General features: G+C 65.2%; 58 protein-coding genes, 3 tRNA genes and 2 pseudogenes (2 of these 63 running past the window's edge). 44 read left to right on the top strand and 19 right to left on the bottom strand.

Annotation, left to right across the window (positions count from 1 at the left end):
- The 3 genes in view from E3O11_RS06465 to E3O11_RS06455 are tightly spaced (at most 46 nt apart) and all read left to right on the top strand, a layout consistent with a single transcriptional unit that may run on beyond the window.
- Positions 1-1,789, top strand: partial view of an Ig-like domain-containing protein gene (locus E3O11_RS06465; RefSeq protein ID WP_166787512.1) — the 3' portion only. Its footprint begins 242 nt before the window's first position; the window shows 1,789 of its 2,031 coding nt (coding positions 243-2,031); the start codon falls outside the window, past its left edge; it ends in the stop codon at positions 1,787-1,789.
- A gap of 46 nt (positions 1,790-1,835) precedes the next feature.
- Positions 1,836-2,105 (top strand): glutaredoxin family protein, encoded by a 270-nt coding sequence (locus E3O11_RS06460; protein ID WP_092448433.1) that lies wholly within the window; start codon positions 1,836-1,838, stop codon positions 2,103-2,105.
- Positions 2,102-2,401, top strand: coding sequence for a Dabb family protein (locus tag E3O11_RS06455; RefSeq protein WP_092448432.1), 300 nt, complete (start codon positions 2,102-2,104; stop codon positions 2,399-2,401). Before E3O11_RS06460 ends, E3O11_RS06455 begins: the two co-directional genes overlap by 4 nt.
- 7 nt (positions 2,402-2,408) lie before the next feature.
- On the opposite strand, the gene aspS is transcribed toward E3O11_RS06455, so the two are convergent.
- A complete protein-coding gene (gene aspS, locus E3O11_RS06450; protein ID WP_092448431.1) occupies positions 2,409-3,737 on the bottom strand; it encodes an aspartate--tRNA(Asn) ligase in 1,329 nt (442 codons plus the stop codon).
- Positions 3,738-3,904: 167 nt separating this feature from the next.
- Here aspS and E3O11_RS06445 point away from each other — a divergent pair, with 167 nt between their 5' ends.
- From E3O11_RS06445 to ccsB, 5 genes are all read left to right on the top strand, one after another.
- Positions 3,905-4,549, top strand: coding sequence for a histidine phosphatase family protein (locus tag E3O11_RS06445; protein ID WP_092448430.1), 645 nt, complete (start codon positions 3,905-3,907; stop codon positions 4,547-4,549).
- Positions 4,546-5,181, top strand: coding sequence for a TlpA family protein disulfide reductase (locus E3O11_RS06440; RefSeq protein ID WP_092448429.1), 636 nt, complete (start codon positions 4,546-4,548; stop codon positions 5,179-5,181). Before E3O11_RS06445 ends, E3O11_RS06440 begins: the two co-directional genes overlap by 4 nt.
- Positions 5,178-5,939 carry a cytochrome c biogenesis CcdA family protein gene (locus E3O11_RS06435; RefSeq protein WP_092448428.1) on the top strand — a complete coding sequence of 254 codons (762 nt, stop codon included), beginning with the start codon at positions 5,178-5,180 and terminating at the stop codon, positions 5,937-5,939. Before E3O11_RS06440 ends, E3O11_RS06435 begins: the two co-directional genes overlap by 4 nt.
- Positions 5,923-7,593, top strand: a complete 1,671-nt coding sequence (resB, locus tag E3O11_RS06430) for a cytochrome c biogenesis protein ResB (RefSeq protein ID WP_092448427.1) — start codon at positions 5,923-5,925, stop codon at positions 7,591-7,593. Before E3O11_RS06435 ends, resB begins: the two co-directional genes overlap by 17 nt.
- Positions 7,594-7,662: 69 nt before the next feature.
- Positions 7,663-8,679 carry a c-type cytochrome biogenesis protein CcsB gene (gene ccsB, locus E3O11_RS06425; RefSeq protein ID WP_092448486.1) on the top strand — a complete coding sequence of 339 codons (1,017 nt, stop codon included), beginning with the start codon at positions 7,663-7,665 and terminating at the stop codon, positions 8,677-8,679.
- 84 nt (positions 8,680-8,763) lie between these two features.
- Here the strand turns inward: ccsB and E3O11_RS06420 are convergent, their stop codons facing one another.
- Genes E3O11_RS06420 through E3O11_RS06405 form a run of 4 tightly spaced genes read right to left on the bottom strand, consistent with a single transcriptional unit; the run spans position 8,764 to position 11,440 of the window.
- The gene (locus E3O11_RS06420) at positions 8,764-9,768 is read right to left on the bottom strand and encodes an o-succinylbenzoate synthase (protein WP_233194915.1); all 1,005 of its coding nucleotides are present in this window, start codon (positions 9,766-9,768) and stop codon (positions 8,764-8,766) included.
- Between the two features lie 35 nt (positions 9,769-9,803).
- A complete protein-coding gene (locus E3O11_RS06415; RefSeq protein ID WP_092448426.1) occupies positions 9,804-10,061 on the bottom strand; it encodes a hypothetical protein in 258 nt (85 codons plus the stop codon).
- Entirely contained in the window at positions 10,058-10,390 is a 333-nt protein-coding gene (locus E3O11_RS06410) for a DUF7882 family protein (protein ID WP_092448425.1), read from the bottom strand. Before E3O11_RS06410 ends, E3O11_RS06415 begins: the two co-directional genes overlap by 4 nt.
- Positions 10,391-10,432: 42 nt before the next feature.
- Positions 10,433-11,440, bottom strand: coding sequence for a sigma-70 family RNA polymerase sigma factor (locus E3O11_RS06405; RefSeq protein WP_092448424.1), 1,008 nt, complete (start codon positions 11,438-11,440; stop codon positions 10,433-10,435).
- A gap of 217 nt (positions 11,441-11,657) precedes the next feature.
- Between E3O11_RS06405 and E3O11_RS06400 the strand changes: the two genes are divergently transcribed.
- From E3O11_RS06400 to E3O11_RS06390, 3 genes are read left to right on the top strand one after another with little or no spacing between them, the layout of a single operon-like run.
- A complete protein-coding gene (locus tag E3O11_RS06400) occupies positions 11,658-12,569 on the top strand; it encodes a 1,4-dihydroxy-2-naphthoyl-CoA synthase (protein WP_092448423.1) in 912 nt (303 codons plus the stop codon).
- 1 nt (position 12,570) lies between these two features.
- Complete coding sequence (locus E3O11_RS06395; protein ID WP_241994668.1) at positions 12,571-13,785, top strand: AMP-binding protein; 1,215 nt, start codon at positions 12,571-12,573, stop codon at positions 13,783-13,785.
- Positions 13,740-14,771: a 1,4-dihydroxy-2-naphthoate polyprenyltransferase gene (locus E3O11_RS06390; protein WP_370256896.1), complete on the top strand. Its 1,032-nt coding sequence runs from the start codon at positions 13,740-13,742 to the stop codon at positions 14,769-14,771. The genes E3O11_RS06395 and E3O11_RS06390 overlap by 46 nt, the downstream gene beginning before the upstream one ends.
- Here E3O11_RS06390 and E3O11_RS06385 read toward each other — a convergent pair.
- Positions 14,745-15,044 (bottom strand): DUF4229 domain-containing protein, encoded by a 300-nt coding sequence (locus E3O11_RS06385; RefSeq protein ID WP_092448422.1) that lies wholly within the window; start codon positions 15,042-15,044, stop codon positions 14,745-14,747. The two genes, E3O11_RS06390 and E3O11_RS06385, sit on opposite strands and share 27 nt — an antisense overlap.
- A gap of 72 nt (positions 15,045-15,116) precedes the next feature.
- Here E3O11_RS06385 and E3O11_RS06380 point away from each other — a divergent pair, with 72 nt between their 5' ends.
- Positions 15,117-15,566, top strand: coding sequence for a PLD nuclease N-terminal domain-containing protein (locus E3O11_RS06380; protein WP_092448421.1), 450 nt, complete (start codon positions 15,117-15,119; stop codon positions 15,564-15,566).
- Entirely contained in the window at positions 15,559-17,262 is a 1,704-nt protein-coding gene (gene menD / locus E3O11_RS06375) for a 2-succinyl-5-enolpyruvyl-6-hydroxy-3-cyclohexene-1-carboxylic-acid synthase (RefSeq protein ID WP_092448420.1), read from the top strand. The genes E3O11_RS06380 and menD overlap by 8 nt, the downstream gene beginning before the upstream one ends.
- Positions 17,263-17,294: 32 nt before the next feature.
- Here the strand turns inward: menD and E3O11_RS06370 are convergent, their stop codons facing one another.
- A complete protein-coding gene (locus tag E3O11_RS06370) occupies positions 17,295-18,527 on the bottom strand; it encodes an isochorismate synthase (protein ID WP_241990998.1) in 1,233 nt (410 codons plus the stop codon).
- A gap of 94 nt (positions 18,528-18,621) precedes the next feature.
- Here E3O11_RS06370 and ubiE point away from each other — a divergent pair, with 94 nt between their 5' ends.
- Genes ubiE through E3O11_RS06355 form a run of 3 tightly spaced genes read left to right on the top strand, consistent with a single transcriptional unit; the run spans position 18,622 to position 21,846 of the window.
- A complete protein-coding gene (gene ubiE, locus E3O11_RS06365) occupies positions 18,622-19,323 on the top strand; it encodes a bifunctional demethylmenaquinone methyltransferase/2-methoxy-6-polyprenyl-1,4-benzoquinol methylase UbiE (RefSeq protein WP_092448419.1) in 702 nt (233 codons plus the stop codon).
- 22 nt (positions 19,324-19,345) lie between these two features.
- Positions 19,346-20,416, top strand: coding sequence for a polyprenyl synthetase family protein (locus E3O11_RS06360; RefSeq protein ID WP_233194921.1), 1,071 nt, complete (start codon positions 19,346-19,348; stop codon positions 20,414-20,416).
- A gap of 47 nt (positions 20,417-20,463) precedes the next feature.
- A complete protein-coding gene (locus E3O11_RS06355) occupies positions 20,464-21,846 on the top strand; it encodes an FAD-dependent oxidoreductase (protein ID WP_092448418.1) in 1,383 nt (460 codons plus the stop codon).
- A gap of 177 nt (positions 21,847-22,023) precedes the next feature.
- On the opposite strand, the gene E3O11_RS06350 is transcribed toward E3O11_RS06355, so the two are convergent.
- On the bottom strand, positions 22,024-22,512 hold the full coding sequence (locus E3O11_RS06350) for a YajQ family cyclic di-GMP-binding protein (protein WP_092448417.1): 489 nt from the start codon (positions 22,510-22,512) through the stop codon (positions 22,024-22,026).
- 181 nt (positions 22,513-22,693) lie between these two features.
- Between E3O11_RS06350 and E3O11_RS06345 the strand changes: the two genes are divergently transcribed.
- The 8 genes from E3O11_RS06345 (at position 22,694) to E3O11_RS18420 (ending at position 31,093) form a co-directional block, all read left to right on the top strand.
- Entirely contained in the window at positions 22,694-23,902 is a 1,209-nt protein-coding gene (locus tag E3O11_RS06345; RefSeq protein WP_092448416.1) for an efflux RND transporter periplasmic adaptor subunit, read from the top strand.
- Complete coding sequence (locus E3O11_RS06340; RefSeq protein WP_092448415.1) at positions 23,895-24,614, top strand: ABC transporter ATP-binding protein; 720 nt, start codon at positions 23,895-23,897, stop codon at positions 24,612-24,614. Before E3O11_RS06345 ends, E3O11_RS06340 begins: the two co-directional genes overlap by 8 nt.
- Entirely contained in the window at positions 24,611-25,843 is a 1,233-nt protein-coding gene (locus E3O11_RS06335; RefSeq protein WP_092448414.1) for an ABC transporter permease, read from the top strand. The genes E3O11_RS06340 and E3O11_RS06335 overlap by 4 nt, the downstream gene beginning before the upstream one ends.
- Before the next feature lie 34 nt (positions 25,844-25,877).
- On the top strand, positions 25,878-26,744 hold the full coding sequence (locus E3O11_RS06330; protein WP_092448413.1) for a DUF5666 domain-containing protein: 867 nt from the start codon (positions 25,878-25,880) through the stop codon (positions 26,742-26,744).
- Positions 26,737-28,647, top strand: a complete 1,911-nt coding sequence (locus E3O11_RS06325) for an efflux RND transporter periplasmic adaptor subunit (protein WP_092448412.1) — start codon at positions 26,737-26,739, stop codon at positions 28,645-28,647. The genes E3O11_RS06330 and E3O11_RS06325 overlap by 8 nt, the downstream gene beginning before the upstream one ends.
- Positions 28,648-28,750: 103 nt before the next feature.
- A tRNA-Tyr gene (locus E3O11_RS06320) sits at positions 28,751-28,832 on the top strand.
- A gap of 67 nt (positions 28,833-28,899) precedes the next feature.
- The gene (locus E3O11_RS06315) at positions 28,900-29,736 is read left to right on the top strand and encodes an inositol monophosphatase family protein (RefSeq protein ID WP_092448411.1); all 837 of its coding nucleotides are present in this window, start codon (positions 28,900-28,902) and stop codon (positions 29,734-29,736) included.
- Positions 29,737-29,917: 181 nt separating this feature from the next.
- The gene (locus E3O11_RS18420) at positions 29,918-31,093 is read left to right on the top strand and encodes a M23 family metallopeptidase (protein WP_166787511.1); all 1,176 of its coding nucleotides are present in this window, start codon (positions 29,918-29,920) and stop codon (positions 31,091-31,093) included.
- Between the two features lie 2 nt (positions 31,094-31,095).
- Here E3O11_RS18420 and E3O11_RS06305 read toward each other — a convergent pair whose 3' ends face one another.
- Together E3O11_RS06305 and E3O11_RS06300 are read right to left on the bottom strand one after the other, a co-directional pair.
- Positions 31,096-31,875: a GTP pyrophosphokinase gene (locus tag E3O11_RS06305; RefSeq protein WP_198415558.1), complete on the bottom strand. Its 780-nt coding sequence runs from the start codon at positions 31,873-31,875 to the stop codon at positions 31,096-31,098.
- Positions 31,872-33,569, bottom strand: a complete 1,698-nt coding sequence (locus tag E3O11_RS06300; RefSeq protein WP_092448409.1) for a glycoside hydrolase family 13 protein — start codon at positions 33,567-33,569, stop codon at positions 31,872-31,874. The genes E3O11_RS06305 and E3O11_RS06300 overlap by 4 nt, the downstream gene beginning before the upstream one ends.
- A gap of 126 nt (positions 33,570-33,695) precedes the next feature.
- Between E3O11_RS06300 and E3O11_RS06295 the strand changes: the two genes are divergently transcribed.
- The 4 genes and pseudogenes from E3O11_RS06295 to E3O11_RS18680 form a co-directional block, all read left to right on the top strand.
- A tRNA-Thr gene (locus E3O11_RS06295) sits at positions 33,696-33,767 on the top strand.
- Positions 33,768-33,798: 31 nt separating this feature from the next.
- Positions 33,799-33,872, top strand: a tRNA-Met gene (locus E3O11_RS06290).
- Positions 33,873-34,130: 258 nt separating this feature from the next.
- A pseudogene (gene istA / locus E3O11_RS06285) lies at positions 34,131-35,704 on the top strand (IS21 family transposase).
- A pseudogene (locus E3O11_RS18680) lies at positions 35,701-36,336 on the top strand (ATP-binding protein); the annotation flags it as partial. The pseudogenes istA and E3O11_RS18680, both read left to right, overlap by 4 nt.
- On the opposite strand, the gene E3O11_RS18675 reads toward E3O11_RS18680, so the two are convergent.
- A complete protein-coding gene (locus E3O11_RS18675; RefSeq protein ID WP_134495445.1) occupies positions 36,289-36,831 on the bottom strand; it encodes an AAA family ATPase in 543 nt (180 codons plus the stop codon). The pseudogene E3O11_RS18680 and the gene E3O11_RS18675 overlap by 48 nt on opposite strands.
- Positions 36,832-37,216: 385 nt before the next feature.
- Here E3O11_RS18675 and E3O11_RS06270 point away from each other — a divergent pair, with 385 nt between their 5' ends.
- From E3O11_RS06270 to E3O11_RS06255, 4 genes are read left to right on the top strand one after another with little or no spacing between them, the layout of a single operon-like run.
- Positions 37,217-37,867 (top strand): SipW-dependent-type signal peptide-containing protein, encoded by a 651-nt coding sequence (locus E3O11_RS06270; RefSeq protein ID WP_241994667.1) that lies wholly within the window; start codon positions 37,217-37,219, stop codon positions 37,865-37,867.
- A 24-nt stretch (positions 37,868-37,891) separates the two neighbouring features.
- Complete coding sequence (locus E3O11_RS06265; RefSeq protein WP_166787510.1) at positions 37,892-38,473, top strand: signal peptidase I; 582 nt, start codon at positions 37,892-37,894, stop codon at positions 38,471-38,473.
- A gap of 53 nt (positions 38,474-38,526) precedes the next feature.
- Positions 38,527-39,261 (top strand): hypothetical protein, encoded by a 735-nt coding sequence (locus E3O11_RS06260; protein WP_134495440.1) that lies wholly within the window; start codon positions 38,527-38,529, stop codon positions 39,259-39,261.
- Positions 39,258-40,685, top strand: coding sequence for a choice-of-anchor G family protein (locus E3O11_RS06255; protein WP_092448405.1), 1,428 nt, complete (start codon positions 39,258-39,260; stop codon positions 40,683-40,685). The genes E3O11_RS06260 and E3O11_RS06255 overlap by 4 nt, the downstream gene beginning before the upstream one ends.
- Positions 40,686-40,875: 190 nt before the next feature.
- Here the strand turns inward: E3O11_RS06255 and E3O11_RS17560 are convergent, their stop codons facing one another.
- From E3O11_RS17560 to E3O11_RS17825, 3 genes are read right to left on the bottom strand one after another with little or no spacing between them, the layout of a single operon-like run.
- Positions 40,876-41,166: a hypothetical protein gene (locus E3O11_RS17560; protein WP_092448404.1), complete on the bottom strand. Its 291-nt coding sequence runs from the start codon at positions 41,164-41,166 to the stop codon at positions 40,876-40,878.
- Between the two features lie 11 nt (positions 41,167-41,177).
- The gene (locus E3O11_RS06245) at positions 41,178-41,486 is read right to left on the bottom strand and encodes a helix-turn-helix domain-containing protein (protein WP_092448403.1); all 309 of its coding nucleotides are present in this window, start codon (positions 41,484-41,486) and stop codon (positions 41,178-41,180) included.
- A 44-nt stretch (positions 41,487-41,530) separates the two neighbouring features.
- The gene (locus tag E3O11_RS17825; protein WP_174775757.1) at positions 41,531-41,962 is read right to left on the bottom strand and encodes a hypothetical protein; all 432 of its coding nucleotides are present in this window, start codon (positions 41,960-41,962) and stop codon (positions 41,531-41,533) included.
- Positions 41,963-42,442: 480 nt separating this feature from the next.
- Here E3O11_RS17825 and E3O11_RS06235 point away from each other — a divergent pair, with 480 nt between their 5' ends.
- The 8 genes from E3O11_RS06235 (at position 42,443) to E3O11_RS17555 (ending at position 48,902) form a co-directional block, all read left to right on the top strand.
- On the top strand, positions 42,443-43,171 hold the full coding sequence (locus tag E3O11_RS06235) for an acetamidase/formamidase family protein (RefSeq protein ID WP_241994666.1): 729 nt from the start codon (positions 42,443-42,445) through the stop codon (positions 43,169-43,171).
- On the top strand, positions 43,099-43,728 hold the full coding sequence (locus tag E3O11_RS06230) for a GntR family transcriptional regulator (RefSeq protein ID WP_158251602.1): 630 nt from the start codon (positions 43,099-43,101) through the stop codon (positions 43,726-43,728). Before E3O11_RS06235 ends, E3O11_RS06230 begins: the two co-directional genes overlap by 73 nt.
- A gap of 141 nt (positions 43,729-43,869) precedes the next feature.
- Positions 43,870-45,039, top strand: coding sequence for a branched-chain amino acid ABC transporter substrate-binding protein (locus E3O11_RS06225; protein ID WP_198415557.1), 1,170 nt, complete (start codon positions 43,870-43,872; stop codon positions 45,037-45,039).
- 121 nt (positions 45,040-45,160) lie between these two features.
- Positions 45,161-46,054 (top strand): branched-chain amino acid ABC transporter permease, encoded by an 894-nt coding sequence (locus E3O11_RS06220; RefSeq protein WP_092448400.1) that lies wholly within the window; start codon positions 45,161-45,163, stop codon positions 46,052-46,054.
- Position 46,055: 1 nt separating this feature from the next.
- The gene (locus E3O11_RS06215; RefSeq protein ID WP_092448399.1) at positions 46,056-47,114 is read left to right on the top strand and encodes a branched-chain amino acid ABC transporter permease; all 1,059 of its coding nucleotides are present in this window, start codon (positions 46,056-46,058) and stop codon (positions 47,112-47,114) included.
- The gene (locus tag E3O11_RS06210) at positions 47,111-47,899 is read left to right on the top strand and encodes an ABC transporter ATP-binding protein (protein WP_092448398.1); all 789 of its coding nucleotides are present in this window, start codon (positions 47,111-47,113) and stop codon (positions 47,897-47,899) included. The genes E3O11_RS06215 and E3O11_RS06210 overlap by 4 nt, the downstream gene beginning before the upstream one ends.
- Positions 47,886-48,596, top strand: a complete 711-nt coding sequence (locus E3O11_RS06205; RefSeq protein WP_198415556.1) for an ABC transporter ATP-binding protein — start codon at positions 47,886-47,888, stop codon at positions 48,594-48,596. The genes E3O11_RS06210 and E3O11_RS06205 overlap by 14 nt, the downstream gene beginning before the upstream one ends.
- 141 nt (positions 48,597-48,737) lie before the next feature.
- A complete protein-coding gene (locus tag E3O11_RS17555; RefSeq protein ID WP_166787509.1) occupies positions 48,738-48,902 on the top strand; it encodes a hypothetical protein in 165 nt (54 codons plus the stop codon).
- 78 nt (positions 48,903-48,980) lie between these two features.
- Here E3O11_RS17555 and E3O11_RS06200 read toward each other — a convergent pair whose 3' ends face one another.
- Positions 48,981-49,283 (bottom strand): putative quinol monooxygenase, encoded by a 303-nt coding sequence (locus E3O11_RS06200; RefSeq protein ID WP_092448397.1) that lies wholly within the window; start codon positions 49,281-49,283, stop codon positions 48,981-48,983.
- Positions 49,284-49,522: 239 nt separating this feature from the next.
- On the opposite strand from E3O11_RS06200, the gene E3O11_RS06195 reads away from it, so the two are divergent.
- Positions 49,523-50,419 carry a PfkB family carbohydrate kinase gene (locus E3O11_RS06195; protein ID WP_241991092.1) on the top strand — a complete coding sequence of 299 codons (897 nt, stop codon included), beginning with the start codon at positions 49,523-49,525 and terminating at the stop codon, positions 50,417-50,419.
- Between the two features lie 53 nt (positions 50,420-50,472).
- Here E3O11_RS06195 and E3O11_RS06190 read toward each other — a convergent pair whose 3' ends face one another.
- Complete coding sequence (locus tag E3O11_RS06190) at positions 50,473-51,093, bottom strand: HEAT repeat domain-containing protein (RefSeq protein WP_092448396.1); 621 nt, start codon at positions 51,091-51,093, stop codon at positions 50,473-50,475.
- Between the two features lie 163 nt (positions 51,094-51,256).
- Entirely contained in the window at positions 51,257-51,718 is a 462-nt protein-coding gene (locus E3O11_RS06185; RefSeq protein ID WP_166787508.1) for a GNAT family N-acetyltransferase, read from the bottom strand.
- A gap of 71 nt (positions 51,719-51,789) precedes the next feature.
- On the opposite strand from E3O11_RS06185, the gene E3O11_RS06180 reads away from it, so the two are divergent.
- Genes E3O11_RS06180 through E3O11_RS06170 form a run of 3 tightly spaced genes read left to right on the top strand, consistent with a single transcriptional unit; the run spans position 51,790 to position 53,838 of the window.
- Positions 51,790-52,236 carry an FAS1-like dehydratase domain-containing protein gene (locus tag E3O11_RS06180; protein WP_092448395.1) on the top strand — a complete coding sequence of 149 codons (447 nt, stop codon included), beginning with the start codon at positions 51,790-51,792 and terminating at the stop codon, positions 52,234-52,236.
- Entirely contained in the window at positions 52,233-52,670 is a 438-nt protein-coding gene (locus tag E3O11_RS06175; protein ID WP_092448394.1) for a MaoC family dehydratase, read from the top strand. The genes E3O11_RS06180 and E3O11_RS06175 overlap by 4 nt, the downstream gene beginning before the upstream one ends.
- Before the next feature lie 4 nt (positions 52,671-52,674).
- Entirely contained in the window at positions 52,675-53,838 is a 1,164-nt protein-coding gene (locus E3O11_RS06170) for a UDP-N-acetylmuramate dehydrogenase (protein ID WP_092448393.1), read from the top strand.
- Positions 53,839-53,980: 142 nt separating this feature from the next.
- On the opposite strand, the gene E3O11_RS06165 is transcribed toward E3O11_RS06170, so the two are convergent.
- Positions 53,981-54,394, bottom strand: coding sequence for a hypothetical protein (locus E3O11_RS06165; protein WP_092448392.1), 414 nt, complete (start codon positions 54,392-54,394; stop codon positions 53,981-53,983).
- A 9-nt stretch (positions 54,395-54,403) separates the two neighbouring features.
- On the bottom strand, positions 54,404-54,874 hold the final stretch of the coding sequence (locus tag E3O11_RS06160; protein WP_166787507.1) for a PspC domain-containing protein. The gene runs 1,068 nt beyond the window's last position; only the last 471 of its 1,539 coding nucleotides appear in the window; the start codon falls outside the window, past its right edge — the gene reads right to left on this strand; its stop codon occupies positions 54,404-54,406.

Raw genomic sequence — 54,874 nt, 5'->3', positions numbered from 1 at the left:
GGATGCCCCATGGGGACTAGACCGCATCGACCAGCGTTCTTCGGCTCTTTCTGGCACCTACGACTACGGAACGTCAGGGGCTGGCGTGACGGTCTATGTGATCGACTCGGGAATCCGGCTTACCCACACCGAGTTCGGTGGCCGTGCGACGAGCGGCTATGACTTCGTCGATGATGACAGCGACGCCGGCGATTGCAACGGCCACGGCACGCATGTCAGCGGCACCATTGGCGGTACGACCTACGGTATTGCGAAGTCCGTGAGCATGGTCGCCCTCCGCGTCTTCGACTGCGGAGGGAGCGGCTACGTCTCGGACCTGATCGCTGCCGTTGACTGGGTCGTTACCTACCGGTCAGGCCCCTCGGTCATTAACATTAGCGGCGGCGGCGAGTCCAACGCCCTGCTGGACGAGGCAGTGGAAAACGCCTCGGCAGCCGGCGTGCCGGTCGTCGTCGCTGCGGGCAACAGGTCGCAGGACTCGTGCGGTACCGCCTCTCCGGCCGAGACGCCCGCGGCGATCACCGTCGGCGCAACCGACGAGGGCGACTACCGGTCGAGCTACTCCAATTTCGGGGAGTGCGTCGACCTGTTTGCCCCCGGTAGCGGGGTTCGCTCCAGCTTCATCGGGTCGGATACTGACAGTACGCTGATGAGCGGTACATCCATGGCAGCGCCCCATGTTGCTGGTGCCGTAGCGCGGTACCTACAGGTCAGCGCGTCGTCAACTCCCGCGCAAATCGACGACTTTCTTTCCGCACAGGCAACGCAGGGGGTGGTCTTCGACGCTCGGTCAACGAGCAACTATCTGCTCTACGTCTCGCCGGGGAACAGCGACGTCTCGCTGGGGAACAGCGACGTCACCCCGCCGACCGTGACTAGCCGGGTGCCGGTCGTCAATGCACGGTCGATCAGCCAGACGGCGAACATCTCGGCGACGTTTAGCGAACCGGTCATCAATGTGACGGCGAGCTCGTTCTCACTGCGCTCCCAAACGGCAACGGTAGCTGCGGCCGTGACCTACGCCTCGGGGACAAACGTCGCCACGCTCAACCCGTCGTCGACCCTCGCAGCGGACACGCTCTATACCGTGACCGTGACCGGTGTGCGTGACATTGCCGGCAACGTGATCGCCGGCACGAGCTGGTCGTTTCAGTCGGGTCCGGCACCCACGATCATCGCGGCGGTCCCCAGAACGGATGCCCGCGCAATCAGCCGGACCGCCAACGTCACGGTCACCTTCAGTGAGCCGGTGACGAAGGTTTCGACGACCACGATCACGATGAAGACGGGAACGACGCTCGTGCCAGCGGCCGTCACGTATGACGCGACAACCCGCACGGCGACCCTCAACCCCACAGCCACCCTCGGCGCCGACAGACTCTTCTCGGTCAACGTGTCTGGCCTGCTGGACGCCGTCGGCAACCCGTTAGTGCCCACCTCCTGGTCGTTCACGTCGGGGCCGGTACCCACTATTACCAGTGTCAGCCCGGCATCGGGGGCGACATCCGTTAGCCGTACCGCCAACGCGACGGCGACCTTCAGCGAAGCGATCATCGGCGTGAGTTCGTCAACGGTAAAATTGACGAATGCTTCGACCGGCACGGTTATTACGGCAGTGAGGAACTTCAATTCGACGACGAAAGTTCTCACGATCAATCCCTCCGTGACGCTCGCGTCCAACACGCTGTACCGGGTGACGATTACGGGCGGTACCAGTGCGGTGCGGGATGCGGCCGGCAACCCCCTTGCAACGAAAACCTGGACGTTCCGAACCGGTAGTTCCATCTAACAGAGCATGGTCTAGTCGAGTAACCGCGGCCTCGTAGGCTAGACCCATGCCCACCGCACACCTCACCCTGATCGGCAAGCCCGGTTGTCACCTCTGCGACGACGCACGCGACGTGGTCGGCAGCGTTGTGGCCAAGCTCGCCGATGACGCATCGGCCCTCACTATCACGCTCGAGGAACGTTCCATTCTCGATGACGCCGAGTTGCACGACCTCTACCTGGAGGACATCCCGGTGCTCCTCATTAACGGCCAGGTGCACAATTACTGGCGCATCGATCCGGTGCGCCTGCGCACCGCCCTACTGGAGGTCTCATGACCATTCGTCACATCGTCTGCTGGAAACTCAGCGCTCTCACCCCGCGCAAGAAGGCCGACGACGCGGCCCAGATCGCTGCCGACTTGAACGCCCTCGTCGGGGTTGTGCCCGAGATTCGCGCGTTGACGGTGGGGCCGGATGTTGCCGGCAACGAGAACTGGGACGTCGCGCTGATCGCCGACTTCGACGACCTCGAGGCCCTCGACCGCTACCAGAAGCACCCGGAGCACAAGAAGGCTGGTGCGTTCATCCGTACCGTCGTCGCCGACCGCCTGGCGGTCGACCTCGAGGTCTAGTTGATCCTTACGGCTCGAGGCGGGTCGGGCCGCGGAACAGGTAGGTGACCTCGCGAATCGACGCCTGGTGCAGCATGAGCATCAGTACGCGCGCGAGGCCCATGCCGAACCCTCCGTGCGAGGGTACGCCGTAGCGGAAGAAGTCCAGGTAGCCCTCAATCTCCTTCGGGTCGAGGCCCTTCTCGATCGCCTGCGCTTCGAGTACCTCGATGCGGTGCTCGCGCTGGGCTCCGGTCGAGATCTCGGTGCCGTTGAAGATGAGGTCGTAGCTCTTGGTAATCGACGCGTCGCCCTCGTGACGCATGTGATAAAACGGGCGAATGCTCGAGGCGTAGTCGGTGAGGAACACGAATTCGTGTCCGTACTTCTCGGCCACGTAGGCGGCGATCTGGCGCTCGCCCTCCGGGTCCATGTCGTCGTCGTCGCGGGGAACCTCGTAGCCGCGGCTCTTCACGATCTCCTTGGCCTCGGCCAGCGGGATGCGCGGGAACGGCGTGCTCGGAACGGTCACCTCGACGTCGAACAGGGCCTTGACCTCGTCGCCGTGCCGGGCCTTGACGGCGGTGAAGCCGGCGACCATGAGGTTTTCGTGCAGCTGCATGACGTCGTCGTGGCTGTTGATCCAGCTGATCTCGGAGTCAACACTGGTGAACTCGGTGGCGTGGCGGCTCGTGAACGAGGGGTCGGCGCGGAATGCCGGGCCGACCTCGAAGATCTTGCCGAAGCCGGCCGACTGCGCCATCTGCTTGAAGAACTGCGGGCTCTGCGCGAGGTACGCCTTCGTCTCGAAGTAGCCCACCTCGAACAGTTCGGCGCGACTCTCGCTCGCGCTGGCCATGAGTTTGGGGGTGTGCAGCTCGATGAAGTCGTGCTCGATCCAGTACGTGCGCAGCGCGTGCTCGAACGTGGTCTGAATGCGGAAGATGAGGTTCTGCTTCGGGTTGCGCAGGTCGAGGAAGCGCCAGTCCATGCGCTTGTCGAGGCTCGAGTCGGCCGCGATCGGCGTCTCGGGGATGGCGGCCGACACGACGGTGAGGGTGGCCAGCTTGATTTCGATGCCGCCGAGCTTGACCCGCTCGTCGTGCTTGAGCGCACCGGTCACCGTCACGAAGGTGCCCTGGGCGAGACCCGAGATACTGGTCGCCGGCTCGTCGGCGACGACCTGGCCATCGGCATCCGTTGTGCGGGGATTGACCAGCTGCACGGCGCCGGATTCGTCGCGCAGTACGACGAATTGCACTTTTTTCTGGTCTCGAACGGTATCGACCCAACCGGACACCGATACGGGGCCGTCGTCGAGAGCGGACAGGTTCTTGATTAATACGCGCGAAGTCACTGTTCGAGCTTAGCCGGAGCCGCCCAAGGTCCCCGCCGAGGGGAGCCCGGTGTAGAAGTATTGAAGTTGCTGCCGATCGTGGATGACCTCGCCCGGAGCATCAGCATCGTTGACGTCTGAGCGCTCTCACGGCGGTTTCAAGGCTGGGGCCTCCGTAGACTAGTCGGGTGGTAGCCAGTCAAGTGCATCTCGTGCGTCACGGTGAGGTCTTTAACCCCGAACGCGTGCTCTACGGACGGCTGCCGAACTACCGGTTGTCCGAGCAGGGTGTGCTCATGGCCGCCACCGCCGCCGCCGAACTGGTCGAGCGCGGCCGCCCGGTTGTGCGCGTGATCGCCTCGCCGCTGCAGCGAGCGCAGGAATCGGCCGCACCGATCGCCGCCGCCTTTGGGCTGCCGGTCGACAGCGAGGAACGCATTATCGAACCGACCAACGCATTCGAAGGCAAGCGGATGCGCGGTTCAGACGGCGCGCTGCGCGACCCCCGCAACTGGCCGGCTTTGGTCAACCCGCTCCGGCCGAGCTGGGGCGAACCGTTTCGGGCTGTCTCGAAGCGGATGCTCGCGGCGATCGATGACGCCTGGAACTCGGTCGACGAGGGCGATGTTGTGCTGGTCAGCCACCAGCTGCCGATCTGGATGGTGCACCGCTCCCTCGCCCATGAACGACTCGCCCACGACCCGCGCAACCGGCGGTGCGATCTGTCGAGCATCACGACGCTGTCCTGGCGCGGCGACCACTTCGCTGAAACCGGTTATGCCAGCCCGGCCGCAGCACTTCTCGATCCGAGCAACGACGTGGGTGCCGTATGAGCCGCGTGAAGAGTCGCCGGGTCGCCCCGCTGTTGGCCGGTCTCGCCGCAGCCGCATTGTTGCTCGCCGGCTGCTCCTCTGACCCGCTCGCCGAGCAGTACCGCGAGGGCTCGAGCAAGGGCTTCATCGCCGGCGACGGCAGCGTCACCGAGATCCCCCTCGAAAGCCGCGGCGAGGCCATCGAGTTCTCCGGCGTGACCGAGACCGGTGAAACAGTCACCAGCGCCGACAAGCTTGGCGAGGTTCTGGTCGTCAATTTCTGGTACGCGAGCTGCGCGCCGTGCCGGGCCGAGGCATCCGATCTGCAAAGCATCAACGCGCAATTCGAAAATGAGGGCGCGAGTTTTCTCGGAGTCAACGTGCGGGACCAGGCGCCGAACGCGATCGCGTTCAACGAGACCTACAGCGTGACGTACCCCTCGGTGCTCGACGTCGACACCGGCGCCATGCAGCTCGCCTTCAGCGGCAGCATCCCGCCGAACGCGGTGCCCACCACACTCGTGCTCGACGCCGAAGGCCGGGTTGCCGCCCGCATTCTCGGCCAGGTCACCTCGCCCTCCATTCTGGAAACCCTGATTCGCGACACGATCGCGGAGACTGGCGCGATCATTGATAGCGGCACCGGCGAGTGAACAATCCCTTCGGAGAGATCGTCTTCAGCGGGCAGCTGCTCTTCGCTATTCCCATCGCGCTCCTGGCCGGGCTGGTGTCGTTCGCCTCCCCGTGCATTTTGCCGCTCGTACCCGGCTACCTCGCCTACATCGGCGGCTTCACCGACGGGCGCACCGGAACCTCCAAACGGGATCGGCGCGGCCGCAACCGGCTGCTGGCCGGGGTCGGCCTGTTCGTGCTCGGCTTCACCGTGGTGTTCGTGCTCACTGGCGTCGTTTTCGGCGCGGCCGGATTCTGGCTCAACTCCTACCGCGACCTGATCACCCGGATCGCCGGCGTCGTGGTCATTCTGCTCGGCCTGGTCTTCGTCGGCCAGTTCGGTGCGATGCAGCGCACCATCAAAACCAGTTGGCGCCCCAAGATGGGCCTGGCCGGAGCGCCCCTGCTCGGCGCGGTGTTCGCGGTCGGCTGGACGCCGTGCACCGGCCCGACCCTCACCGCCATCAACTCCCTCAGCCTTGGCACCGGCTCACCCTGGCAGGGCGGTCTGCTCGCGTTGTTCTATTCCCTCGGCCTCGGTATTCCGTTCCTGTTGATCGCCCTCGGCCTCAACTGGGCCACCGGATCGGTCGCATTCCTGAAACGGCATATACGTGCCATCAACCTGTTCGGCGGCGTTTTGCTCGTCGTTATCGGAGTCCTCATGGTGACCGGCATCTGGAATGCCTGGCTCCTCGACCTGCAAGGGGTGATTGGCAGCTTTGTCCCGGCCATCTGACCACTACGATTCCCGCCCGCAGACACCGGGGGTCGTGCAGCCCAAGCTCGGCCTGACCGGCTGGCTGCGCTGGTTCTGGCGTCAGCTCACGAGTATGCGCACCGCCCTGTTTCTGCTGCTGATGCTCGCCATCGCCGCCATTCCCGGATCGCTAGTGCCGCAGCGCAGCTCAGACCCGAACGGCGTCACCCAGTACTTTGCCGACAACCCCGACCTGGCACCGGTCCTCGACCAGCTGCAAGCCTTCGACGTGTACACCTCGGCCTGGTTCTCGGCGATCTACCTGCTGCTGTTTATCTCGCTCATCGGCTGCGTCATTCCGCGCACCAAACACCATTTTCTGGCCCTGCGCGCGAAGCCGCCGACCACTCCGGCCCGGCTCTCCCGCCTGTCGGGTTTCATCGAGCATGACGCGCCGGCTGAAACGGATGCCTCCGCCGCCATCACCCACGCCCGCACCCTTCTGAAATCCAGCGGCTACCGCGTCGCTCGGTTCGAGGCTGAGGGGGAGTCATCGGTCTCGGCCGAACGCGGCTACCTGCGCGAGACCGGGAACCTGATCTTTCACGGCGCCCTGGTAGGCGTTCTGGTCACCGTCGGATTCGGCGGCGGCTACGGCTTCAGCGGCCAGCGCGTGCTGGTCGAAGGCCAGACTTTCGTGAACACTCTGCTCGCGTACGACTCCTTCAACCCTGGACGTTTCTTCGACGACGGAACCCTCGACCCCTACACCCTGAGCCTCGACGACTTCGCGGTGGCCTACGAGCAGCTCAACCTGCAGGCCTACGGCCAGCCGATCGACTTCACCGCCGACGTGACCGTTACTCCCAAGGGCGCAGAAGCGGAGCCCAGCGTGGTTAAGGTCAATGGGCCGCTGCGCACGAATGGCACGAGCATCTACCTGCTCGGCAACGGCTACGCACCGACCATTCAGGTCACGGCCCCCGACGGCACCGTGGTGTTCTCCGATTCGGTACCGTTTCTGCCGCAGGACGCCAACCTCACCTCGCTCGGTATCGTCAAGGTGCCAGACGGTCTGGCCGAACAGCTCGGCATGATCGGTTTCTTCTATCCCACCCAGGACAAGGCCGAGTCCGGGGCGAACTTCTCCAGCTACCCCGACCTCGAGTATCCGCTGCTCACCCTGAACGTGTACACCGGCGACCTCGGTCTCGATGACGGCGTACCGACATCCGTTTATGCCCTCGTCACCGACGATCTGACCCAGCAGAACGGCGGCTCCACCGGTGTCGACTCGATCGAACTCAAGCCGGGCGAGTCCACCGAGCTGCCGAATGACCTCGGCACGGTCAGCTTCATCGACAACGACCCGGCAGCCTCGGCTGCCGGCGATCTCAAGCAGTCGGTTCCGCGCTTTGCCAGCTTCGACATTCACCACGATCCGACCCAGATCTGGCTGATCTCCTTCTCCGCACTCGTGCTGTTCGGCCTGTTCACCGGACTGCTCGTGCCGCGTCGCCGAGTCTGGGTGAAGGCGACCACGCGTGCCGATGGAACGGTTCACCTCGAATATGCCGGCCTCGCCCGTGGTGACGACCCAGCCCTCGGCAGCGCCGTCACGGCCCTGGCCGACCGACATCTGAAACTGCTCAAGTCCCACCAACCCATCGTCGCCACCCCCGAAACGACTTAGGCTTAGATCGTGAATCTGACTGACCCCGCACTGCTCAACTCGTACTCGCTCTACGCGCTGTATTCGGCGATGGGCGTCTACGCCCTCGCTTTCATCGCCTTCGCGATCGACCTCGCCCGCCGCTCGAGCGCGGTCGGCGTGATCGAGGCGGCCGACCTGGTGGAAACGGATGCCGCTGCTTCGGCCGGCGCCGCAGCATCCGCTGGCGGTACCCGCACCCTTGAGCGACCGGCCCTGAAACGGCCGGTGCTGTCCCGCCTCAGCGCGCGGATGGACAACGATGCGGCCATGCCCTACGGTCGCTCGTCGAGCCTACGAGTGGGCGTCTCGCTCACCGTGCTCGCCTGGGCACTGCACCTCGTGGCAACCGTTATGCGCGGTTTCGCCGCCGACCGGGTGCCGTGGGCGAACATGTACGAATTCGCCATGACCGGAACCCTGCTCATCATGACGGTGTTTCTGCTCGTGCTGGTGCGCTCGGACCTGCGTTTTCTGGGAACCTTCGTCACCGGCCTCGTGCTCGTGCTGCTCGGAATTGCCGCCCTGCAGTTCTACGTCGAGGTCGCCCCGCTGCCGCCGGCGCTGCAGTCGGCCTGGCTGGTGATCCACGTTTTCGTGGCGTCCCTCGGCACCGGAATGTTCGCGCTCGGTTTCGCCCTGTCGACCGTTCAGCTGTTGCAGTCGCGGCGGGAGAACCACGTGCTCGAGGGAGCTGCCGCGCCGCGCGGGGCGATCGCATCCGCTCTGCGCCTGCGTTTTCTGGCCACGCTGCCGTCGTCAGTGACGCTGGAGAATCTGTCCTACCGCATCAATATCGTCGGCTTCATTTTGTGGACCTTCACCCTGATGGCCGGCTCGATCTGGGCCGAACAGGCCTGGGGCCGCTACTGGGGCTGGGACACCAAAGAGGTCTGGACTTTCATCATCTGGGTCATCTACGCCGGCTACATCCACGCCCGTGCGACCCGCGGCTGGCGCGGATCACGCTCGGCCTGGCTGTCGATCATCGGCTTCAGCGCCGTCATGTTCAACTTCGGCATCGTCAACGTGTTCTTCAAGGGCCTGCACGCCTACTCCGGCCTGTAGCCTGCAGTCATTCGAAAGCGGGTAAACGGTTGCTTCAGCCCGTCTGAATCAACCTTTCACCCGCTTTCGCCATTCGGTTGCGCGCTATCCGGCGGCGAGGAGCGCGTGGGTGTGCGCGAGGCGCGCCAGCCACCAGTCACGGCGCTCCGGACTGGCCGCGTGCTGCGTAAGCAGAGCAGGGTCGGGGGCGACCCGGCGCACCGGAATCGCGCCGTCGACCGGGAGCAGAGGGTGGGTCGTGACGTCCTCGGCCAGCAGCGAGGCCGTGCCCAGCCCGCAGTCGAAGTACAAGCCGGGAACGGATGCGGCCAGGTGGGCGCCCATGGACAGCCCGACCGAGGTGTCGAGGGCGCTGGAGACGACGACCGGAAGGCCGGTCTGGCCGATGATCGACAGGGCGGCGCGAATGCCGCCGAGTGGCTGCGCCTTGATCACCAGGATGTCGGCGGCGCCGGCCCTCGCCACGGCGAGTGGGTCGCTGCTCTTGCGCACGCTCTCGTCGGCGGCGATCGGCACGCTCAGGTAGGTCGTGCGCTGGCGAATCTCAGCCAGTTCCGGCACGGTCAGGCAGGGCTGCTCGACGTATTCGAGATCAAAGGCGCTCAGGGCGTGAATGGCATGCTCAGCCTCATCCACGTTCCACAGTCCGTTCGCATCGATCCGGATGCGTCCCTCCGGGCCGAGCACGCGGCGCACCTCGGCGACCCGGGCGACATCGTCGGCCAGAGTCTGATCGGGGCTGGCCACCTTCACCTTGGCTGTGCGGCAGCCGGGAAAACGGGCGAGCACTTCGGCGACCTTGTCGGCGGAGACGGCGGGCACGGTGGCGTTGACCGGAATGCTCGTGCGCAGCGGGTGCGGCGAGTCCTGCCAGCCGAAATCAATCGCGGCCCGCAGCCAGTTGACTGCCTCAGCGTCGTCGTATTCGACGAAGGGAGAAAACTCCGTCCAGCCCTGCGGCCCCTCGAACAGCAGCGCTTCCCGGCTGTCCAGGCCTCGAAACCGGTCGAACAGTTTCAGGGAGACGACGTGCGCGGAACCGAGAAGCTCTTCCAAGGGGGGGACCGTGGCATCCAGTGAGGTCATCATGGATCCAGTCTGGCAGCCTCCGGCTGGGTAGTTGGTCAGAGCGAATCCTGATAGAGGTCATCCCCCTCATGATCGTGGTCGATGCCGTTCGGCTTGACATTGACCAGGGCGACCGCGATTCCGGGGGCGATGAGCAGATAGGCGTCTTCGAACCGGCCCTCCCCGCTGTTTACCCGCAACCAGTACGGCAGCCCGGCAGCGATGGCGCCGTCGATCTCCACCTGGATCGACTCGACCGAACGGCCGCCGAGGGAATAGGGCTTGCCGCCATAGACGATGTCGATGCGGTTCATGGTTCGTCCTTCGAGCTCAGTGGCGCGAACGGGGAGCGAGGTTCTGGAACGATTTGCAGGCCGCCGGAGGAGTTGGCCGTGGCCATGAGCGCCTCGATCCACTCGCGGTTCAGGGTGGGGGAGCGGCTGCCGAAATATTTGTATGCGATTGGGATGCCGGGGTGCAGCCAGATGGTGCTCCGCCCGTTGCCCGCCTGCGGGTCATCGCGCCAGGTGAAATAGAACGATTCGCCGCGCCGAAGCTTGGCTCCGACGACCACCTGGATATGCGCCAGAACTCGATCGTCGAAGTCCGCGGTGAGGATCGAGTCGTAGGTCAGCTTTCCCATGTCTCGCTCCAGCTCGCGTGCATTCGGTTGATCCTGACCCCGCTAGTCGCGCAGGTAGTGCTCCAGCCGGGGCACGTGCAGAAGAGCCAGGGCGCGTTTCTCGATTTGCCGCACGCGTTCCCGGGTGACGCCCTCGATGTGGGCGATCTGGTCGAGGGTACGGGGCTCGTTGCCGTCGAGGCCGAACCGGGCCCGCAGAATGGAGCGTTCTCGGGGCGGCAGTGTTTCCAGAAAGAAGCGGATGTCCGCGGCACGCAGGGTCAGGGTGGCGTGCTCGTCGGGCTGGGGCAAGTCGTCGTCGATGATGAGTTCAGCCATATCGCCGGCGCCATCACCGACCGGGGTGTGCAGGGAGATCGGTTCGTTGTCGTACTGCAGCAGCCGCAGCACATCGCGCACTGGAAGCTGCGCGGCCTCACCGATCTCGCGTGCTGTCGGGTCGCGGTCGAGCACGCTCGTGAGATCACGACGGATCCGCTTGATCTTATTCAGCTTCTCGGCCGTGTGCACCGGGATGCGGATCATGCGCGATTTGTCGGCCATGCCGCGGTGGATGGCCTGGCGGATCCACCAGGTGGCGTAGGTGGAGAACTTGTAGCCGGTCATGAAGTCATACTTTTCGACCGCACGCACCAGACCCATATTGCCGTCCTGAACGAGGTCCATGATGGGCACCCCGCGACCGGAATAGTGTTTGGCGATGCTGACGACCAAGCGCAGGTTGGCCTCGATGAACTGGTTCTTGGCGCGGCGCCCGTCTTGCCCGAGCCAGGCCAGGTCCCGATGCTCCACCGAATCGCGCGGGATGGCATCGCCGTCCCGCAGCAGTCGAGCCTCAGCGAACAGACCCACCTCGATGCGGCGCGCCAGATCAACCTCCTGCTCGGCGTTGAGCAGAGTCCCCTTGCCGATGCGGCGCAGGTAATCGCCGAAGGCATCCGTTGATGCGGCGCTGTAGCTGGCCGATGCCGCGGCGCGGCGCGGCGCGGCATTCGCTGCCGGGCGCGGCAGCGAAGCGGCGTTGGTGTTTCTCTCAACAGTCGTCGTCATGAGCGCTTGCCCCCGCACTGGCTGCTGCTGTCTGTGATATTCATGGCCACCTCCCCGTGTATTCCAAGTCTTTAGTACACCCCCGAAGAGGGGTGGCGATCAAGGGCTTGACATATTGTTTGGTAAAGATTACCTGAGGTTATTTCGTCTTTACAACCGTGGGTATTACGAGTTGGTGAAGCCGCAAGCTGCGCGTCCGCCCCCGTAGGCTGACAGCATGAGCGAACAGGTATCCGAAATCTTCGATGCGAGCCGATGGAAGGCCGTTGCCGGCTTTGAAGACCTCACCGATCTGACCTACCACCAGGATCTGAGCGGCCGAATCGCCCGCATCGCCTTTGACCGGCCCGAGGTGCGCAATGCCTTTCGCCCCCGCACGGTCGACGAGTTGTTCAGCGCTCTGGAAGACGCCCGGCTGAACTCGAAAATCGGCGTCGTTCTGCTCACCGGCAATGGCCCGAGTGCCAAGGACGGCGGCTGGGCCTTCTGCTCCGGTGGCGATCAGCGCATCCGCGGCCGGGACGGCTACAAATACTCCGAGGGCGAGACGGCAGCGGGCATCGACCGCGGACGCGCCGGACGCCTGCATATTCTGGAAGTGCAGCGTCTCATCCGCTTCATGCCCAAGGTCGTCATCGCGGTCATACCCGGCTGGGCGGCTGGCGGCGGGCACTCCCTGCACGTGGTCTGCGACCTCAGTATCGCCAGCGCCGAACACGGCAAATTCAAGCAAACGGATGCCGATGTCGGCTCCTTCGACGCCGGTTACGGCAGCGCCTACTTCGCCCGCCAGGTCGGCCAGAAAGCCGCCCGCGAGGTGTTCTTTCTGGCTCGCGAATACTCGGCCCAGCGTGCGCTCGAGATGGGCGCGATCAACGCCGTCGTGCCGCACGCCGAACTCGAAACCGTGGCACTGGACTGGGCTCGAGAGATTCTGACCAAGTCGCCCACCGCGATTCGCATGCTCAAGTTCGCTTTCAACGCCGTCGACGACGGGCTGGTCGGCCAGCAGGTGTTCGCCGGCGAGGCCACCCGCCTCGCTTATGGCACCGATGAAGCCGTCGAGGGCCGGGACTCCTTCCTGGAGAAGCGTGAACCGGACTGGTCGCCGTACCCGTGGCAGTACTGACGTGAGGCCGCTGCTCGCGGTCGCGCCGGAGCATCCGCTCGACTTTTTGGCCGTGCTGCGAAACGCGCTCGCCGGCAGCGGGCCGGCCGTGCTGCCGCTGTCGACCGATCGGGCTGCGGGAATGCCGGTCCTCGGCGACGTGCCGAAGCGGGTCGCCGTGGTGATCGAGACCTCCGGGTCGACGGGGGCGCCGAAACGGGCCATGCTCGCCACCAATGCGCTGCTGGCCGGTGCCGCGGCGTCGGCGGTCGCCCTCGGTGGACCGGGGCAGTGGCTGCTGGCCCTTCCGGTGCACTACATCGCTGGGGTGCAGGTGCTGGTGCGCTCGATCGCCGCCGAGACCACCCCGATCGTGCTACCGCCTGGCCACTTCGATCCGCAGAATTTTCTTCGTCTGGCCGAGACCATGACCGAGCCGCTGCGCTACACCGCGCTGGTTCCGGTGCAGTTGGCCCGGCTGCTCGACGCATCGGAGGACCCGGCCCTGCTGGCCGTGCTGCGGCGCTTCACCGCGATTTTGGTCGGCGGGCAGGCCATCCGACCCGAGCTCATCGCGCGGGCGGCCGAACTGGAGGTGCGGGTCGTGCGCACCTATGGATCGTCGGAGACGGCCGGTGGGTGCGTCTACGACGGGGTTCCGATCGGGGACACCCTCGTGCGTCTCGTCGACGGGCAGCTCGAGCTGTCGGGCGCGGTGCTCGCCGAGGGGTACCTCGACGATGCCGCGCGCACCGCTGACCGGTTCATCGTGGAGCAGGGGGTGCGCTGGTACCGCACCGGCGACCTCGGCGAGGTCGATCCCCTGAGCGGTCGCGTCACGGTGCTCGGCCGGGCCGACAACGTGATCATCTCCGGCGGCGAGAAGGTGTCCCTCGATGCCGTCGAACGGATCGTGCGGTCCTGTGTGGGCTTCGAGACGGCGATTGTGCTCGGTGGCGATGATGCCCAATGGGGCCAGGTGCCGGTTCTGGTGGTGGCCGGGCCGGAAGGCGCGGCGGCGGATCTGGCTGTCGTGGGGGCATCCGTTGTGACGCTGCTGGGGCGTGCCGCCAGGCCCGCGCGCGTCGTGCGAGTGGAGCAGATCCCACTGCTGGCCTCGGGTAAGCCCGACCGGGTGGCGTTGGCCAGTTCTGTGTTGGCCAGTCCTGGGCCAACAAGTAGCATGGTGGCGTGGCACAAGGAGCTCGGCCGGTCAGGCCCAAACAACAAAGACTGAACCCTGCGGCGACGCTGGCGGGTGCCGCTTCCGGTGGCAAGAAAAACGGCAAGTCAGGCCATCCAGCCTTCAAAAACGTACCGCGCAAGGGGCCCGCCGCGGTCACGCCGGCCACGGCCGTAGACTGGATCGCCGGTGCGCGCCTACGCACCCTGCCACTCGCCATCGCTCCTGTGCTGCTCGGCACCGGAGCCGCCATCGTCGCGGCCGGCCCCGGCGTCTACCACCCGGTGCGCGCGCTGCTCGCCCTCGCGGTGGCCCTGCTGCTGCAGATCGGCGTCAACTACGCCAACGACTATTCCGACGGCATTCGCGGCACCGACGCTTTTCGGGTCGGCCCGGCCCGACTGACCGGCGGCGGCGTTGCCAACCCCCGTACCGTGCTGCGCGTCGCCCTGGTCTTCTTCGGCCTCGCCGCCGTGGCCGGCCTGACCCTCGTCATTCTGACCCAGTACTGGTGGCTGCTGCTCGTCGGCGTCGTCGCCCTGTTGGCGGCCTGGTTCTACACCGGTGGCAGGAAGCCCTACGGCTACCTCGGCCTCGGCGAACTGTTCGTGTTCGTCTTCTTCGGGCTCGTCGCCACCGCCGGCACCACCTACGTGCAGGTCGGCGACTTCACGACCGAGAGCGTGCTCGGCGGTGTGGCGATGGGACTGATCGCCTGTGCCGTGCTCATGGTCAACAACCTGCGGGACATCGTGCCCGACAAGGCCGCCGGCAAGCGCACCCTCGCGGTGCGCATCGGCCGCACGGCTTCCCGGGTCGTCTTCTGCGTCTTCCTGCTGCTGCCGTTCGTGATCGCCGGACTGTTCAGCCTGGTTTATCCGCTCGGGATCTTCACGTTCTTCGTGCTGCTGCTGGCGCTGCCGGCCTGCCTCATTACGGTCACCGCGACGTCGGCCAGGGAACTCCTCCTTGCGCTGAAGCTGACCAGCCTCGCGGCGCTGGCCTACGGGCTGCTACTGGGACTTGCTTTCGCGTTCTGAGTTGGTGGTTTCTTCGGCATTCAGCGCCTGGTCCTCGACCTCAGAATCCGGATTTACCGGCTCCTTGCCGGGGTGCCGCGCCTGGTACAGGTCACGCGCCACGCTCTCGCGGGACTTGCCGAGAAACAGGTAGGACAGGCACAGGCCGAGCATGGCAGCGATGACGGCCGCAGCCCAGGGCCAGAAACCGAGGGAGAGCAGGATCGCCAGCGGTACGGCAAACATCAGCACGCGCATCACGGAGTAGTACAGCCAGGGGGCCACGAATTTCATGGGCCAAGTTTAGAACGCCGCGCCTGAGCATCCGCACATGTCTCTCACGGCCAAGCGCCATAGAATCAAGACATGCCCAAGCTCTTGATCGGACTAGGACTGGCCCTGGTCATTCTCACGGTCTACACCCTCGTAGACTGCGCCGTCTTCGACCGCAAACGCATTCGAGGTTTGCCGCGCTGGGTGTGGATTTTCGTCATCGTTCTGGTACCGCTGATCGGGCCGCTGCTCTGGCTGCTGGTCGGCCACGGACGCTCCACGCCCACCACCCGGTCGTACCGATCGGTCGCTCCCGATGACGACCTCGATTTTCTGCGCGGCCTGAACGGCGGCGGCGTTGCCACAGCAACCGGCGAAAACCGGCCATTCAACGAGAAAGACCAGCAGGAGCGCATCCGTCGGATGGAGCAGGACCTCGCCGATCTCGACAAGAACGATCCGACACCGGGTAATGGTACCGGCGTAGACCCGAAGAAGAAGGAACCGGGCGAAGGCGAGCAGCCTGGCCGTCGGGATGCCTGAGCCGTTCAACGGTAGCCCGGCGACCGATTTTAGTTTCTCCCTTCTAAACGAATTTATACGTCTCGGGCTGCGCGACCTCGTGCTCTGTCCCGGTGCGCGTTCGCAGGCGCTCGCGCTGGCCGCGGCCGAGCTGGAACGGGCCGGCGGTATCAACTTGCATGTGCGCACCGATGAACGCAGCGCCGGCTTTCTCGCGCTCGGCCTTACGCTCGAGACCGGTCGGCCCGCCCTTGTCGTCGTGACGTCGGGCACGGCCGTGGCCAATTTGCACCCGGCCGTGCTCGAAGCGCACCACGCCGGGGTGCCGATGATCCTGCTGACGGCCGATCGTCCGGCCGAGCTGCGCGGCATCCGTTCAAACCAAACCACCGTGCAGCCCGGCATCTTCGGCGTCGCCACCCGACTGTGCCTTGACGTTCCGGCGCCGGTCGGCGAACCCGACGAGACCGGCATTGCCCAAGCGTTGGCCCGCCAAGCGACGGATGCCGCCACCGGCGAAGGCACCGCCGCACCCGGCCCGGTGCAACTGAATCTGGCGTTTCGGGAGCCGTTGTCGGCCGCGCTTCCTGCTGGATTGCCGAGGGTGACTCCGGCTGCCCCCGTTGCACCTGCCGTCTCGACCGACGGCCCGACCATGCTGCTCGCCCCTGGACCACGCACGGTTGTCGTTGCCGGCGATGGCGCCGGTCCGGAGGCCGAAGAACTCGCCCACGCCGGGGGCTGGCCGCTGCTGGCCGAAGTGTCCAGCGGGGCTCGGTTCGGCCCGAACCTGATTGTGCACTATCGCGAGCTGCTTGGCGCCGTGGATCTGGGCGGCGAGGTCGAGCGCGTGATCGTGTTCGGCCACCCCACGCTCAGTCGAGAAATTCCCGCCCTCATTGAACGCCCCGGTGTGGAGACAATTGTGGTCGCCCCGACCGGAATCGAGTGGTACAACCCCGGCCGCTCCGCGCGCGCCTTCACCCGCTCGATTGGACCGGATGCTTCGTGCGCTGCGGCCGCGCGCACCCCGGCCGGCCGGGCGTGGCTGGGGCGCTGGGTGATGACCAGCCGGGCCCTCGCCGAGGCGGCGGCCGATGAGGGCCGGGCCCCGATCGACAAACGCGGCATCACCCGCGCCGAGCTGGCCGTGCTGCGGGCACCGCTGACCCGGGCGCTGCTCGTCGACGCGGTGTGGCGGGCGTCGTGGCCGCACGACCGGCTCGTACTCGGTGCCTCCCGGCTCATTCGGGAGGCGGACAAGCGCGTTCCCGGCAAGAAGATCACAGTGCTGGCGAACCGCGGGCTGGCCGGAATCGACGGCACCATTGCGACGGCGCTCGGAGTGGCGCTGGCCAGCCAGGCCGAACCGGAACCGCGTTCGGTCGGAGTGACACGGGTACTAATGGGCGACCTGACGTTTCTGCACGACGTTGGCTCGCTGTTGCTCGCTCCCGGCGAACCGCGGCCGCGGCTGCAGGTCATTGTCGGAGTCGACGGCGGCGGCAGCATCTTCGACGGCCTCGAGGTCGCGGCAACGGCCCCGGTCGAGGCGATGGAACGGGTGCTGTACACGCCGCGTAGCGTCGACCTGCAAGCCCTCGCTGCTGCCTATGGCTGGGAGTACGAGGTCGCAGCCACGCGGGCCGACCTGGAGCGCGCCCTCACCGGTGCCCCGACCGGTCCGGCCATCCTCGAGGTTCCGCTCGTTCGCTGAGTCTGTGTCGCGCGGGGCTCGGCTGCCGCGAGCTAGCCGAAGGCCTCGACGATCGGGCGAAACTTCATCTTCGTCTCGGCCAGCTCGCGGTCGGGGTCGGAGTCCAGCACGATGCCGCAGCCGGCGTAGGCGGTAATGCCGCCCTCGGGGGCGACTTGGGCGCAGCGCAGGGCGATCGCCCATTCACCGTCGCCGTCGGCGCCGACCCAGCCGACCGGCCCGGCGTAGCGGCCGCGGTCGAACGGTTCGAGCTCGCGAATGAGGCTCAGGGCTTCGAGGGTCGGCGTTCCGGCGACCGCGGCCGTCGGATGCAACGCAGCGATCAGGTCGAGCGAGGTCGACCCGTCGCTCAGCGTGCCCTCGAGGTCGGTCGCGAGATGCCACAGGTTCGGCAGCTTCAGCGTGAACGGAATCTCACTGGTCGCGAGCACCGAGGTGTGCGGGCGCAGCGACTTGAGCACGCTCTGCACGGCGAACTCGTGCTCGTCGCCGTCCTTCGACGAGGTCGCCAGGGTCAGGGCCGCCTCGCGGTCGTCTTCGGCATCCGCTCCCCGCGAGATCGTGCCGGCCAGCACCCGGGCATTGACCGAGCCGTGGTCGGCGCGAATGAGGGTTTCCGGGCTCGACCCGATGAGGCCGTCGACGGCGTAGGTCCAGCAGTCCGGGTAGCCGAGCGCGAGCTTGCTGATGGCGCGGCGCAGGTCGGACTCGGCCGGCACTCGCCCGACCAGGTCGCGGGCGAGCACGACCTTGTTGACCTGTTGCGCGCGAATGCGTTCGATGCCGGAGCTGACCGCGGTGCGAAAGTCTGCGGGGGGTAACGCTCCCGGGAGCAGCGCGATGCGATACTCGTCGCCGAGCGGATGCAGCGCGAGCGGGTTCGCGCCGGCGCTCTGGCCGGTCACGTGAATGCGCGTCACCCAGCACTGGCCGTCTTCGCGGCCGACGATGATCTCGGGCACGATCAGCACGCTGGTCTGCGCGGAGGACTCGTCGAAGGCGAACGCACCGAATGCCAGCAGCCCGGTGCCGGTGCGGGCCAGCGGGTCGGTCACGGTGGCCAGCGCGACGACTTGTTTCCACGCCGCCGCAGCATCCGTCATGCGGGTCGGGCCGGAGAATTCGAGCCGCAGCGCGCAGCCGATGCCGGCCAAACCCTGGTTGCGACGCATCCAGAGCAGGGGCGTGCGGCCATCGAGCAGCAGGATCAGTTGGCGGATATCGGCTATCGGGGAGGTTTCGACCGTCAAGGCCTGCACATTCACTTCTGTAGCCTACGCCCGCGCCGCTGCTCCTATACGAACGCGTACCCCGGCAACCATGCAGTTTCGCCCCGCCCGCGCGACCTAGAATGATGGGGTGAATAGAGCAGACCTGAACAAACGGCCCGCGCAGGTGGCTGCCATGTTCGACGAGGTGGCCGCCCACTATGACCGCACAAATGCGTTGCTGTCGGTCGGCAACGCGTCGCTCTGGCGCCTCGCCACCACCAAGGCCGTCAACCCGCAGGCGGGGGAGCGCATTCTGGACATCGCCGCCGGCACCGGAACGTCCAGCGCAGCCCTCGCCCACAGTGGCGCCCACGTCGTCGCCGCCGACTTCTCGGCCGGCATGATCGAGGTCGGCAAGACCCGTCACGCGCACAACCCGAACATCGAATTCGTGCAGGCCGACGCCACGGTGCTTCCCTTCAAAGACAACGAATTCGACGCCGTCACCATCTCCTTCGGGCTGCGAAACGTGGTCGAACCGAAGAAGGCGCTCGCCGAGTTCTACCGGGTGACCAAGCCCGGCGGCCGCGTCGTCATCTGCGAGTTCTCGACCCCGCCGCTCACGCTCGTGCGCCAGAGCTATTTCGCCTACCTCAACCACGTGATGCCGCGGGTCGTGCGGCTCGCCTCGTCGAACGCCGAGGCCTACGACTACCTGGGGGAGTCCATCGCGGCCTGGCCGACCCAGCCGGTATTAAGCGGATGGCTGCGCTCGGCCGGCTACTCCAGCGTCGCCTACCGCAATCTCACGCTCGGCATCGTGGCGCTGCACCGTGGAACCAAATCCTGATCAACTCGATAGGCTGACTTACGTGAAATCCAGAGCCCCCGTGATCCGACGCAGCGCGTCGGTGACTAGCCAGGCGGGCCTCGGCGATCGTATCTTCTCGACTTCCGCCGATCGTGGCCTGGCCGCGAACATCGATTCCGGCATTGAACAGGTCGAAGACGCCCTGCTCGCCGAACTGGTCTACGCCAACGAGATCGCCACGGTCACCAGCCGCTACCTGCTCAACGCGGGCGGCAAACGGGTGCGTCCCATGCTTGCGCTGCTCACCGCGCACCTGGGCGAGGGCATTGTGCCCGACGTGGTCACCGCTTCGACGGCCATCGAACTGACTCACCTCGCCTCGCTCTACCACGACGACGTAATGGACGATGCCGACAAGCGTCGCGGCGTACCGAGCGCCCAAACGGTGTGGGGCAACTCCATCGCTATCCTCACCGGGGACCTGTTGTTTGCCCGTGCCAGTCAGCTGATGGCCCGGCTCGGTGAGCGCGCCATCAAGCTGCAGGCGACCACCTTCGAGCGCCTCGTGATGGGCCAGTTTCAGGAGACGGTCGGCCCGCGCGCCGGCGACGACCCGGTCGAGCATTACATTCAGGTGCTCGCAGGCAAAACCGGCTCGCTCATCGCGGCAGCCGCGCAGGGCGGGGTGGTGTTCTCCAACGCTCCGGCCGAGTTCGAGCAGCCCGTCGTCGACTTCGGCGAGAAGATCGGCGTGGCCTTTCAGCTCATCGACGATGTGCTCGACCTGTCGCCGCAGCCGCAGGAGACCGGCAAGGTGCCGGGAACGGACCTCCGGGCGGGAGTGGTGACGTTGCCGCTGCTTCGGTTGCGGGAACGCGCCGTGAGCGATGGGGCATCCGCTGATCTGCTGCAGCGACTCGAACGCGACGTCATGTCGGCCGGCGCTGAACAGGGTGAGGCTGCCGATGCGGCCATCACCGCGCTGCGCGAGCACGCCGTCACCGCCGAAACCCTCGCCGAGGCGCACGGCTGGGCCCGCGACGCGGTAGCTGCCCTCGCCCCGCTGCCGAAGGGCTCGGTTAAGAAAGCTCTCACCCGATTCGCCGAGACCATCGTCGAGCGCTCCAGCTAGAGCGTGTTGGGGCTTGCCCCGACTGCTCGCGCAGTAAGGAAACTTCCGTGACCAAATTGAGACTGGCTATCGTCGGCGCAGGCCCGGCCGGCATCTACGCCGCCGATATTCTGCTCAAGGCTGAGCGCAACTTTGAGGTCTCGATCGACCTGTTCGACCACCTTCCCGCGCCGTATGGGCTGGTGCGCTACGGCGTCGCGCCCGACCACCCGCGCATCAAGGGCATCATCACCGCCCTGCGCGGGGTGCTCGACAGCGGCGATATTCGCGTGTTCGGCAACGTGCGGTTCGGTGTCGATATCACCCTCGACGACCTCAAGAAGCACTACAACGCGGTCATCTTCGCGACCGGGGCCGTGCAGGACGCCGACCTCAACATTCCCGGCGCCTCGCTCGACGGTTCCTACGGCGCAGCCGACTTCGTCAGCTGGTTCGACGGTCACCCCGATGTGCCGCGCACCTGGCCGCTCGAGGCTCGCGAGATCGCCGTGATCGGCAACGGCAACGTGGCCCTCGACGTGTCCCGCATGCTGATCAAGCACGCCGAGGACCTGCTTCCGACCGAGATTCCCGGAAATGTGTACGACGGGCTCGCGGCGTCACCGGTGACCGACGTGCACGTGTTTGGGCGCCGCGGGCCGACATCCGTTAAATTCACGCCGCTTGAGCTGCGCGAGATCGGCGAGTTGAACGACGTCGACATGATCGTCTACGACGAGGACTTCGACTACGACGAAGCCGCCAAGGATGCCGTCGCGAGCAACAAGCAGGTTTTCGTGATCGACAAGACGCTGAACGCGTGGCGCGCCCGCGAGACCGGCACGGCCAGCCGCCGCCTGCACCTGCACTTCTTCGCCAAGCCGGTCGAGGTCGTCGATGACGGCACCGGCCGGGTGGCTGCGTTTCGCTGGGAACGCACCATAACGGATGCCGCCGGCGGCGTCGTCGGCACCGGTGAGATTCGCGAGATCCCGGTTCAGGCCGTGTACCGGGCGGTCGGCTACTTCGGGTCGGAGCTGGCCGACGTGCCGTTCGACAAGAAGCGCGGTGTGATTCCCAACCGCGAGGGTCAGGTGCTGCGGCGTGACCCCTCGGCCGGGACCGGCGGGCTGTTCAACCAGCAGATGTACGGCGTCTACGCGACCGGCTGGATCAAGCGCGGGCCCGTCGGCCTGATCGGCCATACCAAAAGCGACGCGATGGAAACCATCAAGCACCTGATCAATGACCTCGGGAACTGGTGGCGGCCCGAGTCGCCGTCGGAGGAGAGCATCGTGGCGCTGCTCTCCGATCGCGGCGTGCGCTACACCGGACTTGACGGCTGGCACAACCTGGACCAGCACGAGCTCGCGCTCGGTGAGGCGGCCGGCCGCATCCGCATTAAGGTCGTCGATCGCGACGAAATGGTCGCGGTCTCCCGCGCGGAGTAGCCCGCGCCGCCCCTCTCTTCTGACCGGGCCCGGGCCCGGAAACCGGGCCCATGATCCATCATGGGCCCGGTTCCATAAGGTGGGCCCGGCGACCAAAATGGTGCGGGAGGTGCGGGAGGTGCGGGAGGTGCGGGAGGTGTGGGAGGTGCGGGAGGTGTGGGAGGTGTGGGCGCGCGGCTAGCGGAAGTTCGTGAACTGCAGGGCCACGTCGAGGTCCTTGCCCTTGAGTAGGGCCATGACCGCCTGCAGGTCGTCGCGGCTCTTCGAGCTGACCCGCAGTTCGTCGCCCTGAATCTGACTCTTGACGCCCTTGGGCCCCTCATCGCGAATGATCTTGCTGATCTTCTTCGCGTTCTCCTGGTCGATCCCGGCCTTCATCGACGTCTCGATGCGGTACTCCTTGCCGGAGGCGAACGGCTCGCCGGCATCGAGGCTGCGCAGGGAGATGCCGCGCTTGATCAGCTTGGACTCGAACACCTCGAGGATCGCCTTGACGCGCTCCTCGGTGTTCGCCTTCATGAGCACCTTCTCGCCGCTCATCGCGATCGAGGCCCCCACGTTCTTGAAGTCGTAGCGCTGCGCGACTTCCTTGTGCGCCTGGTTGAGGGCGTTGTCGACCTCCATCGGGTCGACCTTGCTGACGATGTCGAACGTTGAATCTGCCATTCCCCCATGGTATCTGACCCGCGAGAGCGCACGAAGTGCGCGATTAGGCACTCCAAACGCGCTCTCGCGTTACTGATAGGCGTTTGATAGGCCACGGATGCCTCGGGCATAGACAGCGTCCTTAGGTTCGTTGTAGCGGCACAGTGAACAACGTGCCGAAGGTGAATATCTGAGGAGAACAATGAAGCTGCGCACACGCATCCGTCAAATGAAAGCCTGGTGGTGGGTGCTCAGCGGCGGCGTCATCGTGCTCGCCCTGATCGGCGGCGGGGCCTGGTGGTTCATTGCCGCCCAGCCGACCCGCGCCGAGGCCACCCCGGCCACCCAGACCGTTGCCGCGAGTCTCGAGACCATGCAACAGAGCGTCACGGTGAGCGGCACCCTCACCCCGACGGTGCAGGAGGAGGTGTCCTTCGCGGCATCCGGAAACGTCACCGGGGTGAACGTGGCCGCCGGAACGGTGGTCCAGGCGGGCGACGTGCTCGCTACCGTCGACACCCTCACCGTCGACGCCGAGCTGCTCGCGGCCCGCGCCACCCTCGCCTCCGCTGCAGCGAAACTGGCCGACAGCGAGGTTGCGAGTGACACAAGCACGGCCGACCTGGCCCAGATCGCCGCCAACGAGGCCAGCGTGACCACGGCACAGAACGGTGTCGATGAGGCCCTGGCCGCGCAAGCTGCCGTCACACTCACCGCGCCGGTCGCCGGACTCATCACCGTGGTCAACGTCGCCGTCGGCGAGGCCGTCTCGGGCGGAAGTACGACCGACGGCGCAGCGGCCGGAACGGCGGAAACCGGCGCCGGCGCGACGACCACCGCCAGCAGCGCCGCCTTCACCATCGTCGGCACCGACTCCTGGACCGTCGACTTCACCGTCGGTGAAACGGATGCCGCCCTCATCGCGGCCGATAACCAGGTCGAATTGGCGCTCGATGACGGCACTGAGTTTTTCGGCACCGTCTCCGAGGTCGGCCTGCTGCCCGCAACGAGCACCGGTGTGGCCGCCTACCCGGTCGTCGTCGTGGTCACCGGATCCACTGAGGGCCTCTATGACGGCGTCGCGGTGACCGCGGACATCGTGTACGAACGCCGCACCGACGTGCTGACGGTGGCCAGCGCCGCTGTGACCAGCGTGGATGGGGCATCCGTTGTGACCGTACTGGACGCCGACGGTAACGAGGTCTCGACGCCGGTCACCGTCGGGGCCACGATCGGCGACCTCACCGAGATCACCGAGGGACTCGCCGAGGGCGACGAGGTCGTCATGGCATCCTTCACCCCCGGCAGCGGCAACACCGGCACCGACCGCACCGGCATGATGCCCCCCGGCGACATGCCCACCGGCGACTTTCCGGCCGGTCAGATGCCCGGAGGTCCCGACAATGGGTGAGCAGTCGAAATCGGATACCCCGGTCATCGAATTGCGTAACGCCGGCAAGACCTACCGCTCCGGCAGCATCGAATTCGAAGCGCTCACGGGCATCGACCTCGCCATTCATGAGGGCGAATACGTCGCCATCATGGGGCCATCGGGGTCGGGAAAGTCCACGATCATGAACATTCTCGGCTGCCTCGACACCCTCAGCCGCGGCGAGTACCGCCTCGGCGGCACCGACGTGAACGATCTCGACGAGGTGGAACTCGCCGAGATTCGCAACCGCCAGATCGGGTTCGTGTTTCAGGGCTTTAATCTGCTGTCGTCGCTGACGGCCTGGCGCAACGTGGAATTGCCGCTGATCTATGGGGGAGTGCCGCGGCACGAGCGCAAAGCCCGCGCCGAGCAGGCGCTCGACCGGGTCGGTCTCGGTGACCGGTTCGAGAACCGGCCGGGCGAGCTTTCCGGCGGACAGCAGCAGCGCGTGGCCGTGGCCCGCGCCCTGGTCGGTGAGCCGACCATGATTCTGGCCGATGAACCGACCGGAAACCTCGACTCGGTGTCGACCCAGGACGTGCTCGCCCTATTCGACGAACTGCACGCCCGCGGCCGCACCATCGTGCTCATCACGCACGAGCTCGAGGTCGCCCGCCGGGCCGCCCGCATTGTCTGGGTGCGCGACGGCGAAATTCTCCGGGACGAACTGACCGAGGAGGTTGCCGCATGAGCTGGCTCGAATCCTTCCGCACCAGCTGGAGCGCTGTCTACTCGCACGCACTGCGGTCGATCCTTACGGTGCTCGGAATTCTGATCGGAATCGCCGCCGTCATCCTCACCGTCGGCCTCGGCCTCGGCACCCAGAAAGACGTCAGCGCGCAGATCAGTTCGCTCGGCAGCAACCTGCTGATCATCGCCCCCGGCAGCAGCACCGACACCGCCGGCCTGCGCGGCGGCTTCGGCTCGACTTCGACGCTGACCATAGCGGATGCGCAGGCGCTTACGTCGAGCGTTAACGCTCCCGATATTTCCGCGGTCGCCGCCGAAAAGACCCTGTCGCTGTCGCTCGAAGCGAATGATACGAACTGGACGACATCCGTTACCGGCACGACCACCTCGTGGCTGGACGTGCGCGCCCGCACTCTCAGCATGGGCGCGTTCATCAGTGACGACGACGAGGAAACCTCGGCCGCGGTCGTGGTGCTCGGCCCTGAGACCGCCGACGAACTATTCGGCACCCAGCGGGTGGTCGGCCAGTCCGTGGTGATCAGCGACAAAACGTTCCAGGTGATCGGGGTGCTCGACTCCGCCGGGTCGGATTCCTCGGGCAACCTCGACGATATGGCCATCGTGCCGTTCTCGACCGCGGCGAGCGCGCTGGTCGGCGGCACCGAAAGTTCCGCCGTGTCGACCATCTACCTGCAGGCCGCCAGCGACACTCAGCTTTCCGCCGCGTATCAGGAGGCCGAAACCCTGTTGCTGAACCTGCACTCGATCACCGACAGCACGGCCGCCGACTTCACCATCAGCAGCCAGGACGCCCTGGTGAGCACCGCAACGGCCGTTTACGAAACGCTCACGATTCTGCTCACCGGCGTCGCGGCGCTGTCCTTGCTGGTCGGCGGCATCGGCGTCATGAACATTATGCTCGTCTCGGTCTCGGAGCGCACCCGCGAGATCGGCCTCCGCAAGGCCCTCGGGGCGCCGCCGGGCGCCATCCGCCGGCAGTTTCTGATCGAGGCGGCCATTCTCGGCCTCAGCGGCGGACTGCTCGGCGCGATACTCGGGGTCACCGCGGCCCTGCTGTTGCCGGGTGTGATCGGCAGCTCGATCGTCGTCTCGCCGGCCGCGGTCGGGCTCTCCATCGGCGTCGCCATCGTGATCGGCCTGAGCTTCGGCGTCTACCCGGCAGCTCGGGCCGCCCGCCTCGCTCCCATTGACGCCCTGCGCAGTGAATAACTTCCATGCTTTCGAACGAAATGAGACCACTGACATGATGAAACTCAAGCGCCGGGCGGCATTCGCGGGCGGGGCGCTCGCCCTCGGCGGCGTGCTGCTGCTCTCGGGCTGCGCCGGCACCGACGGCACGGCGGCCGCGGCCAGCACGACGGACACGTCAACGGAAGAGCAAGCCAGGGTCGCGCCCGGCCTTACCGGCGAGATCGCGGCTCTGACCGGGCAAACCTTTCAGCTGCAGGACAGTGATTCCCAGACCGCGGTGACCTATTCCGACGCCACGACCTTCACCTCGACGCTCGCCGCGACACTGGCCGACGTCAGCGTTGGCCAGTGCGTGAATCTGTCGAGTGCGGCAGCGGCCGACGGCACGGATGCCGCAACCGTCCCGACGAGCGTCGCCGTCACCGACGCGGTCGACGGCGCATGCGCGTCGGGCCTGGGCGAACTGGGTGGCGGTGGCATGCCCGGTGGCACGCCACCGACCGATATGCCGACCGATATGCCAACCGATCTGCCCGAGGATATGCCGATGGGTGCCGACGGGACCGCCCCGACTGGTATCCCGACCGATCTGCCAGCGGATGCCGGCGGCTTCGGTACCCGCACGACCGGCCTCGTCACCGCGGTCACCGCAACCGCCATCACGGTCGCTTCGACCGACGTTGACGGTGTGGTGGCGAGCGAAACGGTGACGGTCGACGACTCGACCAGCTACACCAAGACATCCGCTTCTGATGCGTCGGCGCTTGCGGTCGGACTGTGCGCGAGCGCCCAGGGCGAGGCCGACGACACCGGAAGCTTTGCAGCTAGTGCTGTCGCACTCTCGGTGACCGGCGACGACGGCTGCGTGAGCGCCATGGCCGGCCCCGGTGGCCGAATGGGTGGCGACGCAAATGAGTAAGCGCACCGCGACCAACACGAGCGCGGCGGCATCCGCTGTACAGCACCAGCCATCCGCGAAGAAGCTGCGGGCAGCCCGGCAGAAGCACCGGCGCTTGCTCGCTGTGGGAACGGTCACGGCCGTACTCGTCGCCTCCGGCGGCGGCGTCGCTTACGCCCTGACCCGTGCCGAGGGCGGCGACTACAGAACGGTCGCAGCCGCGCTCGGTTCGGTCAGCGAATCGCTCGACCTGGTCGGGACCCTGGCCTCAGCCAGCCGCAGCGACGCATCGTTTTCGGTCGCCGGCACGGTGAGCAGCGTGGCCGTGAGCCTGCGCGATACGGTGACCGCCGGGCAGACCCTCGCCACCCTCGACGTTGCTAGCCTGAACGACGCGATCGCCGAGGCAGAGGCGAATATCGCGAGCGCCCAGCTCACTCTCGAGAGTGACCTCGACTCGCAGACGGCGACGAGCACGACGAGCACAGTGACAACGGATGCTGTGGCCACCTCGACGACGTCTGCTGCGTCGGGTGCCGGCGCTGCCTCGGGGGCCTCCTCTGCTTCGACCTCTGCTTCGACCGGCGAGGTCTCGGCCGCTATGGCGGAAGCCGTCACGGCGGTCGGCGCCGCGCAAGCCGCCCTGCTTGCCCAGTACGACGTGGCCGTGACCGCGCTCGCCGCGACCGACGTCGCCATCGCGTGGACGACCGACGTTTGCCTGCCCTTCCTAGAGGCCGCGTTCGACGAGGCTGCGGCGGATGAGACCGCGGAAGCGACCGCGGATACGAATGCTGACACAAGGGTGGATACGACGACGGACACGACCGCCGACACGACCGCCGACACGACTGCAGATGCGACCACCGGCACGACCGCCGCTACCCCCCTGACTGCAGCCGAGAAGCTTGCGGCCGCGAAGCTCGCCCTCGCCGACTGCCAGAGCGCCATCACCGCCGTGCTCGCCGGCCAGACCGCGACCAACGAGGCTCAAGTTGGCGTGCTCACGCTCGTCGATGACCTCAACCAGTCCGTCAGCGCGCTACAGAAAGCGGTAGCCGGCACGGCGAAGTCCGGATCGACGGGGAGTGCCGCCGCCACGGTTCCGAGCACCAGCGCGGCTGCGACATCCGCTGCCGAAGTGCCGAGCACCACCGCGGGTGGCGCTGCGGCCGCAACGGTCGCCTCGGCCGAAACCATTGTGGCCGACCAGGCCGAGATCGACGCGGCCGTTGCGGAGCTGGCGATCGCTGAGCGCAATCTGACGCTGGCGGCGCTGACCAGCCCGATCGCCGGTACCGTCGCGGCTGTCGCCCTGGCGGTCGGTGACAGCGTCACGGCGTCATCGTCCAGTGCCGTGATCACCATCATCGGTGAGGACGGTTTCGTGGTGAGCACGACCGTCTCGCTCCCCGACATCGCCGGGGTCGTCGTCGGCCAAAGCGCAGCCGTCGATGTCGCAAGCGTTGACGACGAGTTGTCCGGAATGGTCAGCTCGATCGGAATCCTGAACGTGTCATCGTCGTCAACGCCGTCCTATACGGTGCAGATTGCGCTGGGGAGCACCGACCCCGCCCTGTTGAACGGCGGCTCGGCCGCGGTCGCCGTTGCGGTGGCGAGCCTCGACGAGGTGTTTACCGTGCCGACTTCGGCCGTGCACCTAGCCGATGCGATTTACACGGTCGATCTGCTCGAGAATGGCGTTTCGATGAGTACCGAGGTGACGGTGGGTGCGGTCGGTTCCGAACTGACCGAGATCAGGTCGGGAATCGACATCGGTGACACGGTGATTCTGGCCGATCTGAATGCCGCCATCGCCAGCTCCGAGACCGAGACCGAGAGCGGACTCGCGGGCCTCGGCGGCGACACGTCGACCGAGCTGCGCACCCCGCCGGCCGGTATGGTTGGGCCGCCCGCCGGGTAGACGCCCGCCTTGTCAAACGTGCTGATTTCTCGGTGAGGCGTTTCGTCTTGTATTGTTAACCCCGCGTCTCCGGTCAAGTGATTACACCTGGTCGGGAGCGCCTGGCGAGTTACCCAAGCGGCCAAAGGGATCTGACTGTAAATCAGACGGCGTAGCCTTCGTGAGTTCGAACCTCGCACTCGCCACGAGCAGAACAGGCAGGCCTCAGGGCCTGCCTGTTCTCGTTAACACAGCCACCTGTAGCGTGGGGGCATGACGTATCCTGCCCCGACCGAGCTGCTGGACCTCGCACGCACCATCGCCCTCACCGCGGGCGCGCTCGCCCACCGGCGCCGCGCCGAGGGGGTCGAGATCGCCGCGTCGAAGTCCTCGCCGGAAGACATCGTCACCGCGGCCGACCGTGAGGTCGAGCGGCACATTCGTGCATTGCTCGCCGACGCTCGCCCGAACGACGGGTTCTACGGCGAAGAATCCGACACGACCGACGGCACGACCGGGCTCACCTGGGTGGTCGACCCCATCGACGGTACCGTCAACTACCTCTACGGCATCCCGTTCTACGCCGTCAGCATCGCCGTGGTGCAGGGCGATCCCGATCCGGCCAGTTGGAACACCCTCGCCGGCGCGGTCGTCAACCCGGCCCTCGGCGAGGTGTTCACGGCTTCCGAAGGGTCGGGAGCCTGGCTCGGCGACCAGCGCCTGCACGTGAACCAGGACGTTCCGCTCTCGCTCGCCCTAGCCGGCACGGGCTTCGGCTACGAGGCGGCGTGGCGGGTGTGGCAGGCGAACGTCGTTGGCGGTCTCATCGGCCAGGTGCGGGACATTCGTCGCATCGGGTCGGCCGCACTCGACCTGTGTTCGGTCGCCTGCGGGCGGCTCGACCTCTATTTCGAATGCGGACTCAACCCTTGGGATCACGCCGCCGGCGCCCTGATAGTACGCGAGGCTGGTGCCCGGGTCGGCGCTCTGCAAGCGGATGCCGAGGGTCGCGACCTGCTCATCGCCGCTGCTCCCCGCCTCTACGGTCAGTTCGAACCCGTGCTGGCAGAGCTATTCGACCGTTTTCCGGCTCCCGTGCAGGAAGCTTGACTCTTTACCCACTTGCCCAAATCGGGGTGTGATCCGTCGCGTCCTCTGCTATTCTCAGGTTTGCGCGTTATCCTTAATCAATTCGTTATATTGGCCAGTCGTTGTTTGGCGTTGTCCAGTACGAGCACCAGTTCCCGTCCGCCTCGCTGAAAGCTGCACTTTGTCACGTCACACTCCATCCTTGGATACTTCCGTGTCCAGCGAGAGTGACGACGCTGTCTTTCCCCGCGTGGAACCTGCGGCCCTGACCCGGCGTCAGTTGCGGGAGCGCGAGCGCGTGGCATTCGCCACCGCAGCGCCGGTCGACGAAAACGTCGCAGAGGTCCTGCGGCTCAGCCCTGCCGCCGATTTGATCGTCGCTGCGGACCTGACCGAACCCGACCTCGAACCGCCCGTTGTGACCGAGACCGACCGCATCGTCGCGGCCGTCGCGGTCGCCGATGCCGAGCCCACCGACTACGAAAAGTTGCTGGTTCTCGGTGCCACCCAGTCGATTCCGACCGTAATTCCCGCGGCCGGCGCCCGGCCTCGCCGCCGCCAGCGCACCGAGCAGCCGGCGGGGGAGTCCTTCGCGCCAGCCCGCGATTTCGTTCCGGCCGGCACGCTGCCGCGTCGCGCGGCCCCGTCGCGCCCGCTCGGCAGCAGCATGCGCAAGCGCGCCGCCAAGGGTGCGTCGATCCTCGCGATGTCCTTCGTCGCCCTGATGGCCGTCGCCACGTCCCTTCCGGCTGAGGCGCTGCTCTCGGCGCAGGACGTGCAGGCCTCAGCTCTGCAAGCCCAGCGCGTTCTGCCGGCCGAAGACACTCAGAGCATGGACCTGGCCGACGGCGACATTCTCACCGTCGAACGTGACGGGTATGAGTCAAGCTCGATCGCCGAGGTGGCCGCGGCCAGCGGCATCCGTTTGGAAGATACCTTTACCAACAACCCGAACGGAACCATTCAGTGGCCGTTTGCCGTCGGTGTGCACATCGGCGACCGCTTCGGCCCGCGCAATTGCGCCGGATGCTCCGCTAACCACGGCGGCCAGGACTTTAACCCGGGTATCGGTGCGCCGATTCAGGCTATCGCCGACGGCGTGGTCAGCTACGCCGAAGACGGCGAAGCCAGCCTCGGCGTGCACATGATGATCGACCACATGATTAACGGCGAGCTCGTCACGACCGTTTACGCGCATATGATTCACGGATCGATGCTGTTCAAGGAGGGCGACCTGGTCAAGGTCGGCCAGGTCATCGGCAAGACTGGCAGCACAGGCATGTCGACCGGCCCGCACCTCCACCTGGACATCCGAATCGGCGGCAAGGACGGCACCAAGATCGACCCCCTCGAGTGGCTTTACGCCAACACTAACTAGAGCTATTCCGGTTCCGTGCGCCCGCGCATGAAAGACTCGAGCAGGCCCTTTGGCAGCGGAAACGGCGGCAGGCCGTCGAAGCTGAACAGGTCGGCGTCATCGGCAGCGGGCCCCCGCGCCACGACCTGGTCGTGCAGCAACTCCATCTGCACGTCGAGGCGATTGGCGGCATCCGCTGCCTGCCGCAGGTCCTCGACGAGTGTGTCGGGCACGGCGCCATTGTACTTGTAGAAGATCTTGTGCTCGAGGCTGGCCCAGAAGTCCATCGCAATCGTGCGAATTTGAATCTCGACCGTGACCGGCTGCACCCGGTCCGACATGAACACTGGAATCGCCACGATCAGGTGCAGGCTCTGGTAGCCGTTCGCCTTCGGCTCCCGGATGTAGTCCTTCTCCTGCAGCACCGTGACATCCCGTTGCCCGGCGAGCAGGTCGCGAATGCGATAAGTGTCGGAGATGAAGCTGCAGGTGATGCGAATTCCCGCAATGTCCTGGATATTGTCACGAATACCGTCGAGCTCGAGCGGATGTCCCTTGCGGATGGCCTTCTTGAGAATGCCCTCCGGCGACTTCAGCCGCGAGCTGACATGCTCGATCGGGCTGTAGTCGTGAATCGAGCTGAATTCTTCCTTCAAAATGTTGATCTTGGTCAGCATTTCGTCGGTCGCGAACTTGTAGGACATCATGAATCGGGTCAGTTCGAGCTTGAGCTCGCGCATGGCGGCGATGGTCCCCAGCGCGGTGTTTGCAGCATCGTCTGGCTGGTCGAGCGCGTCGGTCATGCTGTTACGGCGCGCAACCAGGCGGTCGCGTCACCGGGCAGGGTGCGGCCGACGAGGTCTTCGCTCGCGAGCAGCACGTCGCCGGCGGGCAGTTGAACGGATGCCGCGCCCGTGTTCGCCACGATCGTCACGGCGCCGTTGCGGTAGGCCACTACGTCCGGCCCGAAGCCGTCGATCCATTCCACCGTGCCGGAGGCGAGGGAGTGCTCCCGGCGCAGGTTCAGCGCGTGCTTATACAGCTCGAGGGTGGATCCGGCTACACCGTTTTGTTGGTCGCGGGCCAGTCCGGCCCACTCAGCCGGTTGTGGCAGCCAGCTCTTCGCGCCGGTGCTGAAGCCGAACGACGCGCTCGCACCTTCCCACGGAATCGGCACGCGGCATCCGTCTCGCCCGTACCGCTCACCGTTGGTGCGAAACCAGGTGGGGTCTTCGCGGGCGTGGTCGGGCAGGTCGACGGCCTCGGGCAGCCCGAGTTCCTCGCCCTGGTAGAGGTAGCTCGAGCCCGGCAGTGACAGCATCAAAGCGGATGCTGCCCGCGCGCGTTGCAGCCCCACCGCAGTGTCCGGCAGTCCAACGGTCTTGGGCCCAATGCCGTGCCCCTGCAGGTTCTCGCCGGTGAGGGCGAGCCGGGAAGCGTGCCGCACCACGTCGTGGTTCGAGAGCACCCAGGTGCTCGGGGCTCCCACGTTGCCGAAGGCTTCGATCGACTCGTCGATGACGCTCCTGAGCTTTGCTGCGTTCCAAGGCGTCTCAAGGTAGGCGAAGTTGAAGGCCTGGTGCATCTCGTCCGGGCGCACCCACTTGGCCATCTGGCTCAGCGGGTCGACCCAGGCTTCGGCCGCGAGGACGCGGTCGCCGGGGTAGGCGGCGAGCACCTTGTGCCAGTCGCGGTAGATCTCGTGCACGCCGTCCTGCGCCCAGTAGGGCGCGGTCACGGGCGATTCGGCGCTGATGCCGGGCTCGAGGGTGGCCGGGGCGCCGCCCATGCTGCCGCCCTCGGCGGGTGGCGTGTAATCGGGGAGGCCGGGAGCCTTGATCATGCCGTGCGCGACATCCACTCGAAAACCATCGACGCCGCGGTCGAGCCAGAAGCGCAGCACCGCGCGAAACTGTTCGCGCACCCATTCGCTGTCCCAGTCGAAGTCGGGCTGGCTGGTGTCGAACAGGTGCAGGTACCACTGGCCGGGGGTGCCGTCGGGGTCGGTCGTGCGGGTCCAGGCGAGGCCGCCGAAGACGGACTCCCAGTTGTTCGGCGGCAGGTCGCCGTTCTCGCCCTTGCCATCGCGAAAGGTGTAACGGGCGCGCTCTGCGCTGCCCGGGCCGGCGGCGAGGGCCGCCTGAAACCAGCCGTGGTCGCTCGAGGAGTGGTTCGGCACGATGTCGACGATGACGCGAATGCCCAGGTCGTGGGCGGTGCGCTGCAGCACCTCGAAGTCGTCCAGGGTGCCGAACAGCGGGTCGACGTCGCAGTAGTCGGAGACGTCGTAGCCGGCGTCGCGTTGCGGCGACGTATAGAAGGGAGAGAGCCAGATGGCGTCGATGCCAAGCTCTTGGAGTTGGGGCAATCGCGAGCTGATGCCGGCGAGGTCGCCCATGCCGTCACCGTTTGCGTCGGCGAAGGACCGCGGGTAGATCTGATAGATAACGGCCGTGCGCCACCATTCGGTGCCGGAAGTCAGTTTGGTGCCAGTCATATTTAAATGCTACGGCATCGGTAGTGGATGCTCGGTGTGGGCTAAGTGGTCTCGATCGCCTTGCTGGGGTGATAAAGTTTCTAGGTTGCCAAAAACGCGGCATTGCTACTGTTTTTTGGTTGCTCTGCCCCCTTAGCTCATTGGTAGAGCACTTCCTTGGTAAGGAAGAGGTAGTGGGTCCGATTCCCACAGGGGGCTCAGGCTTGGAAGCGAACAGCCGACAAGTCGCGGCGGGGTAGCTCAGTTGGTTAGAGCACACGGCTCATAATCGTGGTGTCGCGGGTTCAATTCCCGCTCCCGCTACACGGTATTTACTAAAATCGCCCCGGACTTCTGCGGAAGTCCGGGGTATTTTTTCGCCGATTTTGGGCCAACCCCGCAAAACCCCGCAGATTGAAATTGAATATTCGCTTTCCTGGGGGCCGGTGTTATTGACCTTCGGGGCCATTGATCCAAGCGGCGAGTAGCGTGTTCGGGGGCCACTGAATATTTCCGTTAGGGGCCATCTGCTTAGCTCCTTCCGCTGCGTGTATTGGCACGCAGCGGAAGGAATAGTTAGCAATGGTACGAAGAATAAAAGCGAAACGGGTGCTCGAACTCCGCGCCGAGGGCATGACGGGGCGCGCGATCGCACTCGCGGAGGGCATGTCGCGCAAGAGTGTGCTGGCGGTATTTGACGCCGCTGACAAGGCCGGCGTCGGCCGCGAGGGCCACGTTAGCCGCAGCGATGCTGAGGTGTATGCGTTGCTGTTCCCGGGTCGCGGCGAGCATGAAAGTGTATTTGTGCAGCCCGACTGGGACGGGGTGCACAAAGAGCTCGCCAAGGTCGGGGTGACGCTGAAGCTGCTCCATGGCGAGTACGTCGACGGGTGCGCTGTGAAGAAGCAGCCGTCGATGGGTTACGACCGATTTTGCAAGGCATATGCAGCGCATACGTTGATCACGGGGGCGGCGTCCCGGGTGGGTCATAAGGCTGGGCAGGCCATCGAAGTCGACTGGTCGGGGCCGACGATGCAGCTCATTGACCCGGTGACGGGAGAGACGTCTCGCGTGTATTTGTTTGTGGCGTGTCTGCCGTTTTCGAGGTATGCGTTCGTCGAGCTGGCTCTGGATATGCGGCAGGACACCTGGCTGCTGGCCAATGTGGGGATGTTTGAGTGGTTCGGCGGATCGGTTCCCCGGATCGTGCCCGACAACCTGAAGACCGGGGTGATCAAGCACCCGCGTGAGGGCGAGATCGTGTTGAACGACGCTTACCGGGAGCTCGCTGCGCATTACTCAGCGGCGGTGCTCCCCGGCAGAATCCGCCGCCCAAAAGACAAAGCCAGCGTCGAGAACACGGTCTCGCACGTGGCCACCTGGGTGATCGCAGGTTTACGCAATCGAAGCTTCGGTACCCTCCCCGAGTTGCGGGTCGCGATCCGGGAGCGCATGGATGCCTGCAACCGGGAACCGTTCCAGAAACGCGCCGGCTCCCGCCTCAGCGTGTTCCAATCCGAGGAGAAGGCACTGCTGCGGCCGCTGCCGTCGGTTCCCTACGAGATCAGCAGGTGGATCATGGGGCGCCGGGTTCAAAAGAACGGGCATGTGGTTTGGGAGAAGAATTTCTACTCCGCCCCCTATGCGCAGATCGGGCAGGGCGTGGATCTGCGCATCACCACCCAAGTGCTGGAGATTTATCGCAATCATGAGCGGCGCACCAGCCACCTCTTGTTTGGTGAGCATGTCGTGAACGAGTACCGGACGAACGATGCCGACCAGCCTCAGGGCGAGAAGTATCGAGAGTGGGACAGCGTCAGGATCCGGGCTTGGGCGACGCGTGTCGGCCCGCACATGGTGACCGTGGTGAACAGGATCTTCGAGGCGGTGCCCGTGGAGGAGCAAGGCTTTGACGCCGCTCTGGCAGCGCGGCGGCTGAGCCGCCGCTACTCCAGTGAGCGAGTGGAAAAAAATCGTGCCAGATCGCGCTCGAAGGGCGTGTCCGGTCGCCCCGGTATGCGCACTTGCGGCCGATCTTGGAGACCGGGCAGGACAAGGTAAGCACCCGAGGGATTCCGCGCTTCGAACCCACCGAACCTGAAACTGGTGGGTATGTCCGCGGCGCCGACTACTACGCGGGAGGCGGTTCTCGGTGAGCCGGATCGATATTGAGACCAAACGCAAGCTCCGTGAGATGGGCGTGGCCACCCTGCTGGACGCGTTCGACGCCCAAGACAACACCCTGACCCTCGGCTTGGCGTTCGAGGAGAAAATCAAACTTGCCGTCGATGACGCCCATTCTGCATTCACCCAAACCAAGGTCGAGGGGCTGATCCGCCGGGCGAACCTGCGATATCCGAACGCTGACCTGAGACGACTCGACCTCGTCGAGGAACGCGGCCTTGACCGGTCTGTGATCGCTGGACTAGGCACGTGCTCGTTCATCGACCGGCAGCAGAACGTCGTGTTCCAGGGATTTACAGGGTCGGGGAAGTCGTATTTGGGGTGCGCGTTAGCGAAGGCCGCGTGCCTGCACCGGGTGCGGGCGCACTACATTCGGATGCCGGAGCTCGAAGAAGCCTGGCAGCTGGCCCGCGATAAACCCGCCGGGACGACGAAGTTTCTGAACAAGTACACCGCGTTCACGCTCCTGGTGATCGATGAATGGCTCCTCGACGAACCCGACGACAGCACCCGCAGCATGCTCTTGGAACTCCTCGAGCAACGCTACGACCAGGCATCAACGGTGTTCTGCACCCAATACGCACAGCGGGATTGGCGCCAGCGCCCTGTCGATCGACAGGAGGGGGGCGTGTGGTACCAGATCGCTCGCAGCGAGGAGCGTGATGGCCTGCGCGACCACCAATTGGCTCAGGCTCCGCATGGTGTGGGCGTCGAGGAGGTGGGCGTCGTCAACGAGAACGACTGGCCGGTCGACGGCGCAAACCTGCTGGAAGTAACTCAAAATTCGACCGGTGGTCACGCTCGTGCCAGCCAGCGCCTCGGTGAGGGTGAGGTTTGGTCCGTTGAGCAGGGAACCGAAGGGTTCGCTGCTGGTACCCATGGTTCCAATGATGCGCACGGGCTCCGGAGAAGTCTCACTCAGGCGCCGCTCGACGCTGTCGAGCAGGAAGGTTTTACCGAATCCGAGCGGCCCAAAGATCACCACGCTGGTTTCTGACCTTAGGCGGGTAACAATCTGTTGCGGGTGGCGATCGATCCCGACGACGCGGGGTGAGGCGGCTGAATTATCCGGCACTATCCTGTGTCGCTCAACACTCATACCGCCCCCACGGATCTCGACCCCACCACGTACGTGGATTTTCCACGATACCGGCGGCGTTCCGTGCGCTTGCAACCGTCACCCACTGGGTTCTCGCACCGCACTACTGGATTTCTGTCAAAAACCACCCCCGAATGAGTGAGTGTGCATAACGGGTTTACCCGTCAGGTGACTGGTTGAGGTACTGGTTTCGGCGTGAAGCGGCCCCTCGCCGAAAAACCTCACCTAGCGTTGGTGGCTGCACGGGTGACGACCGGCCTGACCTGCCTGCTTCGTTACACCGAATTAGCCCAGTCGAGCCAAAGGACACAGCATGACATTTCACAGCCCACCCGCCTGCCGTCTGGCACGCAAACGCTCCAGGCGCTCCAGGCGTGGCAAGATTATGGCTATTCTGGCCGGTGGTGCCGTACTCGGTCTTGGAACGACGGCAACCGTGGCCGCGTGGACCGACACCGAATGGGTCTTCGGCGGCGCCAGCGGAACCGGCGACAACGCCGGCGTCGGAACATCCTCCTTCGAGGTTGAGCAGAACGTCGTCATCCCCTTTGATACGGCCGCTTTCGTTCAGGATGAAACGAATCCGGGCCAGGCGCTCACGTTCGGTCTCGATGCTTTGAGCCTCACTCCCGGCGATTCGGTCTACGCTCCCGTCGCCCTGCGCACGGTCACCAACTCTGTCGCCGGTAATCTGATGCTGGAGCCGGCCGTTGCCGCGACCGGTGTCACCGTCGTCGACTCGGGTGCTGCCCTGTGGAGTGCCCTCACGCTGCAAGTGTGGGCTTCGGAAACGGCGTTCACCTGCAATGCCAGCACTGTGGCATCCACTACTACTCCTGTTATTACGAAGATCGTCGACGGAGCACTTAGCACCACGGGCGGAGCCGCCGCGCAGGCCCTATCAGCGGCCAGTGCGAACACGCAGCACTACTGCTTCAAGGTCACCCTGCCGAGCAACGCCCAGACCAATCAGAGTCTCAACTTGCAGGGGCGTACCGTTGCGCCGGCCTGGGAATTCTCTGCCGTCTCAAGCTAAACCGCCGATATAACGATGCCACGCGTGAGACTGCCCCGTCGCAATGCCGGCGCAATCGCCAAGGATATTCTGCTCACCCTCGCCGGTATGGCGGGACTCCTGTCGATCGTCGGGTTCGTGCTGACCCTCGTTTTTTCGCTCTCGATTGTGATCGTGTTGACCGGGTCGATGGCGCCTGGTCTGCCCACCGGATCAGCGATCGTGGTCGAAGAAGATGTTCCAGCGGCCGACCTCGTCATCGGCGATATCGTGACGGTTGCCCGCGCCGGGTACGACCTGCCGATCACCCACCGGATCGTTGGCATCGAGGAAATTCCGGGGGAGGCATCCGCTCGCGCACTGACCTTGCAAGGTGATGCCAATGCCACGGTCGACCGCGATACCTATATTGTGCAGACCGTGCAGCGGGCCGTGATCGGATTTCCCGGATTCGGCTTTGCTCTTCGCACAATGCAATCCCCCCTGTTCATAGGCGTCACCACCCTGCTGATCACACTCGCCATCGTCTGGGCCTTCTGGCCGTCGCGCCCGGAGCGCGAGGCAGCGGTGATTGATTCGCGGCAGGAAAGCATCAACTCGACAAGAGAACGTCAGGAAACATGGTGACAGTCCGCGGCACGGCAACGAGAGGGGTCGCTTCGTCGCGCCGGCGCGGCCTGTTGGCGGTAGCTTTTGTTGCCGCCGTGGCGGTGGTGAGTGGGCTGGGCCTTTTGTCGGTGCGCGCCGTCGCCGTGATCCAGACAGTCACGACCGTGTCGGAGCCGGGGATTCTGGAGCTGACCTCGAGCCTGCCCCACGATGCGGTTCTGGATCTGACGCCGGGCAAACCGGTGTACTGGCAGATCGGCGCCGCCCTGACCCAGGACCTCACGGGATCCCTTGTTTTGGAGATTCGCAAAAGCGGCGACCTCGCCACCAACGGACGCGGCTTGATCCTCGTGATCGACCGCTGCAGCGAACCGTGGACGAACCTTGAGACCACGCCGCGCTGCACCAACGAGCGGGAGCACGTGCTTGTGGCCACACCCCTTGACGATAATTCGTCTGTCAGCGGCATCTACGACCTGGCCGGGATTTCTGAAGCCCGCGGAAAATACCTGCTCGTGGCACTGTCTCTCAACGTCGCGTCCGAGGCAGCCGGCAACGATCTCATGGGGTTAAGCGGTGAAGTTGGAATCGGCCTGACCGCCGCGGGGGACAACTCGTCGACTGGGCCGGCAATAAAACCACCGGGCGGGTCGTATTCGGCGGGTGGCGGCGATAATCTTGCCCTGACCGGGATCGATGCGCTGGCTCTGGTTCTTGTCGCAGTCGGTGTCCTCGCACTCGGCATTGTTGTCTCGATGATCCGTCGATTCGCCGAAATGCCAGCCGCAGACGATGTTGTGCGATGAGCGGGCACTCACTCCGCCGCCGCCGGGCAGCGTGGGCGGCCGTGCTCGGCCTGGCCGTGGTCGCGACTTTGCTTGCCGCGACCGTTTCGCCGACCATCGCGCTGAGCGTGGCCTCATGGACCGACACCGAATGGGCCCAGGGAAAACTTGGTACCGACCTGGTCAGCTGTGGCACTGACACCGAGTATTCGAGCACGGCGTCAGGCAAGTTTCTGAATGCGACCCTGACAGGTGCAAGCCTAGACCCCGTCGTGGGCATCAACGGGCTGCAGGCCACACGCAACGGCGATACCGCGGCACAGGTAACGCCGACCTCAGCCCAGCACCCCGACGCCGGCGTCTCCACCACCACTGACACATTCACGAACCCGCTCACGGTGTCCGTGCTGCAACAGGATGTCCTCGATCTGACCGGGTTGACCACGGCACTGCCGGCGGGCGCGGCTGGCATGCTTGGTGAATATGTCCAGGTGAGCAACACGGGGTCGTCAGCGGGGGCATCCGGTCTCCTAAATAATTCGGGCGGCATCGGTTTCACCCCGACGACACCGGATACGCAGCTACCGACGGCAGCGAGTCTCAATCTGGCGTCGGTGCTTCCTGTCGGAGTGGCGAGCGCCTCGCTCTTGATCGGGGCGGTTGCGGCGTCGGCGCAGCTGGACTGGTGCACGGCGCTCGAAAGCGAGATCTGGGGCGACGGCACGGTGAGTGGCGTCGTGCGGAACTACGAGATCGCGGGCCTCAACCTGGTGACACAGGTGCCGGTGCTGAAAGACCTTCTTACGAGCGCGACATCTACGGTGTCGTCCTTTGAGAATTCAATTCTCTTGTCGGATCCGTCAGTCGTGGCGGCCAGGGCGCTGCTAGCGAACCCGATTATCGTAACCGACACGATGACCGTCGATCTCAGCGAGGGCACCGTGACGATGGATCTGGCAAGTGTGATGAGCTCAGGTCTAAACGATCAGGCGCCGAACACGGCGCTCGGCTTCGATGCCACCAAGGTCGCGAGCGCCATTACCCAGGTCACCACCCTGGTCACGGCGTGGACGGACGCAATTTCGACGGAATTGCAGAAGGCGAAATCGTCGTTGAGCGTGCTGCTCACCACGCTGCTGAACACTCTGAATGCCGCTTTGAACAGTCTGACGAGCGTTTTGAACACGACGGTCACTGCACTCACGCCGACCCTGAACGGGGTGTTCTCGGCACTTCCCGGGGTGCTGTCGTTCACCGTCAACGTGCAACCCGATCAGCCGAATGCACCACCGGGAGCGGCGTTCACAGCTGCGACTGCGACGTCGAGCGCCGAATATCGGGTGAGCGCCCTGCGCATCGGGCTCCTCGGCTATTCAACCGGATCAGCGCTCGCGACAGTCACCTTCGCAACGGCATCGGCCGGGGCGAACACGCGTCTGCAGTAGCGGCGTCGATCGGTAAGCGCGGCGCGGGCTGTGCTCAAAAACCCGGGCCTCTGTTCTAACCTGGGCCCAGGCAAAATGGCAGCCAACGGTTATGCAAGGTTCGGTGTAAACGCCGACTGAAAACAGGGCAGAAATGGCCCCATTTTCAGTTGGCGTTAACACCGTTAGTGAGCAGACGGAGAAACTTCAGTCACGCGGTGTGGCGGTTCATGACCAGGAGAGCTGTCGCTGGCTCTTCCAGGCCGTTGGCTACTACTGACTCACGGGCTATCTCCACCCGTTCCGAGAGTCGGAGCCATCGGTGAATGACGAAGGCTGAATCAGGTCCCGTGTCCTCAACCGCTATCGTGCGGGCACCACAATCGAGCATGCGGCCGCGCTTCTTGTTTTTGATCGCCGCCCGCGAATGCTTGTACTTGAGGGCATTGAAAGGATCAAAATCTCCTTCGGCATGCAGGTGGGATATGTCCTGGACCGGCATGCACCCGCCGGTCAGCGAACCGGTGTGAGCGTAATTTTCTGACCGAGGGCCGCGGCCAGACGGCTGAGCGTGTCCGCCGTTGGGTTGCCGATGCCGCGTTCGATTCGGCTGATTTCTGCCTGCTGAATCCCGGTGACACTCGATAAGGCTGGTTGAGTGAGGTCCTGGGCCTTGCGTGCTGCGGCGAGCAGCGCACCCAGTTCAACGCGGCTCGCGAGCTCGGCGTCAAAGGAGACGCTGGTGGCCTCGTACACCGCTCGTGTCTCCTCAGACCACTCGGCTTTCGCACGGGTGGCGAGGTCTTTGAAATTTTTCGACATGCTGCCTCCTTTCACCTCTAGTATGTGCTTTACTACATACGCAGTCAAGGCTGTTTGTGCTGCGTGCGTTGGGCGCGCTTCCACTGTTCGTGGATCTTGCGTGCCTTAGCGATCTCGCGCTGCTGACGTTTGTCGGAGGGATCCTTCTTCTTGTCGTAGCCGCTGTACAGCAGTACGATCTTGTCTCCATGAAAGGTGCAGAAGACACGGATGAGCACCATGCGGTCAACGCTGACGAGATCCGAAGGCGGGGTGGCGTTCGCCTCCGTGAAGATTGAGTGAAAGGACTTTCGAACGCGGAACTCGTAGAGCCCGCCCGAGAGGGGCTTACCCCACTCTCCGTTACAGATATCAATCCCGTGCACCGCCAGGACATGCTCGATTGCGGCCGTCACGACGGCCTGCTCGTACTCACCGAGGCTGGAGTAGAAGCGGGCGAACGACTCACCCTCGTACTCGATGGTCCATCTGGTCATTGTCATGGCCTCACGTCGTGTTCGGCCAATATACTGGCACGCTCGGGGGGCCGGCGTGGCCTATTCGGTCAGATGGCTCATAGTCATTGGCGTCGTGAAAGGTGTTCTTCACCGCGAATTGCAGTGAGCTCAGGCGCCGATCGGCTTTCGCATAACGGCCATGTGCATCGACAGGGATGGCCACTAGAGTATCTATTTCTGAAACCCCGCATTAACTCCGCAGATTGAAATTCGCCCGGGGTTGAGAGTGTGATCACCTACCCAGTGTTTTATTGGGATCAGTGACTGTATGAGGCCTACGTGACCTCGCTGAGGCTGGTTCAGGATTATCGTGGTGTCGCGGGTTCAATTCCCGCTCCCGCTACACGGTATTCACTAAAATCGCCCCGGACTTCTGCGGAAGTCCGGGGTGTTTCTGACTGGGGGTGGTCGGTCAGTCTTCCCGGTTCCGGCGCCCTGCAGCATGACATGGGCGAGCGGATGTTCACCAGCCGCATTCCTATCGACAGCGCCGGTGTGCACGTGACCGACCGGCACGTGTTCGCCCCACGCCCGATGATCGGGTGCATCGGAACGGCGCCCGCTGAGGGAATGAACTCCACGATCATTCCCTCCTCTGCTCAGGGTGGAAACATGGACGTCACCGACTGCGGCCCCGGTTCGATCGTCTACCTGCACGTCATGGTCGAGGGTGCCTACCTGTCGATCGGCGACATTCACGCGTTCATGGCGGAGGGAGGACCTTCAGTCATCGCGATTGAGGCTGAGGGCATCGCGGTTGTGAGTGTCGAACTGCGAAAGGGCATGAACCTGCGGGCGCCGCGGGTTCAAACCCTCATCGAGTGGGTGTTCGTCGGTCTCGGTGACCCCGTGCAAGAGCGCATCACGCGCGGCTACGAGGACGTGTTTTACTTTCTCGTGAGCGACCACGGGTGGGATGACGGCGACGCCGTCGCGGTCATGAGCGCCGTCGGGCACTCCCGGCTCGGCGGACCGACCGGCTCCGGCACAGTAGTGCATTACTCATTTGCCGCCCGGCGGTGGATACTGGGCGGCACGAGGCTCGCAGCGGCCGCATCGGCAAGTGAGGAGCCACCGAGGTGTTATCGATTCAAAAAGTGGAGCAGGGTTCGACGTTGCGGGACCGTATCGCGCAGTCGCTCGCGGCCGCGATCAACACCGGTGAACTCGCTCCCGGAACCCTGGTGACCGTGCCGACCCTGGCCATCCGCTTCGAGGTGTCGGCCACCCCAGTTCGGGAGGCAATGCTGGATCTGGAACAACGAGGATTCGTGACCTCGGTGCGCAACAAGGGTTTTCGGGTGACGCAGATGAGCGACAAAGACCTGCGCGACGTCATCGAGTTGCGCCAGCTGCTCGAGGCTCCCACGATGGGCGCCCTCGCAGGAACACTCGATGCTGAGACGCTCACGCGCTGGCGCGGCGTGGCTGAACAGATCTCTGAGTATGCGCGGCAGAAGGACCTGGCCGGATTTCTCGCCGCTGATCGGCAGTTTCATCTCGGGTTGTTGGCCTTGCACGGCAGCGCCCGGCTGGTCGAAATGGTCAGCGAACTGCGCGCGCAAACTCGAATGGTGAGCATCGCCGCGATGATGCAGAGCGACGACTTGTGGGGCACGGCGCGCGAGCACCACGTCATGCTCGATCTGCTGGCAAGCGGAGAATCCGAGGCGCTGCGTGAGCTCACAGTCAGCCACCTCGGCACCGTGGCCGGGTGGAGCTCGGAACCCGACGGGCCGCACTGAGGCCGGAGTGTGGACGCCGGTGCAACGATCCGCGTGTGTAATATGTCATACAGCACTGGGGTGTTTGGGTGCTTGTTCCAAGCCGTCTTGCGATCAAGGCGTGTAGAACACTTGCTCGGCGCTCTCACAGGAGAGGCACACATGAGAATCTCAAAGAAGAGCACATTGCTGCTCGGCGTCGCCACAGCGATGCTTCTTGCGACATCGGGTTGCAGCGGCGGATTGCTCGCCGCCGACGAAGCCGGCAGCGAAGAGACCGGCACGGTCAAGCTGGCCATGGTCGTTCCCATCTCGGGCAGCAGCGCCCCGACCGGCGAATACATGGCCAATGCGGCGCAGCTCGCCGTGGACGAAATCAACGAGGCAGGCGGCGTCCTGGACGGCCGCCAACTCGAGCTGCTCGTCGAAGACGAAGCCTGCGACGCCCAGCAGGGCGTGGCGAGCGCCAACAAGGCCGTCTCGGCCGGCGCCGTCGTTTCGGTCGGCGGCTACTGCTCCGGCGCAACACTGCCGCAGCTGCCGATTTTCGAAGAGGCCAACGTACCCATGATCATTCCGGCGGCCAACTCGCAGGACCTCGTCAACCAGGGCCTCAAAAACGTTTTCCTTGTCAACGGCACGGGCAATCAGCAGTCCACTGCCGCTCTCGAGTACATGTTGAAGACCGGCGTCGCCTCCGTCGCCCTCGTCGACGACAACGACAGCTACTCGGCGGACATCACCGCGGAGACCGCCCGCCTGATCGAGGAAGACGGCACAGTGACGCTCGCCCTGGGCACCTCGGTCACTCCCGGTGAGAGCGACTATTCCGCCGCCGTGCGCGACATCATGAATGCCGCCCCGGAGCTCGTCTACTGGACCGGCTACTACCAGGAGGGCGGTCTCATTATCAACCAGCTGCGCAATTCTGGCTTCGAAGGCGACATAATGGTGGCCGACGGCAGCGTCGACGGCTCCATCTCGGAAATCGCTGGGGCCGGTGCCGAAGGCGTACTCGCCACAATGACCCAGACCCCCGACACCCTCGAGGGTGGCGGCGATTGGATCGCCAGCTACGAAGAGGCTTTCGGCAGCGCTCCCGGACCGTTCTCGCTGCAGTCCTATGACGCGGTTCGCGTTGCGGCGCATGCCATCGACGAGGCTGGCTCGACCGACGGCGACGCGATCATCGCGGCGCTCGAGGCCATCGACGGGTTTGAGATGTTCTCCGGCCCGCTCACCTTCACGGCCGATCACACCCTGTCGAACGGTGGATTCATCATCCTGTCCATTCAGGATGGCGCCTTCGCCCTCGAGGATGACCTGTCCTGATCCTGTAGTTCTGATCATTGGGTCCGGACTCTGGTCTTGAACGCAAGATCCTGACCCCTGAAGCGGATGCCGCGGCCCACGCCGCGACATCCGCTCCACTGCTTACAGAAAACGGACCAACATGATGCAAATTATCTGGGACGGGTTGTTTGTCGGCTCGTTCTACGCCTTGATCGCGCTGGGCTACAGCATGGTCTACGGCATCATTAAACTTCTCAACTTCGCCCACGGTGACATCTATATGCTCGGTGCCTTCATCGGCTTCGTCATGCTGGCCTCCGTCGGAGGCCTTCCCGGGGCGCTGAGCATCGGTGCCCTCCTCGTCGTGCTGCTGCTGAGCATGCTGCTCACCGGCGGTGCCGGCGTTCTGATCGAACGGTTCGCCTACCGCCCCCTGCGCAATGCCCCACGATTAGCCGTGCTGATCACGGCCGTCGGCGTTTCGTTCACCCTGCAGTACGGCGTGAGCGCCATCGCCGGGCCGAACCCGCGCAGCTACCCGGTGCGCCTCGAAGGCGACGTGTTCGACGTGCTTGGCGCTCGCGTCTCGCTGCCCCAGGTGCTGCTCATGGCCATCGCCGCGATCTTGATGATCGCGCTCAATACCTATATTCAGAAAACATCGACTGGTCGCGCCATGCGCTCGATCTCGCTCGATATGAAGGGTTCCCTGTTGATGGGAATCAACGTCAACTCGGTCATCACCCGTACGTTCTTTATCGGGTCGGCCCTGGCCGGGGCCGCTGGAGTCATGGCCGGTGCCTACTACGGAAAAATCGACTTCATGATGGGGTTCCTGATCGGCCTCAAGGCGTTCACCGCGGCCGTGATTGGCGGCATCGGCAATATTCAGGGGGCCATGCTCGGCGGCCTGGTATTGGGCCTGATCGAAGCCTTCGGCGCCTCGGTGTTCGGCGGCGAGTGGCGTGACGTTTTCGCCTTCGTGGTGCTGATCCTCTTCCTCACTTTGCGTCCGACCGGAATTCTCGGCGAACGGGTTACGGAGCGTGTCTAGCATGAGTGGAACAACTTTTAAGAGCCAGGCCCCCCGTCGCACCGGCCCTGTCGCCGCCTGGGTGTCCGGACTGTTCGAGAGCAAGTACCTGGGCTGGATCGCCCTGGCCGCTGCCCTGCTCGCCCCGCTGCTCACCGCATCGCCGTACTCGCTCAATGTGATGACGACGGCGGCGATCTTCGTGATGCTCGCAGCTGGCCTCAATATCGTCGTCGGCTACTGCGGCCTGCTCGACCTCGGCTATATCGCGTTCATGGCCGTCGGCGCCTACACGGCCGGCATCTTTGCCAAGGCCTTCGAACTGCCCCTGATCTTCACCATCCCAGCGGTGTTGGTCATGACCATTCTGGCCGGACTCATCATCGGAGCGCCGACACTGCGTCTGCGCAGCGACTACCTGGCCATTGTCACGCTCGGCTTTGGCGAAATCACCCGCATCACGGCCAACAATCTCACCATCACGGGCGGGCCATCCGGTATCTTCGGCATTCCCAAGCTGCTGGCCTTCGGTGATTTCAGCCTGCACAGTCCCGCCGTGTTCTACTACGTGACCATCCTGATTGTGGCGTTCTTCGTGCTGGCCTCGGCCCGGCTGGGCAAGTCCCGGCTTGGACGGGCCTGGCGGTTCGTGCGCGAAGACGAGGATGCCGCCGAAGCGATGGGCATTCACACCTACAAGGTGAAGCTCATGGCGTACATTTTCGGGGCCATCTGGGGCGGCTTCGCGGGCGTGCTGTTCGCCTCGCACCTCTCGGCGATCTCCCCGAAGAGCTTCGTTTTTTTGCAGTCGGCCCTCGTGCTGATGGCCGTCGTGCTGGGCGGCATGGGCAACATGCGCGGGGTCGTTGTCGGCGCCCTCGTCATCACCCTGTTGCCCGAACTGCTGCGCGACCTCTCGGAATACCGCTATCTGGCCTTTGGTCTGCTGCTCGTGGTCGCGATGGTGTTTCGACCCAAGGGCCTATGGCCGGCTCGCGGCCATGAAGAGGAACGCGGGAACAAGAACGAGCCGCCACAAACCGCGGTCGACGCCGCGGTCGCGAGAGGGGAAAGCCGATGAGCGTCGTACTCGGGGTCAACGACCTGCAGATCGCCTTCGGCGGCGTCAAGGCCGTCGACGGCCTCACCTTCGACGTGCACGAGAAGGAGATCATCGCGGTGATCGGTCCGAACGGGGCCGGCAAGACCAGCGCGTTCAACTGCATCACCGGCTTCTACAAGCCGACCGGCGGTTCCGTCGTGATGGACGGCACCGACATCACCGGAAAACGACCGGCCGACATCGCCGCGGTCGGTGTCGCGCGCACGTTCCAGAACCTGCGCCTGTTCAACGACCTGACCGTACTCGACAATGTGCGCGCCGGCATGCACCTGAACAGAGGCCAGAGCTGGGCGGATGCTATTTTCCACACTCCCCGGTTCAAACGCAGCGAGGCCGCCTACACGGAAGAAGCGCACTACTGGCTCGACTTCGTGAACTTCGAGGGCCCGCGCGGGGTGCCGATCGGCAACCTCTCCTATGGGCAACAGAAACAGGTCGAGATTTCCCGGGCCCTGGCCCGAAAATCCAAGCTGCTACTGCTCGACGAGCCGGCCGCCGGCCTCAACTACACGGAGAAGCAGAAGCTGCTCGAACTGTGCCGCCGCATCCGCGATCTCGGTACCTCGATCGTGCTGATCGAGCACGACATGGGACTGGTCATGGAGCTGTCGGAACGCATCGTGGTGATGAACTTTGGGCGCGAGATCGCCGAGGGAACACCGGCCGAGGTCAAAGCGAACCCCGCCGTGATCGAGGCCTACCTCGGCAAGGACGAGGAGGTGCAGATCGATGGCAATGCTTGAATTCGACAACGTCGAGGTCTATTACGGCAAGGTACAGGCGTTGCGCGGGCTGAGTCTGCACGTTGACGAGGGCGAGATCGTGGCCCTGCTTGGCAACAACGGCGCCGGCAAAACGACGACGCTCTCGACCGCGTCGGCTCTGGTGAAAGCCAGCTCGGGGCACCTGACCTTCAACGGCAGCGACATCAGCCGGGCCAATCCCTGGGATGTCGTGTCTGCCGGGCTCATCCACGTGCCCGAAGGGCGGCGCATCTTCAGCACACTCTCGGTGCTGGAGAACCTGCAGCTGGGCGGCTACCTGGTCAAGGACCGGAGCCTCGTCGCCGCGCGGATTGAGCACGTGTTCGAGCTGCTCCCGCTGCTGTTCGAACGCAGAACGCAGCAGGGTGGCACGCTCTCCGGCGGAGAGCAGCAGATGCTTGCCATCGGTCGCGGGCTCATTGCCGGCCCGAAGATGCTCATGCTGGACGAGCCCTCAATGGGTCTCGCGCCGCTGATCGTCAACCAGGTGATGGACGTCATCAAGGAGATTCGCGCCCAGGGCACGACCGTGCTCCTGGTCGAGCAGAACGCGCGCGCCGCGCTGCGGGTCACCGACCGCGCCTATGTCATCGAAAGCGGAGTCACCACGGTCGAGGGTCAGGCCGCCGACCTGCTTAACGATCCCCGCATCATCGACGCGTACCTCGGCGCGTAGTGACGGTGGGCTCGATCTGAGCACGACGAGCCAATGCGGCAAGGACGCGGATGCCGCGTGCGGTATCCGCGTCTGAGCCTCATTCGGGGGTACGATCGGGGCAATCGGGAATTACCCGCGCATGAAGGGAAAGGTCGGATCATGAATCCGCTTCTAATTATTGTGGCCATCGTTGCGGTCGTGCTGCTCATTACCGGTGGCTTGGTGCAGTCTCTGCAGTTTCTCCTCTGGGTCGGTATCGTGCTCGCGATCCTGGCGGTGATCATGTTCCTGATGCGGTCGATGTCGGGGCGCAAGGGTGCCTGACCAGCAGGATGGACGACAGCCGGCAGCAGGATACTGACTCCTTCTGTCGGCTGTTTTTGTGTGACGCCCGGCTGGGATTCAGACCAGTGGGGCCAGAAAGGTCAGGGTCGAGCCGTCGCCCTCGATGATCGGTCCGAGCGCGCGGTTGAACTCGGCGCCATAGGCGGCGGCGCGGTGGGCGTGGAACGCGGCGAGGTCGCGGTATTCCTCATAGACGAAGAACGCCGCCGGATTGGTTTCCAGCTGGTGCGGGTCGAAGCGGACGCAACCGGCTTCCCGGCGCACGTGCGCGGTGAGCTCGCGCAGCAAATGAGCGACTTCCGCTTCATGACCGGGCAGGGCTGTGAACTCGGCGTAGAGGGCGATCACGGCACCGCTCATGCCGCGCTCGCTTCGGTTACTGTCGTCGCGGCATCCGTTGTGAGAATCATGGGTGTAACTTTCCAGGGGGTTAGCGGTGTGAGCGGCCCGGACCTGCCTCGGCCGCCACTCAATCAATCAGGGCAGAACTTTTACTATAGAGTCAAGGCACGCAAAATCACGGTGGATTGCCCCTGACAATCGGTGCGACCACCTCCCTGCGCGCTCGCCGTCTGCGGCGTGCGACAAGATTGGACCTCGTGCCTGGACTGAACGCTCCCACCCGTGTCGTCGTCGTTGGCGACGCGCTGATCGACGTGCTGCGTGATTCGGAGGCGAGCCGCGAGTTTGCCGGGGGCGCCGCGCTCAATGTGGCGGTCGGGCTGGCCGTGCTCGGCGTGCCCACGACTCTGATCGCGATGGTCGGTGAGGATGCCGATGGCGCCGTGATCCGGGCGTTTTTGGAACAGCATGGGGTGCAACTGATCGCAACACCTGGCCCGCTCGGATCGTCCCGGGCGGTTTCGGACCGCACCGACGGCGAACCTCGTTACTTCTTCAACGACGCCGCGAAAGCGCGCCGCATCGAGTTCAGGGCTGCCGAGCGGGCCGCGCTCGACGCCGCCGAACTGGTCGTCGTGAGCTGTTTTCCGTTCGACGATACCGATCAGACCGAGGCGTTCGCGGCCTGTGTGAGCGACCCGGAGCAGCGCCTCGTGATCGACCCCAATCCCCGCGCCGGCATGCTGCGCGACGGGCCGCGGTTTGTACGCAACTTCGAGGCACTCGCTGCTCGCAGCCTGCTCGTGAAGGTGGGCGACGAAGACGCCGACCTGCTCTACGACAGCAGCCTCAAGGAGCTGCGGACCCGCCTGGTTGACGCCGGGGCGGGTACCGTGCTCGCGACGGCCGGGCGCCTCGGCGCGTCGGTGGGCGTCGGCCAACATGAGCTGGTCAGTGTGCCGATCGCTGAGCTTGACGGCCCGATCGTCGACACGATGGGTGCCGGGGACGCGACGCTCGCGGCATCCGTTTGCACCATCGTTCACAGCGGTGTGCCACAGGATGCCGCCGGCTGGCAGGCGCTGCTGACCGACGCCATGCTCACCGCCGCGGCGACCTGCCGGCAGGAGGGCGCCCTGCTCCGACGCCCGTGACCTCCGGCAGAGCGGATGCTGCGACGGGCTGCTCGTCGGGCGCCGAGCCGCGCTTACGCCTCGGTGCTTGTTTCAGGCGCGCTCGTCTCAGGCGCGCTCGTTTCGGTGCTCGTCTCAGGAACCGGATCAGTGAACTTCAGCCGGGTGCGAATCGCGTCGCGGGCCTGCTGGGCCGCGCGGCGCACCTCCTTGTCGGGGTCGCGCAGGCGCACCTCGATCGTGGCAATGTTGGCGGTGGTGCCCTGGTCGGCGAGGGCGTGCAGGGCGGCGGCGCGCACGCGGGGGTGCTCGTCGGTCGTGAGACGCACGAGCTTGGGCACGACCTGCAGTCCGCGCAGCAGCACGACTTTGGCGCACATTTCGCGCACCCGCCAGGCCTGGTTGTTGAGTCCGACGACGATGTACGGCGCCGCCTGCTCGCCCCAGACGTGCAGCAGAGCGCGGGCGCCCCACAGCTCGGGCCAGTACAGGGCCGGAGCACCTTCAAGGATGCCGAGGGCGTGGCGCCCGCCGGCGTAGAGCAGAAAGTCTTTTCCGGCGTTCTTGGCGCGCAGCAGGGCCACGGAGTTGTCGATGACGACGCTCTCGCCGTAATGCGCGACGGCGGCGCGAATGCGTTCCTCGGTCGGACTGTCGATCGGAAGGTCGGGGTGCGGAGTCAATTTGTTTTGCATAGCCCTCTAACGCTACCTCCCCGGCGCGCCCTGAGCCATCGAAACCGCTCCCTGACGGCGATCTACCGGCGAATCGTGCGGAACCGGCGTCGGTGGTGGGCGGTCCTCGTCGACAAGCACAGGATTCCGCGGGCGGACTTCTGTCGGCTCGCGGCGTTGTGCGCTACGACGCCGGTTCGGGGCAAAGGTCGAGCTCGAAGCCGGAAGCGTGCTCGTAGATGCCGTAGTTGCCGATCTCGGTGAAGCCGAGGCTGCGGTAGAGGGCGAGCGCTTCGGGCTGGGCGTAGCCGGTTTCCAGGCGCATCCGCTCATAGCCGAGACCGCGCGCCAGGATCGCGAGTTCGCGCAGAATTGTTTTCGCGTGGCCCTGGCGGCGAAAGGAGGGGTTGGTCCACATGCGCTTGACCTCGGCGGTCGTGGCGTTGAACCGGTGCAGGCCGCCGCCGGCGACGGTCGTGTCGCCGTCGACCAGCACAAGGAAGCCGCCGAAGGGGGGATCAAACTCGGTGCCGTCGACGTCGTGCACGGAATCGCCCGTGCCGTATCGGGTTTCATATTCACGGTGCAGGTCAAGCAGAAGGGGGGCAACCTCGGGATCACCGAGGCGCACGGATACGCATTTCACGGTTATAAGTGTGCGCCCTGGCGAGGCGTGCTCGTGACCGGCCGCGGGAGTGTACTTAGTAGACTCAACGGGTGTCAGTGAACCCAGAGTTGCAGGGGCGGGTCTTTCCGCCGGTCGCACCGTATCTTGTCGGCCGCGAAAAGGTGCGCGAATTCTCCCGCGCCGTGTTCGCGACCAACCCGATCAACCACGATCCCGAAGCGGCCCGCGCGGCCGGCCACGCCGACGTCGTCGCCCCGCCCACGTTCGCTGTGGTCCTGCAGGAGGCCACCCTGGCCCAGCTTTTGGCCGAACCGGATGGCGGCATCGACTTCACCCGGGTCGTGCACGGCGATCAGCGCTTCAGCTACACCCGACCGATCGTGGCCGGCGATGAGCTCACGGCGACCCTCGCGGTCACGAGCATCAAGTCGCTGGGCGGTCATTCGATGGTGACGGCCGAGTCCACCATCGTCGATGCGACCGGCGACCACGTTGTGACCGCCACCTCCACCCTCGTCGTCAGGGGAGACGAATGATCCCCGCCTCATCTATCAGGTCAGTGGCCGACCTCGAGGTCGGCAGCGTCGTCGCCGAGGCGAGTTTCTCGCTGACGCGCGATTCACTCGTGCATTACGCCGGGGCATCCGGCGATTTCAACCCCATTCATTACCGCGACGATGTGGCGCAATCGGTGGGTCTGGCGGGCGTGCTCGCCCACGGCATGCTCACCATGGGTCTGGCCGTGCAGCCCGTCGTCGACTGGGCTGGCGACCCGGCCCGCGTCGTCGATTATCAGGTGCGATTCACCCGTCCGGTCTTCGTTGACGCCACCGTCGGCGCCGTCGTGATGGTGGTCGCCAAGGTCGGCGCGCTCGATGTCGAGGCGAGTGTGGCCCGTATCGACCTGACCGTGACCTTTAACGGCGCGACCGTTCTCGGCAAGGCGCAGGCGCGCGTCAACCTGGCCTGAACCCATGATTGAACCCGTTGCCCTGAGCACGCTCACCACATTTCGTGTCGGCGGCCCGCCCGCAGCACGGGTGGCACCGGTCACCGAGCAGGACCTCATCAACGAAACCCTCGTTGTTTGGGGCATGGACGAAAACTGGCTGCTGCTCGGTGGCGGATCCAACACCGTCGTCGCCGACGACGGCTTCGACGGCATCGTCATTCACGTGGTGACCCGTGGCATCCAGGTGCTCGATGATTCCAGCGAAGCGGATGCCACTGGCGCCGGTCCCGCAGACCGCGTGCGGCTGCGCGTGCAGGCCGGCGAGCCCTGGGACGAGCTGGTCGCCTATGCCGTCCAGCACGGCTGGGCCGGTATTGAGGCGCTCTCCGGCATTCCCGGATCGTGTGGTGCCGCGCCGGTGCAGAACATCGGTGCCTACGGGCAGGAAATCTCGGACAGCCTCGTCGCGATTGACTTTCTCTCCTATGAAAGCGGCGAGGTCGAACGCCTCGAACGGGCCGAGCTCGGCCTCGGCTACCGCACCTCGGTGCTCAAACAGGGCTTGCGCGGAGTCGTCCTGGCGATCGAACTGGAGTTGCACGATACCGCCGCCGAGGCATCCGTTTTGGGCAGTACGCTCGGTCAGCCGCTGAAATATGCCCAACTCGCCGGTGCGCTCGGGGTGCAGCTCGGCGATCGCGTGCCGCTGCAGACCGTGCGCGACACGGTGCTGGCCCTGCGGGCCGGCAAAGGTATGGTGCTCGACCCGAGCGACCCCGACACGTACAGCGCCGGATCCTTTTTCACTAACCCGATCGTGACCGAGGCGATTGCGCGTTCCCTGCCCGCATCGGCGCCCCAGTGGCCGATGACGACGGAGCTGCCGGATCGAGTTATTCCCATTGAGGAATATATGGGTGTCGGGCCGATTCCCGGCGCGGAACCGGTACGCCTGGTCAAGCTCAGTGCTGCCTGGCTGATCGAGCAGTCCGGCGTTTCCCGCGGGTTCCGGCTGCCCGGGTCGAAGGCGGCCGTGTCGAGCAAACACACCCTCGCCTTGACGAACACGGGCGGCGCGACCGCCGAAGAGGTGGCCCAACTGGCCCGCTACGTGCTCGGCCGGGTGCAGGCCGAATTCGGCGTGAATCTGCAGCCTGAACCGGTTCTGGTCGGCCTGACGCTCTAGCTTCGAGTCGACCAGGGGCGGCCGCCCCTTCTTCCACCGAGCCGTGCGTTTGAGCCCATTCTGCGCGAAAAACGGGCTCAAACTCACGGCTGGGTGACGTGAACTCACGGCTCGGTGAGGTGAGGGCGCCTTACGCGGCCGGTCAGTCGGCGCGACGCGCTGCGGCCGCGATGCCGGCCACGACGAGGCCCAGCCCGACCGCGATCACGCCGCCGAGGAGCCACAGCGTGGGATCCGGCGGCACCGGAAGCAGGGTGAACACGACCATGTAAGTCGCGAACGCCAGCAGCAGAATGCCCCAGAGGATCGTGCCGAAGCGGGGGCGCAAGCGGGGAGCGGATGGTGTCTCCTCGCCAGCCGGCGCGGCCTGGTTCGGGCTGAAGAAGCTCGGCGTCGGGTCGGACTCCGGTGCGGGGCTGGCCGCGGCGGCGATCGGCGCGGTCGGGTTTGCTTCGGTGGCGGGCGCGTCGGCTGCCGGCGAATTTGCGGCGAAGACCTCGGTCGGTGCGTCAGAGTGGTCGGATCCGGAGTTCGCGGGAGAAAGTGGAGTGGTCATTGTGAGGTCCTAGTTGTTGGAGGAATCGAGCGTGACGACGCCGGCGATGGTCCAGATGCGCAGCAGCGGGCCGTCGCTGCGGCTGCTCGCGTTGAAGGTGCGCTGATCGGAGGCGAATACTCCGGTGCGCTCGCCGTTCTCCGCGTTCACCGCCCGACCCGAGTACTCCACGCCGCCGACCAGTGCGTGCGTTTCGACGCGCACCGGGGCATCCGTGGGGAGTTGAATATTGGTGACGCCGGCCACGAGCCAAACGTCGAAGATGCGATCCTCGTCGTCGAGCCCCGGGTTGTCGAAATCACTCAGGTCGAGCGTGGACTCCCCTGCAACCATGACGTAGCTCGTCGACGGGTCAACGGCGGCGTCATTGGCGATGAGCGGCCAGACGGTGTCGCTGATGGCGGCGAATTGGGTGCCCTGCGGAAACACGCCGAGCACGACCAAGGTGGCCGCGGCCAGAAAGGCGAACCCGCCCATGGC

Origin of the sequence: Cryobacterium levicorallinum (genome assembly GCF_004402405.1) — a bacterium.
GTDB lineage: Bacteria > Actinomycetota > Actinomycetes > Actinomycetales > Microbacteriaceae > Cryobacterium > Cryobacterium levicorallinum.
Note: the sequence above shows the minus strand (reverse complement) of the source record. Positions and strands in the feature narration are given on the sequence as shown.

Excerpts from the sequence above, each read along its gene's own strand:
- E3O11_RS06350 (WP_092448417.1), bottom strand. The coding sequence starts at position 22,512 with ATGGCAGATTCAACGTTCGACATCGTCAGCAAGGTCGACCCGATGGAG.
- E3O11_RS06305 (WP_198415558.1), bottom strand. The coding sequence starts at position 31,875 with ATGACCGACGCGCTCGACCAGCCAGACGATGCTGCAAACACCGCGCTG.
- E3O11_RS06300 (WP_092448409.1), bottom strand. The coding sequence starts at position 33,569 with ATGACTGGCACCAAACTGACTTCCGGCACCGAATGGTGGCGCACGGCC.
- E3O11_RS06325 (WP_092448412.1), top strand. The coding sequence starts at position 26,737 with ATGAGTAAGCGCACCGCGACCAACACGAGCGCGGCGGCATCCGCTGTA.
- E3O11_RS06340 (WP_092448415.1), top strand. The coding sequence starts at position 23,895 with ATGGGTGAGCAGTCGAAATCGGATACCCCGGTCATCGAATTGCGTAAC.
- E3O11_RS06405 (WP_092448424.1), bottom strand. The coding sequence starts at position 11,440 with ATGACGACGACTGTTGAGAGAAACACCAACGCCGCTTCGCTGCCGCGC.
- ccsB (WP_092448486.1), top strand. The coding sequence starts at position 7,663 with ATGGGCGTCTACGCCCTCGCTTTCATCGCCTTCGCGATCGACCTCGCC.
- E3O11_RS06400 (WP_092448423.1), top strand. The coding sequence starts at position 11,658 with ATGAGCGAACAGGTATCCGAAATCTTCGATGCGAGCCGATGGAAGGCC.
- E3O11_RS06190 (WP_092448396.1), bottom strand. The coding sequence starts at position 51,093 with ATGCAAAACAAATTGACTCCGCACCCCGACCTTCCGATCGACAGTCCG.
- E3O11_RS18675 (WP_134495445.1), bottom strand. The coding sequence starts at position 36,831 with ATGAGTGTTGAGCGACACAGGATAGTGCCGGATAATTCAGCCGCCTCA.
- E3O11_RS06345 (WP_092448416.1), top strand. The coding sequence starts at position 22,694 with ATGAAGCTGCGCACACGCATCCGTCAAATGAAAGCCTGGTGGTGGGTG.
- E3O11_RS06225 (WP_198415557.1), top strand. The coding sequence starts at position 43,870 with ATGAGAATCTCAAAGAAGAGCACATTGCTGCTCGGCGTCGCCACAGCG.
- E3O11_RS06170 (WP_092448393.1), top strand. The coding sequence starts at position 52,675 with ATGATTGAACCCGTTGCCCTGAGCACGCTCACCACATTTCGTGTCGGC.
- E3O11_RS06215 (WP_092448399.1), top strand. The coding sequence starts at position 46,056 with ATGAGTGGAACAACTTTTAAGAGCCAGGCCCCCCGTCGCACCGGCCCT.
- E3O11_RS06420 (WP_233194915.1), bottom strand. The coding sequence starts at position 9,768 with ATGATGACCTCACTGGATGCCACGGTCCCCCCCTTGGAAGAGCTTCTC.
- E3O11_RS06270 (WP_241994667.1), top strand. The coding sequence starts at position 37,217 with ATGGCTATTCTGGCCGGTGGTGCCGTACTCGGTCTTGGAACGACGGCA.
- E3O11_RS17560 (WP_092448404.1), bottom strand. The coding sequence starts at position 41,166 with ATGCCGGTCCAGGACATATCCCACCTGCATGCCGAAGGAGATTTTGAT.
- E3O11_RS06440 (WP_092448429.1), top strand. The coding sequence starts at position 4,546 with ATGAGCCGCGTGAAGAGTCGCCGGGTCGCCCCGCTGTTGGCCGGTCTC.
- E3O11_RS06330 (WP_092448413.1), top strand. The coding sequence starts at position 25,878 with ATGATGAAACTCAAGCGCCGGGCGGCATTCGCGGGCGGGGCGCTCGCC.
- E3O11_RS06220 (WP_092448400.1), top strand. The coding sequence starts at position 45,161 with ATGATGCAAATTATCTGGGACGGGTTGTTTGTCGGCTCGTTCTACGCC.
- E3O11_RS06380 (WP_092448421.1), top strand. The coding sequence starts at position 15,117 with ATGCCCAAGCTCTTGATCGGACTAGGACTGGCCCTGGTCATTCTCACG.
- E3O11_RS06210 (WP_092448398.1), top strand. The coding sequence starts at position 47,111 with ATGAGCGTCGTACTCGGGGTCAACGACCTGCAGATCGCCTTCGGCGGC.
- E3O11_RS06410 (WP_092448425.1), bottom strand. The coding sequence starts at position 10,390 with ATGGGAAAGCTGACCTACGACTCGATCCTCACCGCGGACTTCGACGAT.
- E3O11_RS06385 (WP_092448422.1), bottom strand. The coding sequence starts at position 15,044 with ATGAAATTCGTGGCCCCCTGGCTGTACTACTCCGTGATGCGCGTGCTG.
- menD (WP_092448420.1), top strand. The coding sequence starts at position 15,559 with ATGCCTGAGCCGTTCAACGGTAGCCCGGCGACCGATTTTAGTTTCTCC.
- E3O11_RS06455 (WP_092448432.1), top strand. The coding sequence starts at position 2,102 with ATGACCATTCGTCACATCGTCTGCTGGAAACTCAGCGCTCTCACCCCG.
- E3O11_RS06415 (WP_092448426.1), bottom strand. The coding sequence starts at position 10,061 with ATGAACCGCATCGACATCGTCTATGGCGGCAAGCCCTATTCCCTCGGC.
- E3O11_RS17825 (WP_174775757.1), bottom strand. The coding sequence starts at position 41,962 with ATGACCAGATGGACCATCGAGTACGAGGGTGAGTCGTTCGCCCGCTTC.
- E3O11_RS06235 (WP_241994666.1), top strand. The coding sequence starts at position 42,443 with ATGTTCACCAGCCGCATTCCTATCGACAGCGCCGGTGTGCACGTGACC.
- E3O11_RS17555 (WP_166787509.1), top strand. The coding sequence starts at position 48,738 with ATGAATCCGCTTCTAATTATTGTGGCCATCGTTGCGGTCGTGCTGCTC.
- E3O11_RS06460 (WP_092448433.1), top strand. The coding sequence starts at position 1,836 with ATGCCCACCGCACACCTCACCCTGATCGGCAAGCCCGGTTGTCACCTC.
- E3O11_RS06315 (WP_092448411.1), top strand. The coding sequence starts at position 28,900 with ATGACGTATCCTGCCCCGACCGAGCTGCTGGACCTCGCACGCACCATC.
- E3O11_RS06245 (WP_092448403.1), bottom strand. The coding sequence starts at position 41,486 with ATGTCGAAAAATTTCAAAGACCTCGCCACCCGTGCGAAAGCCGAGTGG.
- E3O11_RS06200 (WP_092448397.1), bottom strand. The coding sequence starts at position 49,283 with ATGAGCGGTGCCGTGATCGCCCTCTACGCCGAGTTCACAGCCCTGCCC.
- E3O11_RS06335 (WP_092448414.1), top strand. The coding sequence starts at position 24,611 with ATGAGCTGGCTCGAATCCTTCCGCACCAGCTGGAGCGCTGTCTACTCG.
- E3O11_RS06255 (WP_092448405.1), top strand. The coding sequence starts at position 39,258 with ATGAGCGGGCACTCACTCCGCCGCCGCCGGGCAGCGTGGGCGGCCGTG.
- E3O11_RS06175 (WP_092448394.1), top strand. The coding sequence starts at position 52,233 with ATGATCCCCGCCTCATCTATCAGGTCAGTGGCCGACCTCGAGGTCGGC.
- E3O11_RS06165 (WP_092448392.1), bottom strand. The coding sequence starts at position 54,394 with ATGACCACTCCACTTTCTCCCGCGAACTCCGGATCCGACCACTCTGAC.
- E3O11_RS06205 (WP_198415556.1), top strand. The coding sequence starts at position 47,886 with ATGGCAATGCTTGAATTCGACAACGTCGAGGTCTATTACGGCAAGGTA.